Annotated in this window: 61 protein-coding genes and 5 pseudogenes (2 of these 66 running past the window's edge); 22 read left to right on the top strand and 44 right to left on the bottom strand. The window is 73.3% G+C overall.

All coding sequences use genetic code 11. The annotated features are described in order from the left end of the window. Window positions 1-1385, top strand: partial view of a PLP-dependent aminotransferase family protein gene (locus OVA14_RS04065; protein ID WP_267505007.1) — the 3' portion only. 19 nt of this gene lie to the left of the window's left edge; 1385 of the gene's 1404 nt are visible here — the last part of the coding sequence; the start codon falls outside the window, past its left edge; its stop codon occupies window positions 1383-1385. 11 nt (window positions 1386-1396) lie between these two features. On the opposite strand, the gene OVA14_RS04070 is transcribed toward OVA14_RS04065, so the two are convergent. From OVA14_RS04070 to OVA14_RS04125, 12 genes and pseudogenes are all read right to left on the bottom strand, one after another. Next, entirely contained in the window at window positions 1397-1642 is a 246-nt protein-coding gene (locus OVA14_RS04070) for a hypothetical protein (protein ID WP_267505008.1), read from the bottom strand. A gap of 130 nt (window positions 1643-1772) precedes the next feature. Beyond that, window positions 1773-2054 (bottom strand): hypothetical protein, encoded by a 282-nt coding sequence (locus OVA14_RS04075; protein WP_267505009.1) that lies wholly within the window; start codon window positions 2052-2054, stop codon window positions 1773-1775. Between the two features lie 135 nt (window positions 2055-2189). After that, window positions 2190-2495: a 30S ribosomal protein S14 gene (rpsN, locus tag OVA14_RS04080; RefSeq protein WP_188715098.1), complete on the bottom strand. Its 306-nt coding sequence runs from the start codon at window positions 2493-2495 to the stop codon at window positions 2190-2192. Further along, a complete protein-coding gene (gene rpmG, locus OVA14_RS04085) occupies window positions 2496-2666 on the bottom strand; it encodes a 50S ribosomal protein L33 (protein WP_188715096.1) in 171 nt (56 codons plus the stop codon). Further along, window positions 2666-2902 carry a 50S ribosomal protein L28 gene (rpmB, locus tag OVA14_RS04090; RefSeq protein WP_267505010.1) on the bottom strand — a complete coding sequence of 79 codons (237 nt, stop codon included), beginning with the start codon at window positions 2900-2902 and terminating at the stop codon, window positions 2666-2668. Before rpmB ends, rpmG begins: the two co-directional genes overlap by 1 nt. 218 nt (window positions 2903-3120) lie before the next feature. Then, window positions 3121-4077: a hypothetical protein gene (locus OVA14_RS04095; protein ID WP_267505011.1), complete on the bottom strand. Its 957-nt coding sequence runs from the start codon at window positions 4075-4077 to the stop codon at window positions 3121-3123. Between the two features lie 83 nt (window positions 4078-4160). Continuing rightward, entirely contained in the window at window positions 4161-4556 is a 396-nt protein-coding gene (locus OVA14_RS04100) for a Fur family transcriptional regulator (protein ID WP_267505012.1), read from the bottom strand. Continuing rightward, on the bottom strand, window positions 4553-5350 hold the full coding sequence (locus OVA14_RS04105; protein ID WP_267505013.1) for a metal ABC transporter permease: 798 nt from the start codon (window positions 5348-5350) through the stop codon (window positions 4553-4555). The genes OVA14_RS04100 and OVA14_RS04105 overlap by 4 nt, the downstream gene beginning before the upstream one ends. Continuing rightward, a complete protein-coding gene (locus tag OVA14_RS04110) occupies window positions 5350-6213 on the bottom strand; it encodes a metal ABC transporter permease (RefSeq protein WP_267505014.1) in 864 nt (287 codons plus the stop codon). Before OVA14_RS04110 ends, OVA14_RS04105 begins: the two co-directional genes overlap by 1 nt. A gap of 7 nt (window positions 6214-6220) precedes the next feature. Next, window positions 6221-6739 carry an ATP-binding cassette domain-containing protein gene (locus tag OVA14_RS04115; RefSeq protein WP_324288058.1) on the bottom strand — a complete coding sequence of 173 codons (519 nt, stop codon included), beginning with the start codon at window positions 6737-6739 and terminating at the stop codon, window positions 6221-6223. A gap of 163 nt (window positions 6740-6902) precedes the next feature. Further along, window positions 6903-6992, bottom strand: a pseudogene (locus tag OVA14_RS13455) (ATP-binding cassette domain-containing protein); the annotation flags it as partial. A gap of 65 nt (window positions 6993-7057) precedes the next feature. Beyond that, window positions 7058-8218, bottom strand: coding sequence for a metal ABC transporter substrate-binding protein (locus OVA14_RS04125; RefSeq protein ID WP_267505016.1), 1161 nt, complete (start codon window positions 8216-8218; stop codon window positions 7058-7060). A 105-nt stretch (window positions 8219-8323) separates the two neighbouring features. Here OVA14_RS04125 and nadE point away from each other — a divergent pair. Then, window positions 8324-9158: pseudogene (gene nadE, locus OVA14_RS04130) on the top strand (ammonia-dependent NAD(+) synthetase). A gap of 227 nt (window positions 9159-9385) precedes the next feature. On the opposite strand, the gene OVA14_RS04135 reads toward nadE, so the two are convergent. The 5 genes from OVA14_RS04135 to OVA14_RS04155 all read right to left on the bottom strand — a co-directional run bounded on the left by OVA14_RS04135 (window position 9386) and on the right by OVA14_RS04155 (window position 14517). After that, a complete protein-coding gene (locus OVA14_RS04135) occupies window positions 9386-9778 on the bottom strand; it encodes a hypothetical protein (RefSeq protein ID WP_267505017.1) in 393 nt (130 codons plus the stop codon). Between the two features lie 225 nt (window positions 9779-10003). Beyond that, the gene (locus tag OVA14_RS04140; protein ID WP_267505018.1) at window positions 10004-11290 is read right to left on the bottom strand and encodes a dihydrolipoamide acetyltransferase family protein; all 1287 of its coding nucleotides are present in this window, start codon (window positions 11288-11290) and stop codon (window positions 10004-10006) included. A gap of 13 nt (window positions 11291-11303) precedes the next feature. After that, window positions 11304-12320, bottom strand: a complete 1017-nt coding sequence (locus OVA14_RS04145; RefSeq protein ID WP_267505019.1) for an alpha-ketoacid dehydrogenase subunit beta — start codon at window positions 12318-12320, stop codon at window positions 11304-11306. Beyond that, window positions 12317-13441, bottom strand: coding sequence for a thiamine pyrophosphate-dependent enzyme (locus tag OVA14_RS04150; RefSeq protein ID WP_267505020.1), 1125 nt, complete (start codon window positions 13439-13441; stop codon window positions 12317-12319). The genes OVA14_RS04145 and OVA14_RS04150 overlap by 4 nt, the downstream gene beginning before the upstream one ends. Next, window positions 13438-14517, bottom strand: coding sequence for a histidinol-phosphate transaminase (locus OVA14_RS04155; protein WP_267505021.1), 1080 nt, complete (start codon window positions 14515-14517; stop codon window positions 13438-13440). The genes OVA14_RS04150 and OVA14_RS04155 overlap by 4 nt, the downstream gene beginning before the upstream one ends. 58 nt (window positions 14518-14575) lie before the next feature. Between OVA14_RS04155 and OVA14_RS04160 the strand changes: the two genes are divergently transcribed. Further along, window positions 14576-14980 (top strand): phage holin family protein, encoded by a 405-nt coding sequence (locus tag OVA14_RS04160; protein WP_267505022.1) that lies wholly within the window; start codon window positions 14576-14578, stop codon window positions 14978-14980. 5 nt (window positions 14981-14985) lie between these two features. Here the strand turns inward: OVA14_RS04160 and OVA14_RS04165 are convergent, their stop codons facing one another. From OVA14_RS04165 to OVA14_RS04175, 3 genes are all read right to left on the bottom strand, one after another. Then, the gene (locus OVA14_RS04165; RefSeq protein ID WP_267505023.1) at window positions 14986-15708 is read right to left on the bottom strand and encodes a hypothetical protein; all 723 of its coding nucleotides are present in this window, start codon (window positions 15706-15708) and stop codon (window positions 14986-14988) included. Next, complete coding sequence (locus OVA14_RS04170; protein ID WP_267505024.1) at window positions 15705-16397, bottom strand: hypothetical protein; 693 nt, start codon at window positions 16395-16397, stop codon at window positions 15705-15707. The genes OVA14_RS04165 and OVA14_RS04170 overlap by 4 nt, the downstream gene beginning before the upstream one ends. Before the next feature lie 264 nt (window positions 16398-16661). After that, window positions 16662-16919: a hypothetical protein gene (locus OVA14_RS04175; RefSeq protein WP_267505025.1), complete on the bottom strand. Its 258-nt coding sequence runs from the start codon at window positions 16917-16919 to the stop codon at window positions 16662-16664. A 118-nt stretch (window positions 16920-17037) separates the two neighbouring features. Between OVA14_RS04175 and OVA14_RS04180 the strand changes: the two genes are divergently transcribed. The 6 genes and pseudogenes from OVA14_RS04180 (at window position 17038) to OVA14_RS04200 (ending at window position 21404) form a co-directional block, all read left to right on the top strand. Further along, window positions 17038-17550, top strand: a complete 513-nt coding sequence (locus OVA14_RS04180) for a low molecular weight protein-tyrosine-phosphatase (protein ID WP_267505026.1) — start codon at window positions 17038-17040, stop codon at window positions 17548-17550. A gap of 7 nt (window positions 17551-17557) precedes the next feature. Continuing rightward, window positions 17558-18937: an adenylosuccinate lyase gene (gene purB / locus OVA14_RS04185; protein ID WP_267505027.1), complete on the top strand. Its 1380-nt coding sequence runs from the start codon at window positions 17558-17560 to the stop codon at window positions 18935-18937. A gap of 639 nt (window positions 18938-19576) precedes the next feature. After that, a pseudogene (locus OVA14_RS13750) lies at window positions 19577-19786 on the top strand (hypothetical protein); the annotation flags it as partial. Then, on the top strand, window positions 19738-20199 hold the full coding sequence (locus OVA14_RS13755; protein WP_420710642.1) for a polymorphic toxin type 15 domain-containing protein: 462 nt from the start codon (window positions 19738-19740) through the stop codon (window positions 20197-20199). The pseudogene OVA14_RS13750 and the gene OVA14_RS13755, both read left to right, overlap by 49 nt. Next, entirely contained in the window at window positions 20120-20680 is a 561-nt protein-coding gene (locus tag OVA14_RS04195) for a T6SS immunity protein Tdi1 domain-containing protein (protein ID WP_267505028.1), read from the top strand. Before OVA14_RS13755 ends, OVA14_RS04195 begins: the two co-directional genes overlap by 80 nt. Before the next feature lie 58 nt (window positions 20681-20738). Then, a complete protein-coding gene (locus OVA14_RS04200; RefSeq protein WP_267505029.1) occupies window positions 20739-21404 on the top strand; it encodes a hypothetical protein in 666 nt (221 codons plus the stop codon). Window positions 21405-21453: 49 nt separating this feature from the next. Here the strand turns inward: OVA14_RS04200 and OVA14_RS04205 are convergent, their stop codons facing one another. Beyond that, window positions 21454-22269, bottom strand: a complete 816-nt coding sequence (locus OVA14_RS04205) for a sulfurtransferase (protein ID WP_267505030.1) — start codon at window positions 22267-22269, stop codon at window positions 21454-21456. Between the two features lie 102 nt (window positions 22270-22371). Here OVA14_RS04205 and OVA14_RS04210 point away from each other — a divergent pair, with 102 nt between their 5' ends. Next, window positions 22372-23388, top strand: a complete 1017-nt coding sequence (locus OVA14_RS04210) for a zinc-binding dehydrogenase (protein WP_267505031.1) — start codon at window positions 22372-22374, stop codon at window positions 23386-23388. 63 nt (window positions 23389-23451) lie between these two features. On the opposite strand, the pseudogene OVA14_RS04215 reads toward OVA14_RS04210, so the two are convergent. From OVA14_RS04215 to OVA14_RS04240, 6 genes and pseudogenes are all read right to left on the bottom strand, one after another. Beyond that, a pseudogene (locus OVA14_RS04215) lies at window positions 23452-24919 on the bottom strand (catalase). Window positions 24920-25020: 101 nt separating this feature from the next. Then, window positions 25021-25470 (bottom strand): Fur family transcriptional regulator, encoded by a 450-nt coding sequence (locus OVA14_RS04220; RefSeq protein WP_267505032.1) that lies wholly within the window; start codon window positions 25468-25470, stop codon window positions 25021-25023. 73 nt (window positions 25471-25543) lie between these two features. After that, on the bottom strand, window positions 25544-26155 hold the full coding sequence (locus OVA14_RS04225) for a hypothetical protein (protein ID WP_267505033.1): 612 nt from the start codon (window positions 26153-26155) through the stop codon (window positions 25544-25546). Between the two features lie 11 nt (window positions 26156-26166). After that, window positions 26167-26433 (bottom strand): hypothetical protein, encoded by a 267-nt coding sequence (locus OVA14_RS04230; RefSeq protein WP_267505034.1) that lies wholly within the window; start codon window positions 26431-26433, stop codon window positions 26167-26169. Continuing rightward, complete coding sequence (locus tag OVA14_RS04235; RefSeq protein ID WP_267505035.1) at window positions 26430-27008, bottom strand: hypothetical protein; 579 nt, start codon at window positions 27006-27008, stop codon at window positions 26430-26432. The genes OVA14_RS04230 and OVA14_RS04235 overlap by 4 nt, the downstream gene beginning before the upstream one ends. Before the next feature lie 8 nt (window positions 27009-27016). Next, entirely contained in the window at window positions 27017-28108 is a 1092-nt protein-coding gene (locus tag OVA14_RS04240; protein WP_267505036.1) for an aldo/keto reductase, read from the bottom strand. A 129-nt stretch (window positions 28109-28237) separates the two neighbouring features. On the opposite strand from OVA14_RS04240, the gene OVA14_RS04245 reads away from it, so the two are divergent. From OVA14_RS04245 to OVA14_RS04255, 3 genes are all read left to right on the top strand, one after another. After that, window positions 28238-29461: an amidohydrolase gene (locus tag OVA14_RS04245; protein WP_267505037.1), complete on the top strand. Its 1224-nt coding sequence runs from the start codon at window positions 28238-28240 to the stop codon at window positions 29459-29461. A gap of 40 nt (window positions 29462-29501) precedes the next feature. After that, a complete protein-coding gene (locus OVA14_RS04250) occupies window positions 29502-30167 on the top strand; it encodes an NAD(P)H-dependent oxidoreductase (protein WP_324288043.1) in 666 nt (221 codons plus the stop codon). 106 nt (window positions 30168-30273) lie between these two features. After that, on the top strand, window positions 30274-30546 hold the full coding sequence (locus OVA14_RS04255) for a YciI family protein (protein ID WP_267505039.1): 273 nt from the start codon (window positions 30274-30276) through the stop codon (window positions 30544-30546). 58 nt (window positions 30547-30604) lie between these two features. Here the strand turns inward: OVA14_RS04255 and OVA14_RS04260 are convergent, their stop codons facing one another. The 3 genes from OVA14_RS04260 to OVA14_RS04270 all read right to left on the bottom strand — a co-directional run bounded on the left by OVA14_RS04260 (window position 30605) and on the right by OVA14_RS04270 (window position 33881). Beyond that, window positions 30605-31510 carry an Fpg/Nei family DNA glycosylase gene (locus tag OVA14_RS04260; protein ID WP_267505040.1) on the bottom strand — a complete coding sequence of 302 codons (906 nt, stop codon included), beginning with the start codon at window positions 31508-31510 and terminating at the stop codon, window positions 30605-30607. Window positions 31511-31598: 88 nt separating this feature from the next. After that, the gene (locus OVA14_RS04265; RefSeq protein ID WP_267505041.1) at window positions 31599-32579 is read right to left on the bottom strand and encodes an NYN domain-containing protein; all 981 of its coding nucleotides are present in this window, start codon (window positions 32577-32579) and stop codon (window positions 31599-31601) included. A gap of 18 nt (window positions 32580-32597) precedes the next feature. After that, complete coding sequence (locus tag OVA14_RS04270; protein ID WP_267505042.1) at window positions 32598-33881, bottom strand: MFS transporter; 1284 nt, start codon at window positions 33879-33881, stop codon at window positions 32598-32600. Between the two features lie 132 nt (window positions 33882-34013). Between OVA14_RS04270 and OVA14_RS04275 the strand changes: the two genes are divergently transcribed. After that, window positions 34014-34295, top strand: a complete 282-nt coding sequence (locus OVA14_RS04275; RefSeq protein WP_267505043.1) for a Fe-S cluster assembly protein HesB — start codon at window positions 34014-34016, stop codon at window positions 34293-34295. 287 nt (window positions 34296-34582) lie between these two features. Here the strand turns inward: OVA14_RS04275 and dnaB are convergent. The 6 genes and pseudogenes from dnaB to OVA14_RS04305 all read right to left on the bottom strand — a co-directional run. After that, a pseudogene (gene dnaB, locus OVA14_RS04280) lies at window positions 34583-35932 on the bottom strand (replicative DNA helicase); the annotation flags it as partial. Between the two features lie 412 nt (window positions 35933-36344). Continuing rightward, window positions 36345-36797 (bottom strand): 50S ribosomal protein L9, encoded by a 453-nt coding sequence (rplI, locus tag OVA14_RS04285; RefSeq protein WP_267505044.1) that lies wholly within the window; start codon window positions 36795-36797, stop codon window positions 36345-36347. A gap of 12 nt (window positions 36798-36809) precedes the next feature. Then, window positions 36810-37064, bottom strand: coding sequence for a 30S ribosomal protein S18 (gene rpsR / locus OVA14_RS04290; RefSeq protein WP_188714990.1), 255 nt, complete (start codon window positions 37062-37064; stop codon window positions 36810-36812). Between the two features lie 57 nt (window positions 37065-37121). Then, complete coding sequence (locus OVA14_RS04295; RefSeq protein ID WP_267505045.1) at window positions 37122-37676, bottom strand: single-stranded DNA-binding protein; 555 nt, start codon at window positions 37674-37676, stop codon at window positions 37122-37124. A 2-nt stretch (window positions 37677-37678) separates the two neighbouring features. Continuing rightward, window positions 37679-38062 carry a 30S ribosomal protein S6 gene (gene rpsF, locus OVA14_RS04300; protein WP_267505046.1) on the bottom strand — a complete coding sequence of 128 codons (384 nt, stop codon included), beginning with the start codon at window positions 38060-38062 and terminating at the stop codon, window positions 37679-37681. Window positions 38063-38222: 160 nt separating this feature from the next. Further along, window positions 38223-39677 carry a CCA tRNA nucleotidyltransferase gene (locus OVA14_RS04305; protein ID WP_420710612.1) on the bottom strand — a complete coding sequence of 485 codons (1455 nt, stop codon included), beginning with the start codon at window positions 39675-39677 and terminating at the stop codon, window positions 38223-38225. 83 nt (window positions 39678-39760) lie between these two features. Between OVA14_RS04305 and OVA14_RS04310 the strand changes: the two genes are divergently transcribed. From OVA14_RS04310 to trxA, 5 genes are all read left to right on the top strand, one after another. Further along, window positions 39761-41788, top strand: coding sequence for a DUF6049 family protein (locus OVA14_RS04310; protein WP_267505047.1), 2028 nt, complete (start codon window positions 39761-39763; stop codon window positions 41786-41788). Continuing rightward, window positions 41785-43425 (top strand): murein biosynthesis integral membrane protein MurJ, encoded by a 1641-nt coding sequence (murJ, locus tag OVA14_RS04315; RefSeq protein WP_267505048.1) that lies wholly within the window; start codon window positions 41785-41787, stop codon window positions 43423-43425. Before OVA14_RS04310 ends, murJ begins: the two co-directional genes overlap by 4 nt. A 120-nt stretch (window positions 43426-43545) precedes the next feature. Further along, window positions 43546-43959, top strand: coding sequence for a hypothetical protein (locus OVA14_RS04320; protein ID WP_267505049.1), 414 nt, complete (start codon window positions 43546-43548; stop codon window positions 43957-43959). A 41-nt stretch (window positions 43960-44000) separates the two neighbouring features. Then, a complete protein-coding gene (trxB, locus tag OVA14_RS04325) occupies window positions 44001-44957 on the top strand; it encodes a thioredoxin-disulfide reductase (protein WP_267505050.1) in 957 nt (318 codons plus the stop codon). Continuing rightward, entirely contained in the window at window positions 44947-45279 is a 333-nt protein-coding gene (gene trxA / locus OVA14_RS04330; protein ID WP_267505051.1) for a thioredoxin, read from the top strand. The genes trxB and trxA overlap by 11 nt, the downstream gene beginning before the upstream one ends. A gap of 107 nt (window positions 45280-45386) precedes the next feature. On the opposite strand, the gene OVA14_RS04335 is transcribed toward trxA, so the two are convergent. Together OVA14_RS04335 and OVA14_RS04340 are read right to left on the bottom strand one after the other, a co-directional pair. After that, a complete protein-coding gene (locus tag OVA14_RS04335; protein ID WP_267505052.1) occupies window positions 45387-46550 on the bottom strand; it encodes a ParB/RepB/Spo0J family partition protein in 1164 nt (387 codons plus the stop codon). Further along, window positions 46547-47380 (bottom strand): ParA family protein, encoded by an 834-nt coding sequence (locus OVA14_RS04340; protein ID WP_267505490.1) that lies wholly within the window; start codon window positions 47378-47380, stop codon window positions 46547-46549. The genes OVA14_RS04335 and OVA14_RS04340 overlap by 4 nt, the downstream gene beginning before the upstream one ends. Window positions 47381-48595: 1215 nt before the next feature. On the opposite strand from OVA14_RS04340, the gene OVA14_RS04345 reads away from it, so the two are divergent. Beyond that, entirely contained in the window at window positions 48596-48799 is a 204-nt protein-coding gene (locus tag OVA14_RS04345) for a hypothetical protein (RefSeq protein WP_267505053.1), read from the top strand. A gap of 62 nt (window positions 48800-48861) precedes the next feature. On the opposite strand, the gene rsmG is transcribed toward OVA14_RS04345, so the two are convergent. From rsmG to rpmH, 6 genes are read right to left on the bottom strand one after another with little or no spacing between them, the layout of a single operon-like run. Beyond that, entirely contained in the window at window positions 48862-49512 is a 651-nt protein-coding gene (gene rsmG, locus OVA14_RS04350) for a 16S rRNA (guanine(527)-N(7))-methyltransferase RsmG (protein WP_267505054.1), read from the bottom strand. A 44-nt stretch (window positions 49513-49556) separates the two neighbouring features. Continuing rightward, the gene (locus OVA14_RS04355) at window positions 49557-50048 is read right to left on the bottom strand and encodes a protein jag (RefSeq protein WP_267505055.1); all 492 of its coding nucleotides are present in this window, start codon (window positions 50046-50048) and stop codon (window positions 49557-49559) included. Further along, window positions 50045-51025 carry a membrane protein insertase YidC gene (gene yidC, locus OVA14_RS04360; protein WP_267505056.1) on the bottom strand — a complete coding sequence of 327 codons (981 nt, stop codon included), beginning with the start codon at window positions 51023-51025 and terminating at the stop codon, window positions 50045-50047. Before yidC ends, OVA14_RS04355 begins: the two co-directional genes overlap by 4 nt. Before the next feature lie 3 nt (window positions 51026-51028). Beyond that, window positions 51029-51307, bottom strand: a complete 279-nt coding sequence (gene yidD / locus OVA14_RS04365; protein ID WP_267505057.1) for a membrane protein insertion efficiency factor YidD — start codon at window positions 51305-51307, stop codon at window positions 51029-51031. Window positions 51308-51315: 8 nt separating this feature from the next. Beyond that, entirely contained in the window at window positions 51316-51639 is a 324-nt protein-coding gene (gene rnpA, locus OVA14_RS04370) for a ribonuclease P protein component (RefSeq protein ID WP_267505058.1), read from the bottom strand. A gap of 21 nt (window positions 51640-51660) precedes the next feature. Continuing rightward, window positions 51661-51798 (bottom strand): 50S ribosomal protein L34, encoded by a 138-nt coding sequence (gene rpmH / locus OVA14_RS04375; RefSeq protein ID WP_092667578.1) that lies wholly within the window; start codon window positions 51796-51798, stop codon window positions 51661-51663. Window positions 51799-52136: 338 nt separating this feature from the next. Here rpmH and dnaA point away from each other — a divergent pair, with 338 nt between their 5' ends. Continuing rightward, on the top strand, window positions 52137-53543 hold the full coding sequence (gene dnaA / locus OVA14_RS04380; protein ID WP_267505059.1) for a chromosomal replication initiator protein DnaA: 1407 nt from the start codon (window positions 52137-52139) through the stop codon (window positions 53541-53543). A 461-nt stretch (window positions 53544-54004) separates the two neighbouring features. Beyond that, on the top strand, window positions 54005-54135 hold the beginning of the coding sequence (gene dnaN, locus OVA14_RS04385; protein ID WP_267505060.1) for a DNA polymerase III subunit beta. The gene runs 1012 nt beyond the window's last position; only the first 131 of its 1143 coding nucleotides appear in the window; it begins with the start codon at window positions 54005-54007; its stop codon lies beyond the right edge, outside the window.

A 54135-nucleotide genomic window follows, 5' to 3' on the forward strand; every position in this document is an offset into this window, starting at 1 on the left:
CGCAGCTCGGCGAGTGGCAGGCGGGCGGCGGCGTCGCGCAGGCCCTCTCCGACCGCATCCGCATGCTCCTGCTCGACGGCCGCATCACCGCGGGCGAGCGGCTGCCGAGCGAGCGGGCGCTCGCGGCGGAGCTCGGCCGCTCGCGCGCCACCGTCGCGCGCGCCTACGAGCTGCTCGAGGCGGCGGGCTACGCGGAGCGCGTGCACGGCTCCGGCACCCGCGCGGCGCTGCCCGCGCAGCGCGTGCAGCGGCCCGCGGCGCCCGGCGGCGACGTCATCGACCTCACGATCGCCTCCGTCGGCTCGGCCCCCGGGCTCCACGCGGCCACCGTGCGCGCGCTCGACCGGCTCGCGGGCCTGCTCGGCTCGCCCGGCTACTCGCTCGATGGGCTGCCGGAGCTGCGCGCGCGCATCGCCGCGCGCTACGCCGCCCGCGGCCTGCCGACCGACCCCGAGCAGATCGTCGTGACGAGCGGCGCGATGCACGCGCTCTCGATCGTGCTCGCGGCCCTCGGCGAGCGCGGCCGCACCGCCGTCGTCGAGCAGCCCACCTTCCCGCACGCGATGGAGGCGCTGCGCCGCACGGGCCACCGGCTGCTGCCGACGCCCGTGACGCCCGAGGGCTGGGACTCCGCGCACCTCGTCGAGACGATCCGCGCGCAGCGGCCCGCGCTCGCGTACCTCATCGCCGACTTCCACAACCCCACGGGCGCGACGATGCCCGAGCTCGAGCGCGCCCGCGTCGCCGCCGTCGCGCGGGCGGCGGGCACGACGCTCGTCGTCGACGAGACCTGCGCCGAGCTCGACATCGACCGCGCCTGGACGCCGCGGCCCTTCGCCGCCCACGGGCCGGCCGTGCTCATCGGCTCGATGGCGAAGATCGCCTGGGGCGGCCTGCGCATCGGCTGGATCCGCGCGAGCCGCGAGCAGGTCGAGCGGATGCTCGCCGTGCGGCCGTCGATCGACCTCGGCACGCCGCTGCTCGAGCAGTGCATCGCCGTCGAGCTGCACGACGACATGGCGGCGCTCCTCGCCCACACCTCGCGGCGGCTGCGGATCGGACGCGCCGCCGTCGCCGACGGCCTCGCGACCCACCTGCCGGAGGTCGCGATGCCCGCGGTGCCCGGCGGCCTGTGCGCGTGGGTCGACCTGGGCGGGCCGTGGTCGACCTCGCTCTCGCTCGCGGCGCGCGACCGCGGCCTGCTGCTGCCGCCCGGGCCGCGCTTCTCGGCCTCGGGCGTGCTCGACCGCTACGCGCGCATCCCCATCACGTGGGAGCCGGACGTCACGGCCGCCGCGCTCGCACGCCTGGGCGACGCCTGGCGGGCGCTGCGATCGGGCGAGCGCAGCAGGCACGAGCGCCTCGACGCCGCGGCGGCCGTGTAGGGGGCGCTCGGCTACGGGCGCTCGGTGCCGCCGGGCGCGGCCGGGGGCTCGGGCGCAGGAGGCGCCGCGGGCGGCTCCGGGTCGTCGTCGCCGTCGAGCAGCTCGCGCAGCTCGCCCTGCTCCACGAGCCTGCGCAGCGAGCGGTCGATGCCGCGCAGCGCCCGCACCACCAGCACGATCGCGACGACGACGCCGATGACCGCGGCGAGCTGGAGCCCGAGGCCCAGGAGCATCGGCGACCAGCCGAACGAGCTCATCGCGCCTCCTCCGTCCTCGCGGGACCGGCCGGGAAGATCGAGATGAGGATGCCGTCCATGGCAACAGGATGCCAGTTCCGGTTCGGGGTCGGCGGCGGCGCGCGGGCGCGGGGCCTCCGACCCCGGATCCTCAGGCGGACGCGTGCGGGTCGGTCGGCGGCTGCCGCGGCGGCACGGCGGCGGCGGGCACCACCTGCGTCGCGGCCTGCAGCGGCGGCGCGACGGGCTCGGCGACGACCCGCTGCGGCCGCGCGCCCACCGCGCGCTCAATGGCGCGCAACGAGCGCAGCGCGAGCGCGCCGACGACGATCACGGCGGCGAGCAGGAGCAGCAGCAGGAGCGGCTGCGCGAGCTCGAGGAGCGTGGGGCCGATGCCGAAGCCGCGGCCGCCGAACGGGGGTCCAGGGTTCATGGGAGCACCTCTCTTCCGCCGCGAGGCTAGGCCGCCCAAGCCTCGTGCGCCCCCTGGATCGGCGCTGCGGCGGCTATGGCCGAGCACGACGAAGGCCCCCGACCGAGGTCGGGGGCCTTCGTGCGAAGCGGGTGCCTACCAGCTCGACTTGGTCACGCCGGGCAGCTCGCCGCGGTGCGCCATGTCGCGGAAGCGCACGCGCGAGATGCCGTACTCGCCGACGTGGCCGCGGGGGCGGCCGTCGATGGCGTCGCGCTTGCGGACGCGCACGGGCGACGCGTTGCGGGGCAGCTTCTGCAGGCCGAGACGAGCGGCCTCGCGCTCCTCGTCGGTGCTGTTCGGGTCGACGAGCGCCTTCTTGAGCGCAGCGCGCTTCTCGGCGTAGCGGGCGACGATGGCCTTCCGCTGCTCGTTCTTGGCGATCATGCTCTTCTTGGCCATTTATCGCTCCTCTCGGAACTCGACGTGCTGACGGATCACCGGGTCGTACTTCTTGAGCACGAGGCGGTCGGGGTTGTTGCGACGGTTCTTCTTCGTCACGTAGGTGTAGCCCGTACCGGCGGTCGAGCGGAGCTTGATGATCGGACGGATGTCCTGCGACTTCTTCGCCATCAGAGCTTCACCCCCCGAGCCTTCATGTCACGGACGACGGCCTCGATGCCACGGGCGTCGATGACCTTCATGCCCTTCGCCGAGACGTTGAGCGTCACGTTGCGCTTCAGCGACGGGACGAAGTAGGTCTTGCGCTGCACGTTCGGGTCGAAGCGGCGCTTCGTCCGACGGTGCGAGTGCGAGATGTTGTGCCCGAAGCCGGGAACGGCTCCAGTCACCTGGCACACTGCTGCCATTGGTTCCTCCAGAGGTACCGTGGGGCCGGAGCCCCACCCAAGATCACTTGCCTGCGCATGGCACTGCCCGGCTCCTGTGAGGGGTTCGGGGTGACCACGTGCTCCGCGGCAGACCGCGAACGAGCGCGCACAGAGGCGCACCAACGCTCAAGCATACGCGACGCGACGCGCCGCGGGCAATCCCCAGCGCGTCGCGGCCCGTGCGGCATCCTCCGCGGCTACCGCCTCGGGAACAGCGGCTGGCCGTCGGGACCCATCGGCAGCGGCGTGCCGTCGGCGTAGGTCGGCCACGGCAGGCGCCCCTGCGCGTCGGGCTGCGGCACCTGCGGCCAGGCGGCCGTCGCCACGGGCGCCGGCGTCGCGACGACCTGCATCGGCGGCGCCACGGGCCCGGCGGCGCGGGCCGCGGCGTGCTCGCCGCGCGCCTCCGCCTCCTGCCAGTCGAGGTTGCGGCGGTTCCAGAAGAGCAGCACGGTGATCGACGACGCGAGGGCGGCGATGACGACCGCGGCGACGGTGCTGCGCCAGTACCACTCCCCGACGTCGAGGCCGAAGGCATCGATCGCGAAGTGCAGGGTGAGCAGCACCCCGACCAGACCGACGAGCGCCGACGCCACGAGCCCGACGACGCGCGCGAAGGCGGCCCGGGCGCGACGCCCGAGGATGATGAGCCCCCACGCGGCCGCGGCAGCGGTGCGCACGACGACGATCGTGAGCAGCACGATCCCGAACAGCTCGGCGAACAGCCACCCGGAGCCGAGGTCGTACTCGTCGACAGGCTCGGCCGTGCCGCCGCTGCGCACCCAGATCGCCACCATGAGCACGGCGAGCAGGTAGGTGTTCGCGGCGACGCCGATCACGAGCGGCGTCGAGGAGCGCCGCGCGAGCACGAGGTCGATCGCGAGCAGCGCGGTGAAGGCGAGGAACACGACCACCGTCCAGACGACGCGCGCCGCCTGGCTCTCGAAGTCGCCGATGAAGATGAGCACGACCGTGACGATCGAGACGATCGCCAGCAGGCAGATGCCCACGAGGAGCACGGGCTGCACGCCCATGATGCGGCGCGGGGCCGGGCGGGCAGGCGTCGGGCCGGGCTGCGCGGATCGGTCGGCGGATGGCGGCTGCGCGGCGGGCGGGGCCTGCTGCGCGCCGAAGGCGCTGGACTGCTGGGACACGGTGCCTCCACGGGTCGGGAGGCGCCAGTCTCACAGGCGACGCTGGAGGGCGACCCCGCATCCCCTGCGCGCTGTGGAGGGCGTCAGCGGCGCGCGGCGCACTCGGCGCAGAGGCCGAAGATGTCGACGACGTGCTCGGGCTCGACGAAGCCGTGGGCCGCAGCCACCTGGCGCGCCCACCGCTCGACCTCCGCGGCCTCGAGCTCGACGGTGCGCCCGCACGAGCGGCAGATGAGGTGATGGTGGTGCGTGGGCGTGCACGCGCGGTACAGCTGCTCGCCGCCCGACTGCAGGGCGTCTGCCTCGCCGTCCTCCGCGAGCGTCGCCAGCGCGCGGTACACGGTGGCGAGGCCCACGCTCTCGCCCGCGTCGCGCATCGTCTGGTGCAGCGCCTGCGCCGAGACGAACTCGTCGTTCGCCGCGAGCGCCGCCCGCACCGCCTCGCGCTGGCGCGTCGTGCGCCGCCTGGTCTCCGTCATCGTGCCTCCACGGTAGCCCGGTCGCGCGGCAGCAGGAGCGTCGCGGCGAAGACGAGCGCCGCGACGAGCGTGATCGCGCCGCCCGCCGAGACGCCGAGCGCGCGCGAGGCGACGAGGCCCAGCACGCCCGACGCGGCGCCGAGCGCGGGCGCGAGCCACAGCATCGACCCGACGGAGCCACGGATGCGACGGGCCGCGGCCGCCGGCGCCACGACGAGCGCGACGCCGAGGATCGCGCCGACGACGGGCATGATCGTCACCACCGTGGCCGCGATGCACGCGAGCGCGAGCAGCTCGGTCGCGAGCGGCGACAGCCCCGCGGCGCGGGCCCCGCCGCGGTCGAAGCTGTCGAAGACGAGGCGGCGGCCGAACGCCGCCCAGACCGCGCCCACGAGCACGAGCACGACCGCGGTGAGCACGATCTGCCCCGGCGTCGTCGCGAGGATCGAGCCGGTGAGCATCGACTCGACGTCGACCGGTCCGTGCGCGAGCGACTGCGCGAGCGAGCCGAGGGCGAAGCCGAGCGTGAGCATGATGCCGGAGGCCGTGGCCGCGCCCTGGCTGCGCACGCGGCCCACGAGCGCGGCGACGCCCACGAGCGCGACCGCGGCGACAGCGGCCCCGATCGGCGCGGCGACCCCGACCATCACGGCGACGACGGCGCCGGGGAACGTCGCGTGGGTGAGCGCCATGGTGAAGAAGGCGCGCTGCCGCAGCACGACGAGCACGCCGGCGAGGCCCGCGAGCCCGCCCGCGAGCACCGCCTCCACGAGGGCGAGGCCGAAGTAGTCCATCAGGCGGCCGCCGTCCTGCTGCGGCCGAGGCGCCGGGCGACTCCCGCGGCGCCGAGCACGAGGAGGTAGGCGGCGACCATGAGCGTGGCGACGGTGGCGCCCGGCGCCACGTCGACCCCCAGCCCCACCGAGAGGTGGAAGGCGAGCGCGAGCCCCAGCCATGCCGTGAGGGCGGCGAAGGCGAGCGCGACGAGCACGACCACGCCGATGCGGCCCGACACGGCACGCGCCGCCGCCGCCGGCACGATGAGCACCGCGAGCACGAGCAGGACGCCCACCGAGGAGGCCGCGGCGACCACGAAGAGGCCGACGGCGATGTTCGCGGCGAGGTCGAGGCGCAGGGTGCGCACGCCCGCCGCCTCTGCGCCCGCCGGATCGAACGCGCGGAAGACCTGCTGCCGCCAGCCGATCGCCACGAGCGCGACCGCGAGCGCGACGAGCGCCGTGGAGGCGTCGAGCTGCGGCTGCGTGATCGTGAGCAGGCGGCCGAAGAACAGCTCCTGCAGCTGGCCCGCGTAGTCGGAGCGGGTCGAGACGATCACGACGCCCACCGAGAAGAACGAGGTGAGCAGGATGGCGATGCCGGTCTCGCCGCCCGTGCCGCGGCGCGCGACGGCCGTGAGCGCGACCGCGGCCGCGACCGCCGCGACGAGCGCCCCGGGGAGCAGGCCGGGCTCGCCCGCGACCACGAAGCCGATCACGAGGCCCGGGAAGACCGCGTGCGTGAGCCCGTCGCCGATGAACTCGAGGCGCCGGAGGTTCACGAGCACGCCCACGGTGGCCGCCGCGACCGCGAGCACCAGCAGCAGCAGCAGCGGCCGCTGCAGGAACGGCAGGGCGAACGGGCCGACGAGGTCGATCACGGCCGGCTCACCGCGAGGCGGCGTCCGCAGCGGCGCCGCCCTCGTGCGCCGGGCGCGCGGCGCGGCCCGCGCCCGAGCCGGGCGTGCCGTGGCGCTCCGCGTGCTCTGCGGCGTGGTGCTCGGCGGTCGTGAGCGTGTGGCCGTCGATCTCGATGGCGTGCGCGGCGAAGGTGCGCTCGACCTGCTCGAGCGTGAGCACGCATCCGGTCTCGTCGAAGGCGACCTGCTCGCCGTTCACGAGCAGGGTGCGCTCGCAGGCTGCGCGCGCGAGCTCGAGGTCGTGCGTCGTGATGATGAGGGCGACGCCGTCGGCCTTCAGACGCTCGATCACCGCGAGGAGGGCGTCGCGGGAGGCCTGGTCGAGGCCGTTGAAGGGCTCGTCGAGCAGCAGGAGGCGCGGCTGGCCCGCGAGCGCGCGCGCGAGGAGGCCGCGCTGCCGCTGGCCGCCGGAGAGCGCGCCGAAGCGCGTGCGGCGCTGCGCCCCGAGGCCGACGAGGCTCGATCGCGTCGCGGGCGATGCGGCGATCGGCGCGACCCGGCCAGCGCAGGCCCAGGCGCGCGATCCGGCCCATGCGCACGACGTCCTCGAGCGTGACCGGGAAGTCGAGGTCGGCGGTGGAGGTCTGCGGCAGCAGGCCGATGTCGGCCGGGCTCGGCACGACCCACCGCTCGGCCTCGTGCGCGGCGGTGCCGATGAGGCCCGCGAGGAGCGTCGACTTGCCGGCGCCGTTGGGGCCGATGAGGGCAACGGCCTCCCCCGGGCGCACGGAGAACGACACCCCCGTCAGGACGGGGGTGCCGCCTGCGTGCGAGAGGCTCGCGCGCGAGATGTCGACGATCGGGGTCAGGGCTCCTCCAGCTCCGCGGGGAGCGCGACCGGCTCCGCACCCCAGGATTCCACGATCCTCGTGATGTTGTGCACCTGGCTGCCGATGTAGGTGGCGCCCGGGCTGCCCTCGGCGCCGAGCGAGTCGGCGTAGAGGGCGTCCTCGCCCGAGAAGACCTCCACGCCTGCGTCGCGGGCGATGGTCTCGGCGAGCGCGGGGTTGATCGAGGTCTCGGAGAAGACCGCGCGCACGCCGGTGTCGCGGATGGCGGCGATGAGCGCGTCCATCTCGGCGGCGCTCGGCTCGGCGTTGTCGTCCAGCGAGGCGAAGACGTTGCCGACGACGGTGATGCCCTGGGCCTCGGCGAGGTAGGAGAAGGTGTCGTGCGTCGTCACGAGCAGCCGCTCGTCCTCCGGCACCTGGTCGACCGACTCGTGGATCCAGGTGTCGAGGGCCTCGAGCCTGCCGAGGTAGGCCTCGCCGTTCGCGGTGAAGGCCTGGGCCTGCGCCGCGTCGGCCTCGGCGAGCCCGGCGACGATCGTGCCCACCATGTGCTCGACCTGGTGCGGGTCGGACCAGATGTGCGGGTCGACGCCGCCGTGGTCGTGCTCGTCGTCGGATGCGGCGGCCGCGGCCTCGTCGGCGTGCTCGGCCTCCTCCGCGTGCGCGGTCTCCTCGGCGTGCGCGGTCTCCTCGGCGTGCGCGGTCACGTCGGCGTGGCCGGCCTCGTCGGCATGGCCGGCCTCGTCGGCGTGCGCCTCCTCGCCCTCGTGGGCGTGCTCGTCCGCGTGGTCGTGACCGGAGCCCTCGTGCAGGTGCACGTCGGTCGAGGCGTCGATGACCGTGCCGTCGAAGCCCGATGCCTCCACCGCCCCGTCGAGCCATTCCTCGAGGCCCGCGCCGTTCACCACGAGCACGTCGGCCGCGGCGAGGCTCTGCAGCGCCTGGGGGCTCGGGTCGAAGCCGTGCGCCGACTGCCCGGGCTGGAGCAGCTGGGTGACGTCGGCCGCGTCGCCCACGACCTCGCGGGTGAAGTCGCCGATCTGCGTCGTGGTCGCGACCACCTGGAGGCGGTCGCCCTCGGCGCCGGGCGCTGCGGCGCCGGTCGCGCATCCGGCGAGCGCCAGGGAGACGATCGCACCGGCCGCGATGGCGCCGGAGGTGCGGGTGGAGTGCATGGGGGTCCTCGCTTTCCCCTCGACGGTACCCGGGAGTGAGAACGATTGTCAAAATCATCGAGGCGGGTCCTGGGCGGTGCGAGCCGATCTGACTACGCTTCTGCCATGGAGCAGACCGCGCGCGGCACCACCCAGCAGGACATCGTCGAGGCCCTCGGGGTGCGCCCGAGCATCGACCCGGCGGCCGAGGTGGAGCGGCGCGTCTCGTTCCTCGTCGATTACCTCGCCGCCACGGGAGCGAAGGGCCTCGTGCTCGGCATCTCCGGCGGCCAGGACTCCTCGCTCGCGGGCCGCATCGCGCAGCTCGCGGTCGAGCGCGTGCGCGAGGGCGGCGGCGACGCCACCTTCATCGCCGCGCGCCTGCCCTACGGCGTGCAGGCCGACGAGGAGGACGCCCAGCTCGCGCTCTCGTTCGTCGCCGCCGACCGCGACGTCGTCGTCGACATCAAGCCGGGCGTCGACGCCCTCGAGGCCTCCGTCGAGGAGGCCATCGGCGCGGTGAGCGACTACCACAAGGGCAACGTGAAGGCGCGGGCCCGCATGGCCGCGCAGTACGCGATCGGCGGCCAGGCTCGGGCTGCTCGTCGTCGGCACCGACCACGCGGCCGAGGCCGTGACCGGCTTCTTCACGAAGTTCGGCGACGGCGGCGCCGACGTGCTGCCGCTCTCGGGCCTCACGAAGGGCCAGGGCAAGGAGCTGCTGCGCCACCTCGGCTCCCCCGACCGCCTCTGGCAGAAGGCGCCCACCGCCGACCTGCTCGACGACCGGCCCGGCCAGCTCGACGAGCACGAGCTCGGCATCACCTACGAGGTGCTCGACGCGTTCCTCCGCGGCGAGCGGGTCGACGCCGAGGCGGAGGCCGCGATCATCGCGCGCTACGACCGCACCGAGCACAAGCGGCGCGTGCCCGTCGGACCCGACGAGCAGTGGTGGCGCTGACCGCCTGACCCGCCGGTCGACGAGCGCGCGGCGCACGCTGGATCGTCGGCGTCACCGCCGCCGCGGGCGTGCGGGACCGGCTCGGCGCAGCGCTGCTGCGCGGGATCCCCGCCCGGCACCCGCCTCGACGACCTCCGCAGGGCGAGGCGCCGGAGCACGAGCACGGCCACGAACCCCCAGAGCCGGCCGCCAGCAGAGGGCTCCGGCCCGTGATCGCCGGGAGCTCGTCAGGCCTCGCGCGCGGCGTCCCCGCGCTCACGCTCGCGCCGCAGCTCGACCGACAGCAGCACGAGGAACGCGCCGAGGAGGACGAGCACCGCAGCTGCCGCGGCGGCGCCGGCCTGCCAGGAGTCGGAGAGGCCCAGCACGACGCCGAGGAGGATCGTCGCCCCCACGCCGACGAGCGAGCTGACCACCAGCACGCGGCGGCCCTGCGCGGGCGTGAGCGGCTCGCGCACGATCTCGCGTCGGATCATCCGCAGCTCGGAGCTGGGCCGGAACGTCGCCAGCCCGAGCGCGAGGGCGAGCACGGATGCCGCGAGCGTCAGCGTGAAGATGGGCCACAGCTCGGGCGCACCGCGCGCGAGGAGGAGCGCGGCCACGAGGGCGTTGCTGCCCATGGCGGCGACGAGCAGCCGCCGCGAGCGTCGGCGCCTGCGGACGAGCCGACGCAGCTCCTCATCGCGTCGCTCGGCACCCATCGTCACTTTCCCTCACCAGGGACATCGTCGCCGACCTCCCTGGGAGCGCCAGCGACGATGCCGAGGGACCGGCGACCGGGACGGCCGTCGGCGCTGGCGTCGCGGCGGAGGCGCGAAGGCGCCTCCGCTCCCAGCTCCAGCGGGCTAGTCGAGCAGGAGCGCCGGCTCCTCGAGGATCGACGCGACGTCGGCCACGAAGCGGCTGATCACGTCGCCGTCGATCGCGCGGTGGTCGAACGAGCCGCCCACGGTCGTCACCCAGCGCGGGCGCACCTCGCCGTCGACGACCCACGGCTTCTGCCGGATCGTGCCGAGCGCGACGATGCCGGTCTCCCCCGGGTTGAGGATGGGCGTGCCGGTGTCCATGCCGAAGACGCCGATGTTCGAGATCGTGAACGTGCCGTGCTGCATGTCGGCCGGCTGCGTGCGCCCCTCGCGCGCGGTGGTCGTGAGCTGCTGCAGCGCCTGCGCGAGCTCGAGCAGCGTCATGTCCTGCGCGTCCTTGATGTTCGGCACGAGGAGGCCCCGCGGCGTCGCGGCCGCGATCCCGAGGTTCACGTAGTGGTGGACGACGATCTCGTCGCCCGTGAAGGTCGAGTTCACGAGCGGGTTGCGGCGGATCGCCCACAGGATCGCCTTCGCCATGATGAGCAGCGGCGAGACCTTGACGTCGGCGAAGTCGGGCGAGGCCTTCAGGCGCTTCACGAACTCCATCGTGCGGCTCGCGTCGACGTCGGTGAACACCGACACGTGCGGCGCGGTGGAGGCGGAGTCGGCCATCGCCTGGGCGATGACCTTGCGCACGCCCTTCACGGGCACGCGCTCCTCGCGGCCGCCCGACCAATCCGGGGCCGACAGGTTGCGGAAGACCTTCGCCTGCTCCGCGGCGCGCACGACGTCGTCGCGCGTCACCTCCCCGGCGAGGCCCGTGCCGACGAGCGCCGACAGGTCGACGCCGAGGTCCTTCGCGAGCTTGCGGATGGGCGGCTTGGCGATGACGGGCGCGGCGGCTGCCGCGGGCACGGAGGCCGGGGGCGCGGGGCGCTCGCGCTCGGGCACCGAGCGCACGGTGTGCGGCTTGCGGCGCCGGGTCTCGGCACCGCCGCGCACCCCGTAGCCGACGAGCACGGCGCCGCCGTCCTCGTCGCGGTCGATGGTCTGCTCGGTCGCGCGGGTCGTCTCGACGGTGTCGGCGTCGCCGCCGGAGACGCGGATGATGGGCGTGCCCACCTCCACCGTCTGGCCAGGCTCGACGAGCAGCGCCTCGACGGTGCCCTCGAAGGGGCTCGGCAGCTCGACGAGCGACTTCGCGGTCTCGACCTCGAGCAGCACGTCGTTGACGCGCACGGCGTCGCCCGGCTGCACGCGCCAGCTGACGATCTCGGCCTCGGTCAGGCCCTCGCCCGGGTCGGGCAGTCGGAACTCCTGCATGGGATCCCCCTGGTCAGTAGGCGAGCGCGCGGTCGACGGCGTCGAGCACGCGATCCGCGTCGGGCAGGTAGACGTCCTCGAGCTGCGCCGGCGGGAACGGCGCGTCGAAGCCGGAGACCCGCAGCACGGGCGCCTCGAGCGAGTAGAACGCGCGCTCGGCGACGGTCGCTGCGATCTCGGAGCCGACCGACACGTGGCCGGGCGCCTCCTGGGCGACGACGACGCGGCCGGTGCGCTGCGCCGACTCCACGATCGGCGCCCAGTCGATGGGCGAGAGCGAGCGCAGGTCGAGCACCTCGACGCTCGTGCCCTCGCGCTCGGCGATCTGCGCCGCCTGCAGCAGCACGTGCACCATGGCGCCGTGGCCGACGAGCGTGACGTCGGTGCCGGGGCGCGCGACGACGGTGCGGTGCAGGTCGACGGCGGGCTCGGCGAGCACCTCGCCCTTCGACCAGTACTTCGACTTCGGCTCGAGGAAGATGACGGGGTCGTCGCTCTCGATGGCCTGCCGCAGCATCCAGTGGGCGTCGTTCGCCGTCGAGGGGCTCACGACCCGCAGCCCCGCCGTGTGGGCGAAGTAGGCCTCGGGGCTCTCCTGGTGGTGCTCGACGGCGCCGATGTGGCCGCCGTAGGGGATGCGGATGACGACGGGCATCGCGACCGCGCCGCGGTGCCGGGCCGTGAGCTTCGCCAGCTGCGAGACGATCTGGTCGAAGCCCGGGTAGACGAAGCCGTCGAACTGGATCTCGACGACCGGCCGGTAGCCGCGCATCGCGAGGCCGATGGCCGTGCCGATGATGCCCGACTCGGCGAGCGGGGTGTCGAGCACGCGGTCGGCGCCGAACTCGGCCTGCAGCCCGTCGGTGATGCGGAAGACGCCGCCGAGCGGGCCGATGTCCTCGCCCATGAGCAGCACCTGCTCGTCGGCGCGCATCGCCTCGCGAAGCGCGCCGTTCAGCGCCTTCGCGAGCGGCATCGTGGTCGAGGCGGGGCGCGCGGCGGCGGCAGCGGGGGTCTCGGTCGTGGTCATCGCTCGTCTCCGAAGCTCGCCTCGAACTCGCCGAGGGCGCGCTTCTGCTCCACCATGAGCGGGTGCGGCTCGCGGTAGACGTGGTCGAAGATGTCGTCGCTCGCGGGGCCCTCGGCGGCGAGCATGCGGCGGCGGACGTCGGCGGCCGCGTCGACGGCCTCGCGGTCGATCTCGGCGAGCGCCGCGTCGGCCACGCCGGCCTCGCGCAGGTGCGCCGCCATGCGGACGATCGGGTCGCGGCGGCGCCACGCCTCGACCTCGGCATCCTCGCGGTAGCGGGTGGGGTCGTCGCTCGTGGTGTGCGCGCCCATGCGGTACGTGTCGGCCTCGACGTAGCCCGGGCGGCCCTGCCGGGCCGCGTCGAGCATGCGGCGCGTGACCGCGAACGAGGCGAGCGGGTCGTTGCCGTCGACCCAGGCGGCGTCGAGGCCGAAGCCGCGAGCGCGCTCGTGCAGGGGGAAGCGGCTCTGGCGGCTCGAGGGCACCGAGATCGCCCACTTGTTGTTCTGCACGAAGAAGACGACGGGCGCCTCGTAGCTCGCGGCGAAGACGAGCCCCTCGCTCGCGTCGCCCTGGCTGGCGGCGCCGTCGCCGTAGAAGGCCATGACGGCCTCGTCGGCGCTCGCGTCGCCCGTGCCGCAGCGGCCGTCGAGGCGGACGCCCATCGCGTAGCCGGTCGCGTGGAGCGCGTGCGTGCCGATGACGAGCGAGTAGATGCGCATGCCCCGCGTCTCGAGCGGGTCCCAGCCGCCGTGGCGCGCGCCGCGGAAGATGTCGAGGATCTGCAGCATCTCGACGCCGCGGTGCAGCGCGATGAGGTGCTCGCGGTAGCTGGGGAAGAGCGTGTCCTGCTCGCGCGCCGCCCACGCGGCGCCCGCCTGCCCGCCCTCCTGGCCGAGCGAGGGCACCCACAGGCCCAGCTTGCCCTGGCGCTGGAGATTGCCCGCCTCGACGTCGAACGCCCGCGTCGTCACCATCGCACGGTGCATCGCCAGGCGATCGGCCGTCGAGAGCTCGGCCGCGAGCGCCAGGTGCTCCTGGTTCTCATCGGTCTCGACCGTCCGGCCCTCCTCGTCGATGAGGCGGATGGGCTGCTCGGCGCGCGTCGCGGCCAGCGTCACAGGCCTGCCTCGGCCGTGGCCTGCAGCGCCTGGATGCGCACGGCCGCGGCGACGACGTGGTCGTCGGACTCGGGCTCGCCGATCGAGATGCGCGTGCCCTCGGGGAAGACCTTCGCCACGATGCGCTCGGCGAAGAGGATGTCGTGGATCGCCTCCTCCTGCCCGGGGCGCGAGGGCACCCAGACGAAGTTGCCGTGCGGGCGCGGCACGGGCACGCCCGCGTCGAGCAGCCGCTGCCACAGCGCGTCGCGCTGCTCGGCGAGCACCTCGATGCGCGCGAAGGTCTCGCCCACGTGCTCGAGGGCGGCGATCGCGGCGGCCGAGGCGAGCGCCGTCTGCGACAGCGGCACGCCCGCGACGTCCGCGCCGCGGAGCACCGCCGGGTCGCCGACGGCGTAGCCGACGCGGAGGCCGGCGAGGCCGTGCGCCTTCGAGAAGGTGCGGAGCACCACGACGTTGTCGCGGCGGCGCTGCTGGTCGATGCCGTCGAAGGTGGGCTCGCGCACGAACTCGATGTAGGCCTCGTCGAGCATGACGAGCACGTCACGGGGCACGCGGTCGAGGAAGGCGTCGAGCTCCTCGGCGCCCACGATCGTGCCGGTGGGGTTGTTGGGGCTGCAGACGATCACGGCGCGCGTGCGCTCGGTGATCGCCGCCGCCATCGCCTCGAGGTCGTGCTCGTGGTCGGCCGTGAGCGGCACCTCCACGGGCGTCGCGCCGCCCGTGCGCACGAACAGCGGGTAGGCGTCGAACGACCGCCAGGCGTAGACGACCTCGTCGCCCGGGCCCGCGACCGCGTGGATGAGCTGCTGCAGCAGCGAGGCGGAGCCGTCGCCGATCAGGACGCGCTCCACGCCGACGCCGAGCTCGCCCGCGAGCGCCTCCTTGAGCTCGGGGGCGCCGGGCCGCGGATAGCGGTTGACCCGCTCGGCCTCGCGGCGCACGGCCTCGACGACCGCGGGCAGCGGCGGGAACGGGTTCTCGTTGCTCGAGAGCTTGAAGCCGCCCTCCGGGGCGGGTCGGCCCTGCTGGTACGGGGGAACCTCCGCGATCTCGCGGCGAAGTCGCACAGTCACCGTTCGAGGCTAGTGCGCCTCCTGGCTCCGCGGGGGATATGGATGGGATGATCCCGGCATGCGCTTCCTGCTCCGCGTGGTCTTCACCGCGATCGCCATCTGGCTCGTGACGCTCGTGCTGCCGGGGGTGGCGATCGAGTCCTTCGGACCCGAGTGGTGGCAGGTGGCGCTCACGACGCTCGGCGTCGCGCTCGTGTTCGCGATCGTCAACGCGACGATCGGCAACCTCATCCGCATCGTCGCGTTCCCGATCTACATCCTGACGATCGGCATCGTCGCCCTCTTCGTCAACGCGTTCCTGCTCATGATCGTGCACTGGATCTCCGACCTGGTCGGCTACGGGCTCGCGCTCGAGAGCTTCTGGATCGGCATGCTCGCCGCGGTCTGCATCGCCTTCCTCACCTGGCTCATCACGATCGTCACGCGCCCGATCTTCGGGCGCGAGCGGCCGCGCGAGCGGTAGGCCCCTCAGCCTTCCTCCCGCCGCAGCCGCACGCTCGTCGACGCGACGCCCACCGCGCCCTCGAGGCGCGCGCCCATGCGCTCGTGGTGGTGCCACAGCTGCGCGGAGCGCTCCTCGGCGCCGGGGAGCGTCGCGAGGTACTCGTCAGCGTCGTGCCTGCCCCACAGGCCCTCGCCGATCCGCTCCGCGGGCGCGAGCTCGACCGTCTCGATGCCGCGCGTGCACGCGGGGTCGCGGCCGTGCGCGACGTCCCACAGCATGCCGATCGCGCTCGGGTCGTCGGCGATGCCCTGGGCCGCGGGCACGAAGTCGCCCTCGTGCGCGATCGCGATCGCCTCGACGCCTGCGGGCACGTCGACGCCGTCGACGGGCGAGCCGATCGTCACGACCGAGCGCACGTCGAACTCCTGCGAGGCCGCGACGACGGCCGCCGCGTGGCCGCCCTGCGAGTAGCCCCAGAGGTCGACGGTGTCGCCCTCGCCCACCCCCGCCTGCCGCAGCGCCTCGGCGACGGCCCCGGCCGAGCCCGAGCCCGGCGCGAGGTCGCCGGCGCCGTTCTCGACGTTGGCGAGCCCGTCGAGCCCCGTCTCGGGGCTCAGCCCGAAGTCCTGCGTGCCGTCGATGAACACCTGGAAGTGGCGGGAGCCGTCGGGCATCCGCAGCTCGTGCACCACGATCTGGTCCTCCTGGGCACGGATCACGGCCATGGCCTCGCCTGCGGTGGTCACGGGCCGCGGCGGGTCGGTCGTCGTCCGCGGCCGCAGCTCGGGCCGCACGGCGCCGACCCCGAGGGCGCCGCGGCCCGCGAGCGCAGCGCCGCCGGCGAGCACGGCGAGCAGGCTCGTCCTCGCCGAGCCTGCTGCTCGGTGGCGCGCACCGCCGGCAGCGGCACGCCCAGCAGGCCCGCGGCGAGCGCCGGGGCCGACTCGACGAGCAGGCGCGCCGCCAGCACCGCCTCCGGCGTCGCGAAGGCGCCGCCGTCGGGGCCGGGCGGGAGCGCGGCCGCGAGCCGGCCGACTGCCACGCCCGCGAGCGCCACCGCGCGGTCGACCGCCGCCTGCGCGGCCGCGGCCCCCGCGGGAGCGATCGCGAGGAGCTGCCCCAGCAGCTCGGGCCGCATCCGCACGAGGAGCGCCGCGGCCGGGAGCAGCAGGAGGCCGACCTTCGTGGCCTCGACGAGGGCGACGGCGGCGACGGCCCGAGACCCGGCCCCGACCGCGGCGCCGAGCGCCCACGCGGCGCCGCCCACCAGCTGCTCGACGGCCAGCAGCACGGCATCGGAGGCCGCCTCGTAGAGCCTGCCCGCGACCTCGGTCGTGCCGGCGAGGTCCTCGAGGCGCCGGCCCGCGGCGCGCAGCGCGGCCTCGCGGGCGAGCAGGCTCGTCGGCGCACGCCGCGAGCACCGGCACCGAGGCACCCGCCGCGGCCGGCACCCGGAGGTCCGGGGCGGCTGCGAGCGCGCGGGCACCCTCGTCGAGCCGCGCGACGGCGAGCCGCAGGCGGGCGCACGCGGCGCCCGTGACCGTCGGGTCCCAGGCCGTGCGCACGCCGCCCTTCGCCGCGGCCGGCGCCTGCGGGATCGCGCCGAAGGCGCCGCCGCCCCCGGACATGGCCGTCGGCCCCTGGAAATCGCCGGTCGGGGCCCCGAACGCGCCCCCGCCGCCCTGCCGCGCGCCGCCCATCAGCGCACCCCTCGCAGCGCGCTCCCGAGCAGCAGCAGCTCCTGCTCCTCGCCGTCGAGCGCGTGGCGCTCGCGCTCGCACGTGCCGTCGAAGGCCGTGCGCGCCGGCCCCAGCCACCCCTCGTCGCCCTGCAGCCCCACGAGCTCCCGCGCCTCGCGGGCGAGTCCGATCGCGCGTCGCACCGCGAGCTCCGCGAGCCGCGCCTCCTCGGCCGCAGCGGCCCTCGCCGCGACGATCGCCGCCTGCGCCTCCGTCATCCCGACCACCTCCGCGGGCACCGTCGCAGGTCGTCGCCGCGGCCGTCGGCGCCGGGCAACAGCCTGTGGACGGCCGACGCGCCGCCCGGGCGCACGGCCCATCCGCAACAATGGAGCCGTGACCATCGACCGGGCGTTCGCCGATGCGACGCGCTTCCGCGTCGCCTTCGTCTGCACGGGCAACATCTGCCGCTCCCCCATGGCCGCGAGCGCCTTCGAGCGGCTCGCGCAGCGCCACGGGGTCGCCGAGCGGCTGCTGGTCACGAGCGCGGGCATCAGCGAGTACCACGTGGGCGAGACGGCGGACCCCCGCACGCTCGCGGTGCTCGCCGAGGCCGGCTACGACGCGAGCGCGCACCGCGCCAAGCAGTTCAAGGCCAAGTGGTTCGACCGCTTCGACCTCGTCATCGCCTTCGACCGCGGTCAGGAGCGCGCCCTGCGCTCGCTCGCCCGCACCGAGGAGCAGCAGTCGAAGATCCGGCTGCTGCTCTCGTTCGACCCCGACGCCACCGGGCCCGACGTGCCCGACCCCTACTACTCGGAGGACGCCTTCTTCGGCACGGTCCTCCGCCAGATCGAGACCGCGGTCGGCAGGCTGTTCCGCCAGATCCAGCCCGCCCTCCGCAGCTAGGAGCACCATGCCGCTGCCCATCCAGCCCCTCTCGCCGCTCGACGGCCGCTACCAGGCGCAGACCTCGGGCCTCGCCGAGCACCTCTCGGAGGCCGGCCTCAACCGCGCCCGCGTGCACGTGGAGGTCGAGTGGCTCGTCTTCGTGGCCGAGCGCGGCCTCTTCGGCGCGCCCTCGATCGCGGCCGAGGACGCCGCGGCGCTGCGCGAGTGGGCCGCCGGGTTCGGGCAGGCCGAGATCGACTGGCTCGCGGCGAAGGAGGCCGTCACCCGCCACGACGTGAAGGCCGTCGAGTACCTCGTGCGCGACCGCCTCGAGCAGCAGGGGCTCGGCGCGCTCGCCGAGGCCGTGCACATCGCATGCACGAGCGAGGACATCAACAACCTCTCCTACGCGCTCACCATCCGCGCCGCCGTGCAGGAGGTCTGGCTGCCCGCGTTCCGGGCGGTGATCGACCGCCTGCGCGAGCTCGCCGAGGCGCACCGCGAGCGCCCCATGCTCTCGCTCACGCACGGCCAGCCGGCGACGCCGACCACGCTCGGCAAGGAGCTCGCCGTCGTCGCGTGGCGCCTCGAGCGCCAGGCCCGCCGCATCGAGCAGGTGGAGGTGCTCGGCAAGTTCGCGGGCGCGACCGGCACCTTCTCGGCCCACGTCGTCGCCGAGCCCGGCGCCGACTGGCCCGCCACCGCCGCCGCCTTCGTCGAGTCGCTCGGTCTCGAGTGGAACCCGCTCACGACGCAGATCGAGTCGCACGACTGGCAGGCCGAGCTCTTCGGCGCGATCTCGCACGCGGGCCGCATCCTGCACAACCTCGCGACCGACGTGTGGACGTACATCATGCTCGGCACGTTCACGCAGATCCCGGTCGCGGGCGCCACCGGCTCGTCGACCATGCCGCACAAGATCAACCCCATCCGCTTCGAGAACGCGGAGGCGAACCTCGAGATCGCGTCGGCGCTGCTCGAGTCGCTCTCGGCCACGCTCGTCACGAGCCGCCTGCAGCGTGACCTCACCGACTCGTCGACGCAGCGCAACGTCGGCGTCGCGCTCGGCCACTCGCTGCTCGCGCTCGACAACCTGCGCCGCGGCCTCGGCGAGATCGCCGTGTCGGACACGGCGCTCGACGCCGCGCTCGAGGGCAACTGGGAGGTGCTGGCCGAGGCGATCCAGACCGTCATCCGCGCCGAGGTGCTCGCGGGCCGCTCGTCGATCGCCGACCCGTACGCGCAGCTCAAGGAGCTCACGCGCGGCCAGCGCGTCGGCGCCGCAGAGCTCGCCGCCTTCGTCGACGGCCTCGACATCTCCGACGACGCGAAGGGCCGCCTCACGGCCCTCACCCCGGGCACGTACACGGGCGTCGCGGCGCAGCTCGTCGACCGCCTGCCCTAGCGATCGCCGACGGGGAGTCCTCCCCATTCCTGCCTCCACCCCGCCGTCCTAGCGAGATCGCCAGGGTGGAGGAGGTGTCCCGTGGCGATGAACCTGCCGGGCGAGCTGGTCTGGGTGCTCGACATGCTCGGGTACGAGTGGCCGCCCCTCGACGAGGACGAGATGCGCCGCGCGGCGAACATCATCCGCACCTTCAAGGACGACATCGAGGGCACGATCGAGCAGGCGACGGCCCGGATCAAGGACGACGCCGGCGGCGCGATGCAGGCCCAGGCGGCGACCTCCTTCGGCAACGCGTGGGACACGAACCGCCAGCAGAACGTCGAGCAGCTCGTCGACGTGCTCGACCCGGCGGCGACGGGCATCGACATCGCCGCCGACGCGGTGCTCGCGCTCACGGTGAAGGTGATCGCCGAGCTGGTCATCACCGCCGCGCAGATCGCCGCGGCTGCCGCGAGCGCCGTGCTCACGCTCGGGGCGAGCCTCGCCGCCAATGCAGCGATCATCGCGCTGCGCAAGAAGCTGCTCGACGTCGCCACGAACATCGCCTCCGACCTCGACGCCCTCCAGGACGTGCTGCCCCGCATCGCCCGCGGCGTCGCCGGGCAGTCCAAGCGCTCGAAGGACACGATCAAGGAGATGGCCGAGGCCATCCGCCGCAAGGACGCGGAGCTGGCCCGCGGCGTCCGCCGCCAGGACGTCGACGTGCGCGCCTTCAACAACCGGCGCTACGACCAGGCGGAGTTCGACCGGCAGGTGGACGAGCAGGTCGACGCGCTGCAGCAGATGTCGGTGGCCGACTGGATCCGCAATCGCGGCGACTCCCTGGATCGAGGGCGGACGAGCGCGTCGACGCAGGCCCAGCGCATGGCTCGGGATGCGGCGAGGAGGACCGAGATCATGCGCCTTCGCCGCCGCGGCCAGGATCCACGGAAGCAGCGCGCAATGCCGACGCCTGGCTCTCGACCCGAGCCGCGACGCATCGTCTCGACGGCATCGCAGGAGGCGACCTGACCGACATCTCCGGGGTGGGCGACTCAGGGGTGAACTCCTCCCTCGGCTCGCAGTGGAGGAGCCGCGTCGGCGCGCCCGACCAGGCCGTCCTCGACTTCGTCTCGAACGATCCAGGCGTCGACCGCTCCTCCGTCTTCATGCACATCGCCCTGACGTGGGGTCGATCGCGTGGAGCACATCGCCGACATCGTCCAGCACGAAGCCGCGAGCGCGGACACGATCGCCCGGTATCGCGGCCGAGTCCATGACGAGGTCATCGAGCTCTGGGAGACCTACGGGCTCGGCACCTTCGGCTCTGGATTCTTCCGCGTGATCGATCCCGTCGCATACGAGCGAGGCATCGGCGACGTACTGGGCAGAGTCACCGGTCAGCGGATCTCGATCCCGTTCATGGTCACGGGCCTCGCGGATGTCGTGACGTGGGAGCCTGGCATCGGCGTCAGCGCCATCCTCTACCGCAACGGCTCGGCGTCGGGGGTCGGCGCCGACCTCGACACCCTGCTCGGGATGCTCGCCCTCGACGGGGAGGACTACCTGTCTGAGGAGTTCGACTGGGACATGTTCCCCAAGGCCGTCGCCGCCCACGGCCCGCTCGCGTTCGACGAGTCGTTCACCTACGTGCCGCTGCTCTCCCTCGGCGGTCCGAAGCAGGTCGAGCACCTCAAGCCCCGCACGACGATCGAGGCGATCCGCACCATGGTCGAGTTCCAGGGCGTGATCGAGCACTGAGCAGGCCGATGCGGCCCCCTCCCAGCGGGCGATCACCCCGGGCGACGAGCATGGTGCGGTGACGGAGCAGCCGACCTTCTCGGTCTCGCTCTCGCGCGGTCCCGCGATCGTGACCGTGCGGCGCGAGGTCGATGGCGTCGCGATCGTCGCGTCCGCCGCGACGCAGCACCGCGTGAGGCTCGAGCGCACGCTCGACGCGTTCTCGGACGCCCGTGCGGGCTGGGCGGAGGGGTTCGCGATCGACACCGGATGGTGCGCGCTGACCCTGCGCGCCGCCGTCGACGGCGTCGAGGTCGTCGCGCCGGGGTTCGATGACGACCCGCACGCCGGCACCAGCCGCGACCTGACGGTGCCGATGGCGGTGGCCGAGGGCTGGGACGACGTGCGGCGCGCAGCGCGCGTCGATCCAGCACCGGTGCGCTTCGACGAGCGGATCACGGCCGTGGTCGGCTGGGAGCGCTGCACGCGGCTCTCGATGACGCGCGATGCGGCACCTGCGCCGGGCGACAGCGGCTGGCTCATCGAGCCGCACGAGAGCGAGCCCGACCGGCTGCGGCCGGAGGATCGCGAGCGGCTCGAAGCCTGGATGGTGCAGCGGCTGCAGCCCGCCGCGATCCGCGCCGCCGTGCTGCCCGCGGCCTATGGCGCGATGCTCGAGCTGGACGGCATCCGGATCGTGGTCGACCTCGCCGACGGCAGCGTGCGCTCGCACGGCATGCTCTGACCCTGCCGCTGGGCGCTCTATCGGATGACGCCTGTCGAGCGCGGCCCGATCACGCGCCCGTGACGACCGGCCGGCCCGATCCCTCGGCGCCCCACTCCGCCCACGAGCCGTCGTAGACCGCGACCGCTTCGCGCCCGGCGAGCGTCGCGGCGAGCGCGATGACGCAGGCAGTGACGCCAGAGCCGCAGCACGCGACGATCGGGCGGTCGCCCGCCGCGTCGTCGAGCCGTGCGCGCAGCTCGTCGGCCGGCCGCATCCGGCCGCCGTCCTGCAGCGAGGCGAACGGCAGGGATGCCGCTCCCGGCATGTGTCCGCCGCGCACGCCGGGGCGGGGCTCCGGGACCTCCCCGCGGAAGCGCCCCGCGGCGCGCGCGTCGAGCACCGCGACCTCGCCGTCGAGCCCCCGCGCCACCGCGTCCGCACCGACGAAGCCGCCGTCCCGCCAGCGCACGACCACATCGCCGGGCTCGTATGCCTCGACGCGCATGGGATCGAGCGGCAGCCCGGCCGCGACCCAGGCGGGGGTGCCCCCGTCGAGCACCGCCGCCTCGACGCCCGCGTGGCGCAGCATCCACCAGGCGCGCGCCGCGCCCGTGATGCCCGCCGCGTCGACGGCGACCACGCGGTCGCCCTCGCGCAGCCCGATCGCGCGGAGCGCCTCCTGCAGCTCCGCGGGCGCGGGCAGGTCGTGCACGCCGCCGCGGTCGGCCGACATCGCGCCGTCGATCGCGAAGGGCCGGGCGCCCGGCACGCTCTCGTCCGGGATCCCGAAGAGCGCGATGCTCGCGTCGACCACGACGAGCCCCGGCTCGTGCAGGCGCTCCCGCAGCCAGGCGACGTCGACGAGGTGGGGCAGCGCATCCATGCCGCCATCATGCCGGGTCGATCCCGCCCGGTCCGCCGCCGCGTCGCGGGCCCGATCGCGAGCGCCGATCGCGCCCGCCCGCCGCCGTGCCAGGCTGGTGGCATGCGAGCGACGATCCTCCACGCCCCGGGCGACATCCGCGTCGAGACCTGGGCCGACCCGACCATCGAGCGGCCGACCGACGCGATCGTGCGGGTGACCGCCGCCTGCGTCTGCGGCTCCGACCTCTGGCCGTTCCGCGGCGCGAACGAGGTGCCGGAGCCCCGCACGATCGGCCACGAGGCGATCGGCGTGGTCGAGGCAGTCGGCGCGGGCGTCGAGCGGGTGCGCGTCGGCGACTTCGTGATCGTGCCCTTCGACCACTGCTGCGGCCGCTGCGTGCACTGCCTCGCGGGCCAGACGCAGGGCTGCGTCGAGCTCGCGATGACGGCGAGCGGGCAGGCGGAGCTCACGCGCGTGACGAACGCCGACGCGACGTGCTTCGTGCTCGACGAGGCGCCCGACGCCGCCCGGCACGCGGCGGTGCTCGCGCTCAGCGACGTGCTGCCCACCGGCTACCACGCGGCGGTCTCGGCGGGCGTGGAGCGCGGCTCCACGGCGGTCGTCGTGGGTGACGGCGCCGTGGGCCTCTGCGGCGTGCTCTCGGCCAGGCGGCTCGGCGCCGAGCGCATCATCGCGCTCTCGCGGAACCCCGAGCGGCAGCGCATCGCCACGGTCTTCGGCGCGACCGACCTCGTGCCCGAGCGCGGCGAGGCGGCGGTGGAGGCGGTGCTCGAGCTCACGGGCGGCGTCGGCGCCGACGCCGTGCTCGAGTGCGTGGGCACCGAGCAGTCGATGGTGACGGCCTTCCAGGTGGCGCGGCCGGGCGCGACGGTCGGCTTCGTGGGCGTGCCGCACGGCACCGCGATCCCGTGGCCCGTCGCGTTCCGCGGCAACATCCGCCTCGCGGGCGGCATGGCGCCCGTCGTGCGCTACCTGCCGGAGCTCGTGCCGGCCGTCCTCGCGGGCGACCTCGACGCCTCCGCGGTCTTCGACCTCGAGCTGCCGCTCGACGAGGCCGCCGAGGCCTACGCGGCGATGGACGAGCGCCGCGCCGTCAAGGTGCTGCTGCGCCCGTAGCCGCCTGCCGACGCGACGAGGGCCCCGGCATCGTGCCGGGGCCCTCGTGCATGCGCGCCTGGATCAGGCGAGCGTCTCGCGCGGGTCCGCGATGGGCTCGAGGCCCGCCTCGACGCGCGCGCCGATCTCCGCGTCGATGGCCTTCCAGTACTGGATGGCGCGCTCGCGGATCGCCGGGATGCGCGTGCCGCCGACGTGGCCGGTGATGTTCGCGACCAGGCGGTCGCGGGCCGCGTCGTCCATGACCTCGCGGATGAGCGTGCGCGGCTGCGTCACGTCGTCGTCCTCGGGATGCAGGGTCGCCGCCGAGCGCACGAGCTCGCCGTCGGAGTGCCAGCCGCGGTCGTCGCCGTGCGCCTCGGGGTCGGCGTGCGGGCCGCCGAACGAGTTGGGCGCGTAGACGGGGCGGGTCGGGTCGTGGAAGGCGTGGCGCTGCGCGCCGTCCTTCGAGTACGAGTCGACGGGCGCCGCGGGGCGGTTCACGGGGATCTCGGCGTGGTTCGTGCCCACGCGGTAGCGGTGCGCGTCGGCGTAGCTGAAGATGCGCGCCTGGAGCATCTTGTCGGGGCTCGCGGCGATGCCGGGCACGAAGTTCGAGGGTGCGAACGTCGCCTGCTCGATCTCGGCGAAGTAGTTCGCCGGGTTCTCGTCGAGCGTCATGCGGCCCACCTCGATGAGCGGGTAGTCGCTCTTCGGCCACACCTTCGTGAGGTCGAACGGGTTGAAGCGGTACGTCTTCGCGTCCTCGTAGGGCATGACCTGCACCGAGAGCGTCCACGTGGGGTGCTCGCCGCGCTCGATGGCCTCGTAGAGGTCGCGGATGTGGTGGTCGGCGTCCGAGCCGGCCAGCCTGGTCGGCGTCCGCCTGCGGCAGGAAGTCGTTCCCCTGGTCGGTGCGGAAGTGGTACTTCACCCAGAAGCGCTCGCCCTCGGCGTTGATCCACTGGTACGTGTGCGAGCCGAAGCCGTCCATGAAGCGCCACGACCGCGGCAGGCCGCGGTCGCCCATGAGCCACGTCACCTGGTGCGACGACTCGGGCTGGTGCGTCCAGAAGTCCCACTGCATGTCGTGGTCGCGCAGGTGGCTGCCGGGCAGGCGCTTCTGCGAGCGGATGAAGTCGGGGAACTTGATGCCGTCCTTGATGAAGAAGACGGGGGTGTTGTTGCCGACGAGGTCGTAGTTGCCCTCGCTCGTGTAGAACTTCAGCGCGAAGCCGCGCGGGTCGCGCCAGGTGTCGGGGCTGCCCTGCTCGCCGGCGACGGTCGAGAAGCGGGCCAGCATGCGCGTGGTGACGCCCGGCTGGAAGAGCGCGGCGCGCGTGTAGCGCGAGACGTCGGCCGTCGTCTCGAAGCGGCCGAAGGCGCCGCCGCCCTTGGCGTGCACGACGCGCTCGGGGATGCGCTCGCGGTTGAACTGCGCGAGCTTCTCGACGAGGTAGTGGTCGGTGAGCGCGATCGCGCCGTCGGCGCCGACGGACTGCGAGTGCTGGTCGCTCGCGACCGGCGCTCCGGAGTTGGTGGTGGTGTGCATGCGTCCTCCTGGTGTCGTGACGTGGATGCGGTTCGGTGGTCGTTCGGGCACGGCTCCGCCCTGCCGCCGCGCACGGGCGCGGGGCGGAGGCGGCGCCGCGGCTAGGGGGTCGCCTCCCGGGCGGCGGCGAGGCAGTCGCGGCAGATGCCCACGAACGTGACCTCGGCGACGGCGACGACGAAGCCCTCGGGGGCGTCGGCGTGCAGGCAGGGCGCCTCGCCCACGACGCAGTCGACGTCGTCGACGCGGCCGCAGGACGAGCAGACGGCGTGGTGGTGGTTGTCGCCGACGCGGCGCTCGTAGCGCGCCGACTGCCGCGCGGGCGTGAACCGGCGCACGAGACCCGCCTCGACGAGGTCGCCGAGCACGTTGTGGATCGACTGCACCGAGGTGCCGGGCAGGCGGTCGCGCACCAGCGAGAGCACCGCCTCGGCGTCGACGTGCGGCGCGTGCTCGAGCGCGTCGAGCACCGCGATGCGACCGGCCGTCACCTTGAGCCCGGTGGCGCGCAGCGCCTCCTGGGCGTCGGTGGCGGGAGCTGTCGTCGTCATCGGCACGACCGTAGCATGTTTTGACTGACTCAAAACTGGAGTCCCCTGTGCGTGTCGGGGATCCGACCAGGACCTACCGCTGCTCGTCGGGGAACGCCGTGATGACGTTCCCCGTGCCGAGGCCGACGCCCACGGTCACCATCCAGGCGCGCTCGACGCGGCCGCCGTCGACGAGCTCCACGAGCACGTCGTAGTTCACGATGTCGGAGCGGTACGCCTCGACGCGCGTGGGCCGCTCGAGGGCGCGGTCGATCGCGAACCGCGCCACGTCCTCCCAGCCCGCGCCGACCTCGTCGGCGAGCTCGCCGAAGTCGCCCGTGTGGCCGTCTGCGATGTGCCGCCAACCCGCGCCGTCGGCGTTGCCGCACGTGAGCACGCCCTCGCCCGCCGCGACGTCGAGCGCCGGCCAGGCGGCGCGGTCGAAGGTCTCGAGCACCTCGCGCCCCGCGCGGCCGTCGCAGGCCTCGACGCCCTCGACGTCGTCGGCGACGGGGTCGAGGGCCACGCCCTCCGCCCGCAGGTGGACCCCGTCGACCGGCTCGGTCGGCCCGCTCGCGCCCGGCTCGGTGCGGTCCGGCCCTGCGCTGCCGGGCCCCGAGCCGTCCGGCCCCGTGCCGACCGCGCCGCAGCCCGCGAGCGCGACGACCGCGAGCGCCGCCGCACCGACGAGCCCGGTCGCGCGCACGGCGTCGGGCCTCAGGAGTCCGAGGCCTCGGTGCGGTCGAGGCCCGCCGAGTCGCGGCCCCTCGGCTGCACCGCGAGCATGAGCGTGGCCGTCACGAGCAGCGTGACGATGAACGCGATCACGCCGAAGATGAGGCCGAGGCCCAGGTCGCGCACCGACAGCAGCACCACGAGCAGCGTGAAGCCGCCCGCGACGCCCGCGAAGGCGAGGTACTCGAAGGGCTTCAGCCGCTGCCGCCGCGTGGGCTGCACGGGCCCCTCGCGCCACTGGTCGCTCATGCGTCGCTCCGCTCGGTCGTGCGCGCCGGCCGCGCGGAGAGCGCGGCGAGCGCGAGGTAGACCCCCACGACGACCGCGTAGGCCCCGAGGAGTCCGGTGAGGGTGACGGCGTCGCGCACGAGGGCGAAGACGACGCCGAGGATGATCGTGGCGGCGCCCACGGCGCGCCAGTCGCGCGCGAGTCGCAGCGTGCGGGGCTCGGCCGCGCGGCGAAGCCGCCACCAGCCGGCCAGCTCGAGCGCGCCGGCGCCGATGCCCCACGCGGCCACGAGCAGGCCGAACGAGGTCTCGGTGGGCGAGAGCAGCGCGAGCACCACCGCGACGAGCGCCGCGAGCGCCGACCATCCGGCGGCCTGCGCCGGCCAGCCGCGCGCCTCGGCGGGCACGAGCCCGCGGCCGAGCCACAGCGCCGCGGCGCCGAGGCCCGTGAGCAGGGCGAGCGCCACGAGGCCCACGAAGGGCGAGTGCAGCTGCACGAAGGGCAGCGGGAGGCCGACGAGCAGCGCGGGCACGGCGCGCATGGCAGGGAGGTGCCAGGTCTGGAGTCCCTGCGAGGCGTCGGGCGTGGCGGTCACGGCTCTCCTCACGATCCCCTCGATCCTACCGGCGACGGCGGGATCGCGGGGGCGGCAGGGAGCCGGGCGGCGCCCCTCAGCGGCCGTACGCGGGCATCGGCCCGGGCAGCTCGTCGCCCACGGCGTCGATCGCCCGCGCGACGTCCTCGGGCAGCGGCCCCGCCGCGAGCGCCGCGAGGTTCTGCCGCAGCCTGCGCGGCCTTCGACCCGCCCACGAGCACGCCGTCGACGACGGGGCGCGAGAGCGTCCAGCGCAGCGCCGCCTCGGCGACCGGGAGCCCGGCCTCCTCGGCGATGGCGGCGATGCGCTCGACGGCGGCGAACATCCGCTCGTCCCAGTAGCGGTCGCGGTACATCGCGGCGTTGCCGAAGGAGCCGAAGCGGCCCTCCGCTGCGGCGTCGCCGAAGCGGTAGCGCCCCGTGAGGAGGCCGCCCGCGAGCGGGTTGTAGACGACGGTCGCGATCGCGGCCTCGGCGGCGAGCTCGGCGTACTCCTCGTCGAGCCTGCGCACGATGGCCGAGTACATCTGCTGCGCGATGACGGGGCGCGGCGCGCCTGCGGCGGCGGCCGATTCGATCGCCTGCGCGATCTGCCACGCGGTGAAGTTCGAGAGGCCGATGCGCGCCACCTTGCCCTCGCGGTGCAGCGCGGCGAGCTCGCCCATCGTCTCGACGATCGGCGTCGAGCGGTCGGGCTTGTGGAGGTACAGGAGGTCGAGCTGCTCGGTGCCGAGCCGCTCGAGCGAGCGCTCGACGCTGCGGCGCACGATCTCGGGCCGCAGCTGCGACTCGCTGCCGAGCTCGGGGTCGGGCTGACCGACCTTCGTGGCGACGACGAGCTGCTCGCGGCGCGCGGCGGGGAGCTGCGCCAGCAAGCGGCCGACGAGCGGCTCGCCGCGGCCGTCGGCGTACTGGTTGGCAGTGTCGAGCCACGTGACGCCGGCGTCGAGGGCGAGGTGCAGGAGCTCGCGCGAGGTCGCCTCGTCGGCGCCGTCCGCGAAGGTCATCGTGCCGAGCACGACGGGCGGCATCGCCAGCTTCTCGGGCGCGGCGAGGGGCGCGAAGGTGCCGGGGGCTGCGGTGCCGGGCTGCGGGGTCATCGGGCTCCTGACGTCGGTGTCGAGCGGCGCGCCTCGCGGAGCGCCGAGGCCAGGCTAGCCCCGGAGCTTCCGGATATCTGATCGGTTGCCGAGCACGCGACCGCGGTTCCGGATCGATAGCCTCGGCCCATGACGCTCGAACAGCACCGACCCTTCATCGAGGACCTCTACCGCGAGCTGCACGCGCATCCCGAGCTCTCGCACCGCGAGCACCGCACGGCCGCGCGCATGGCCGAGCTGCTGCGCGAGGCCGGCTTCGAGGTGCACGAGCACGTGGGCGGCACGGGCGTCGTCGGCATCCTGCGCCGCGGCGAGGGCCCCACGGTGCTCGTGCGCGCCGACATGGACGGCCTGCCCGTCGTCGAGGCCGAGCAGGTGCCCTACCGCTCCACCCGCACCGACGAGTGGGAGGGGCAGACCGTCGGCGTCATGCACGCGTGCGGCCACGACACGCACATGGCGTCGCTGCAGGGCGCGCTGCGTGTGCTCGTCGACCAGGACGACTGGGCGGGCACGCTCGTCGCGGTCCTGCAGCCGGCGGAGGAGATGATCGACGGCGCGAAGGGCATGCAGGAGGACCTGCGCCGCATCCTGCCGGGCGGCATCGACGTCGCGCTCGGCCAGCACGTCATGCCCGGAGCCGCGGGCACCGTCTCGCTCGCCGCCGGCCCCGTGATGGCCTCGAGCGACCACCTCGTCGTCACGGTGCACGGCCGCGGCGGCCACGGCTCGCAGCCGGAGGCCACGGTCGACCCGATCGTGCTCGGCGCAGCGATCGTCATGCGACTGCAGACCGTCGTCGCGCGCACGGTCGCGCCCTTCGAGCAGGCGGTCGTGACCGTGGGCACCTTCCACGCGGGCACGAAGCAGAACATCATCCCCGAGAGCGCCCGGCTCGAGATCAACATCCGCACCTTCGACGAGGGCGTGCGGGCGCGCGTCATCGCGGCGATCGAGCGGATCGTGCAGGGCGAGTGCGAGGCCTCGGGGGCGCCGCGCCCCGCGACGATCGAGCGCGGCTCGGTCGCGCCCCTCACCGACAACGACCCTGCGGCGACGGCGCGGGTCGCGGCAGCCTTCGACGAGGCCTTCGGCGAGCACCACCTGCCGCTGCGGCCGCTGCTCGGCTCCGAGGACTTCTCCGACCTCCCGGCCACGTGGGGCGCGCCCTACGTGTACTGGATGTACGGCGGCTTCGACCCGCAGCTCGTGGCGGACGCGACCGCGGCGGGCACGCTCGCGGCCTCGGTGCCCTCGAACCACTCCCCCACCTTCATCCCGGTCATGCAGCCGACGCTCGACACCGCGACGACCGCGATGGTCGCGGCCGCGCGCGCCTTCCTCGCGCGCTGAGCGCGGCGGCGGCCGACACGCGACGGAGGCCCGGGCGGGAATGCCCGGGCCTCCCGCGTGTTGTCTGACACCGGCGCCGCACGGGCGCGCGCCCGAACCCGCGATCCATCGAGCTCGAGGAGCACCATGTCCGCACGTCCCCAGATCGGCATCATCGTCGGCAGCACCCGCCCCGTCCGCGTCGGCCGCCCGGTCGCCGACGAGGCTCGCGGCCCGCATCGAGGCCGCCGGCGGCGAGCCCGTGCTGCTCGACCTCGCCGAGATCCAGCTGCCGCTGCTCGACGAGGCGCTGCCGCCGGCCTCCGGCGTGCGCACGCAGCCGCACTCGATCGCCTGGGCCGAGCGGATCACCGCCCTCGACGCCGTCGTCTTCGTCACGCCCGACTACAACGCCGGCTACCCGGCCGCGCTGAAGAACGCGATCGACTACCTGAAGGCCGAGTGGGTCGGCCTCCCCGCCGTCGTCGTCTCCTACGGCTGGGCCGGCGGCGCCGCCGCGAACGCGCAGCTGAGCGCCGTGCTGCGCTACATCGGCCTCGACCTGCAGGGCGATGGCGTGCGCATGGCGTTCGAGCAGGGCGACTTCGACGAGTCGATGCGCCTCGTCGACGCGGCCGCCTTCGTCGCGCGGTCGGAGGACGACCTGCGCACTGCGGTCGCGGACCTCGTCGCGGCCGGCGAGGCCGCGGAGCGCGCCGCCGCCTGAGCCGACGGCAGCCACGACGGGGCGGATGCGCGGCCACGGCCGGCATCCGCCCCGTCGTCGTCCGCGCGTGCCGGAGCGGGCGCCGCGCCGCGCCTAGGCTGGCCCCATGATCGCCGTCATCCTCAGCTTCTCCGACGACCCCGCCCGCCTCGAGCTGCGCCCGCGCCACCGCGAGCTGCTCGGAGGCCTGCACGAGCGGGGCGTGCTCGTGGCCGCGGGGCCCTTCGAGGACCAGACGGGCGCGCTGCTGGTGTTCGACACCGACGACGAGGCCGAGGTCGACGCCGCGCTCGCCGAGGACCCGTACTACGCGGCGCCCGGCGTCACGATCGTGTCGCGGAAGCGCTGGGGCATCGTCACGGGTGGCGTGCGGGGCTGACGCCCGGTGCGCGGGCCGGCTGCCGCCGCGTCCGCGGAGCCCTCGGCGCGCACCGCGCTCAGCGGCGCACGCCCAGCCGCGACAGCACCCGGTCGGCGAGCGGCTTCCCGCCCGTCTGGCACGTGGGGCAGTACTGGAACGTCGAGTCGGCGTAGATGACCTGCCGCACTGCGTCGCCGCACACCGGGCAGGGCTCGCCCGTCCTGCCGTGCACGCGCATGCCCTGGCGCTTCTCGGCCTTCAGCGACGCCGCGCCCACACCTCGGGCACGCTCGACCGCGTCCGAGAGGATGGTCCGCATCGCCTCGTAGAGCCGATGCACGTCCTCCGCGGGCATCGACGCCGGGTGGAAGGGCGACATGCGCGCCGCGTGCAGGATCTCGTCCGAGTAGGCGTTGCCGATGCCGGCGATGCGGCGCTGGTCGCGCAGCACGCCCTTGATCTGCGCGCGCCCCGCGTGCTCGAGCATGCGCGCGAAGCGCTCCTCGGTGCAGTCCTCGGCGAGCGGCTCGGGCCCGAGCGTCGCGATCGTCATCACCTGGTCGGGGTGCGCCACGACGTGGATCGCGAGCCGCTTCTGCGTGGCCTGCTCGGTGATGTCGACGCCGTCGCCGCCGAGGCCCTCGCTCCCCTCCTCGCGCTCGAGCACGAGCCGGGCCGCGAGGGGACCCCGCCCTCTGCCCTTGCGGGGCGCGGGCGCGGCCTCGCGCCAGCGGATCCACCCGCTGCGGGCCAGGTGGACGACGAGGTGGAGGTCGCGGCCGTCGGCGGTGCGCACGCCCAGCAGCAGGTGCTTGCCCCGGCGACCCGTGCTGGTGATGCGCGCGCCCTCGAGGGCGTCGATCGGCGGGTCGTAGGTCTTGAGGGCCGCGACCTCGGCGATCTGGACGCGACGGATCGTGCGGCCCACCAGGCGCTCGCGCAGGTCGGCCGCGAGCGCCTCGACCTCCGGCAGCTCCGGCATGCCGCCATCCTGCACCCGGCCGCTGACAGCGCGCCGACGCCGCTCGAGCGAGCCGGTGCCGCACTGCGCGCGGGCCGGCGCTGGTGCGTCAGCCCCGCAGCCGCAGCAGGCGCGCCTGGCCGTCCTCGCGCAGCTCGACGAGCCCGCCGCGCGCGCCCACGAAGTCCGAGAACGATCGGTGGCCCAGCGACTTCTCGTTGAAGACCGGGTCCATGCGCTTCATCTGCTCCTTGACGACGTTCGCGTGCAGCCACTCGTCGTCGGTCTTCTGGGTGAGGATGCGCAGCGCGCGCTCCAGCAGCCCCGTCGCGGCGTCGCCGCGCTGCTCGGGCGTCATGGCGACCTCGTCGTCGGCCGCGGCCGCGACCGAGGCGCTCGTCGCGCGCCGGCTGCGGCGCTTCGCCGTCGCGGGGGCCTGCGCCTCCGCCTCGGCCTGCGTCGTCGCGGCCTCCTCCTCGGTCGGCTCCGGCGCGTCGGGCTCCTCGACCTCGACGACCACCGGCTCGATGCCGGGCAGCGCGTCGTAGTCGGCGAACTCGTCGCACGCGGCGGCGAGCGACTTCGAGGTGCTGCCCGCCACGCCGATGCCCACGACGAAGCGGCCGAGGCGCTTCGCCCGCTGGGCGAGCGCGATGTAGTCGGAGTCGCCGGCGACGATCACGACGTGCGTGATGTCGTCGAGGCGGAAGAGGTCCTCGACGACGTCGACGGCGAGGCGGATGTCGGCGCCGTTCTTGAGCGCGCGCGTCGTCGGGAACAGCTGCACGAGGTCGACGGCGCGCGCGAGCAGCTGATCGCGGTAGGCGGCGTGCGCGGGCACCGACCAGTCGGCGTACGCGCGGCTCAGCACGATCGAGCCGTAGGAGGAGGCGTAGTCGATGATCGCGCCGAGGTCGACGGTCGCCTGCGCCGAGCGCGTGCGCGCCTTCGACTCGCGGCCGTCGGCGGGCAGCTGCCGCACGCGGTCGCTGTGGAACGAGCCGCGGCCGTGCAGCTGGTCGTAGCGCGAGATGAGGATGTTGTCGAAGTCGATGTAGACCGCGACGCGCGGCTCGATGTCTGCGGGCATGGTCCCATCCTCCCAGGCTCAGGCGGGGTCGGCCGCCCCGGGGCCCGACGCGGCGTCGCCGCCGTCCCCATGCGCCTCGTCGTCGGCGCGGAACGCGGCGGCGATGGCATCGCGGTGCCGCGCGAGCACGATCCAGGTGCCGAGGCCCGCGAGCATGCCGATCGCGCCGCCGATCACGTAGACGGCGGGCACCCCGAGCCAGCCCGCGAGCAGCCCGCCGGCGGCGGTGCCGATGGGGATGCCGCCCCACAGCACCGTGCGGTACGCGCCCTGCACGCGGCCGAACAGCGCATCCGGGATGAGCACCTGCCGCACCGACATGATCTGCACGTTGAAGGCGCTCACGAACATCGTGCCGAGCGGCCAGGCCACGAGCACCACGAGCGGCTGCGGCCACAGGCCCACGGCCGCGAGCGAGGCGCCGAAGGCGGTGCCCGAGACGCCCATCGCCGCGGTGCGCCCGAGCAGCCGCGTGAGGGCGGGCGAGACGAGCGCGCCGAGCACGCCGCCCGCGCCCGCGAGCGCGAGCAGCACGCCGAACCCCGCCTCGTCGAGCTCCAGCACCTCGAGCGCGAGCAGCACGGCGATGCCGTTGCCGAGCGAGGAGGCGAGCGCGCCGAGCCCCGTGACGACGACGAGCGAGCGGAGGATGCGGTGCCGCAGGAGCCAGGCGAGGCCCTCGCGGATGTCGGCGGCGAGGGTCGTGGGCGCCGCCCGCTCCGGCCGGAAGCGGCCGCGCACCGTGACGATGAGCACGGCGGCCGCGAGGTAGAGCACCACCGCGACGCCGAGCGGCGCGACGGCCGCCGCGGCGAACAGCAGCGCGCCGAGCGGCGCGCCGAGGAAGAGGTTGGTGATGCTCTCGGCCGTCGCGAGCAGCGAGTTGCCGCGCTCGAGCTGGTCGCGGCGCACGACGCGCGGCAGCATCGCCCTGGCCGCGTTGTCGTAGACCGTCTCGGCGACGCCGAGCACGAAGGCGGCGACGTACAGGAGCCAGATCGAGGCGAGGCCCGCGGCCAGGGTCGCGGCGAGGGCGAGCAGCACGAGCGCGCGGAGCAGGTTGGCGAGCTGCATGGCGCGGCGGCGATCGATGCGGTCGACGAGCGCGCCCGCGGGGATCGCGAAGAGCAGCCACGGCAGGAAGGCGAGCGACGCGACGAGCGAGATGAGGAGCGGGTCGCGCGTGAGGCTCGCGGCGACGAGCGGCAGCGCCGCCGTGAGCACGCCGTCCGAGAGGTTCGAGCCCGTCGACGAGGAGAACAGCCGCCAGAACGGCGCGCCGAGCCTCATCCGCTCCCCCACGGATCGATCCTGCACCGTCGCAGCGCTCGCCCGCCGCAGCCGCGGCGCGACACGCCCGGGCACCCCCTCCGGCCTTGCGTTCGCCACCGCATCCCGGCATCGTGGCCTGTTCGCAACGGGAAGGAGCACCACATGCTCACGCTCACCGAGAACGCCCAGTCCGTCATCACCGGCATCGTCGAGCACGCCGCCGCGCCCGCCACGGGGGGCCTGCGCATCGCGCAGGGCACCGAGGGCCAGGGCCTCGATGTGTCGGTCGCGAACGCCCCGGAGGCCGGCGACCAGGTCGTCGAGCAGGCCGGCGCGAAGGTCTTCCTCGACGCCCCTGCCGCCGCCGCGCTCGACGACAAGGTGCTCGACGCCTCGTCGCAGCCGGACGGCCGCGTCGACTTCGCGGTGCAGCACGCGGCCTAGCCGCGCACCGCGACGAGGGGCCCCGACCGCGCAGGTCGGGGCCCCTCGTCGTGCGCGTCGGCGGCCCGTCGATCGCGCGCCGACAGGCGATCCTCCGCGAGCGGTACGGGTCTGTCCGAAAGGTACCGGTAGACCGGTACCTCTCGGACGAAGTCGTACCTTTCGCGTCAGCCCTCGACGGGCGGCGGCGGACCGGCGGGCGCGCCGTAGGGGGCGCCGCCGAAGGGCGTGCCGCCGGGCGCCATCGCCGGCATGCCGGGCGCGCCTCCCTCGCCCGCACCCATCCCGGGCGCGATGTCGACGAAGCGGGCCAGGTGGCCGTGGAAGGCGACCGGGATCGTCTTCGTCGGGCCGCCGCGGTGCTTCGCGACGATGATGTCGGCCTCGCCGGGGCGGATGTCGCGGTCGTACGCGTCCTCGCGGTGCAGGAGCATGACGATGTCGGCATCCTGCTCGATCGAGCCCGACTCGCGCAGGTCGCTGATGGCGGGCTTCTTGTCGCCGCGCTGCTCCGGGCCACGGTTCAGCTGCGACAGCGCGATGACCGGCACCTGCAGCTCCTTGGCGAGCAGCTTCAGCGAGCGCGAGAACTCCGAGACCTCCTGCTGGCGCGACTCGACCTTCTTGCCGCTCGTCATGAGCTGGAGGTAGTCGACGACGACCATCTTCAGGCCGTTCTGCTGCTTGAGGCGCCGGCACTTCGCGCGGATCTCGACGAGCGTCATGTTGGGGCTGTCGTCGATGTAGAGCGGCGCGTCGTTGATGCGGCCGCGCACCTGCGCGAGCGTCGTCCAGTCGCGGCCCTCGATGTTGCCCTTGCGCAGCTTCTGCAGCAGGATGCTCGACTCGGCCGAGAGCAGCTTCATCGCGATCTCGGTGCGGCCCATCTCGAGCGAGAAGAAGACCGAGGGCAGGTCGTTCTTGATCGAGCAGGAGCGCACGAGGTCCATCGCGAGCGTCGACTTGCCGAGGCCGGGGCGGGCGGCGATGACGACGAGCTGCCCGGGGTGGAGGCCGTTCGTGAGCTCGTCGAGCTCGCGGAAGCCCGTGGGCACGCCCGTCATGGCGCCGTCGAGGCCCTTGGCGGCCTCGATCTCCTCGATGGCCGACTCGATCGCGAACGAGAGCGGCACGTAGTCCTCGGCGGCCTCGTCGCCCATGACGGCGTAGACCTCGGCCTGCGCGTGGTTGACGAGGTCGGTGACCTCGCCCTCGGAGGCGTAGCCCATCTGCACGATGCGGGTGCCGGCCTCGACGAGGCGGCGCAGCACCGCCTTCTCGGCGACGATCGAGGCGTAGAAGCCGGCGTTCGCGGCCGTCGGCACCATCGAGGTGAGCGAGTGCAGGTACTCGACGCCGCCGGCGCGCGAGAGCATGCCGGTCTTCGTCAGCTCGTCGGAGACGGCGATGACGTCGGTGGGCTCGCCCTTGGAGTAGAGGGCGAGGATCGCCTCGTAGACGATCTCGTGCTTGGGCTGGTAGAAGTCGTTGCCGCGCACCTGCTCGAGGCAGTCGGCGACGGCGTCCTTCGAGAGCAGCATGCCGCCGATGGCGGACTGCTCGGCGAGCATGTCGTGCGGGGGCGTGCGCTCGGTGTAGCGGCTCTCGTCCAGCCCGATCTCGGCCAGGTCCGTCATCCGCTCCCCTCCCTCTCGTCGACCGCGACTGCGATCATCGCGCGGGCGACCCACATGCCTGCATGCGCGGGAGCCCCGCACAGGCTAGGAGCGAGCTGCCGCGCGCGTCGAATCCCACATGTGGACAGCGCTGTGGATGGATGTGGACAACGCCGTGCGGAACCCGGGTCCTGACGCCCTCGACCTGTGCACAGTCCTGTGGAATCGAACGGCCTCGAATCGAGAAAGCCTGCTCTGACCGGTCGATTCTCTCTCCACAGAGCTGTGGGGGAAAGACGCCTCAAGTCAACATTGAAGGTTCGGCTCCGCGGCCCGCCCGGGCGGTGCCACCCGACGATCCGGATCGATGCTCCGCACACGACGGAGGGCCCGCATCCAGCTGGATGCGGGCCCTCCGTGCGACGTCAGGACGTCACTTCGCGGCGACCACCTTGAGGGTGATCGTGGCGATGAGGTCGTCGCGCAGGCGCGCCGTGGCGCTGTGCTCGCCCGTGGCGCGGATCGGCGTCAGGATCTCGATGACGCGCTTGTCGATCGAGCCGTGGCCGGCGGCCTCGACGGCCTCCGCGATGTCCTTGGTCTGCACCGAGCCGAAGAGGCGGCCCTCGGCGCCGGCCTTGGCGTGCACCGTCACGGTGTTCGCCTCGAGGCGCAGCTTGAGGTCCTGGGCCTCCTCGATCGTGGCGTGCTCGCGCGCGGCGCGGGCGGCCTTGATCTGCTCGACCTGCTTCTCGCCGCCGCGCGACCACGCGACTGCGAGGCCCTGCGGGACGAGGTAGTTGCGCGCGAAGCCGTTCTTGACCTCGACGACGTCACCGGCGGAACCGAGGCCCGAGACCTCGTTCGTGAGAATGAGCTTTGCCATGGTTCAGCCCCCTCAGCGTCCGGCGCCCGAGTAGGGCAGGAGCGCCATCTCGCGCGCGTTCTTGATCGCCTTGGCGATCAGGCGCTGCTCCTGCACCGACACGCCGGTGATGCGACGGGCGCGGATCTTGCCGCGCTCCGAGATGAACTTCTTGAGCGTCGCGACGTCCTTCCAGTCGATGACGCCGACCTTGATCGCCTTGGCCGGAGCGGCGTTCTTGCCGCCCTTCGGGCCCCGCGGCTTGCGGTTCTGCGGCTTGCCAGCCATGTGCTTGCCTTTCCTGTTCGGGGCCGGAGCCCCTGATGCATGTGAGTGGGAGGGCCCTTAGAAGGGCGTCTCGTCGTTGTAGGAGGTGCCGGGCGCGCCCCAGACGTCGGCCTGCGGCTGCGCCTGGTTCGACTGCGCGGGCTGACCCCACGGCTCGTCGGCCACCTGCTGCTGCCCGCCGAAGCCACCCTGGCCGCCCTGGCCGCCGAAGCTGCCCTGGCCGCCCGAGCTGCGGCCTGCGCCGCCGCCCGTGGTGCGGGTGACCTGCGCGGTCGCGTAGCGGAGCGAGGGGCCGATCTCGTCGACCTCGAGCTCGATGACGGTGCGCTTCTCGCCCTGCTGCGTCTCGAAGGAGCGCTGCTTCAGACGGCCCTGCGCGATGACGCGCGAGCCCTTCTGCAGGCTCTGCGAGACGTGCTCGGCGAACTCGCGCCACACCGACGCGCGGAGGAACAGCGCCTCGCCGTCCTTCCACTCGTTCGCCTGGCGGTCGAACGTGCGGGGGGTGGAGGCGATGGTGAAGTTCGCGACCGCGAGGCCGTTCTGCGTGTAGCGCAGCTCCGGGTCGGCCGTCAGGTTGCCGACCACCGTGATGATGGTCTCGCCGGCCATGGCTACTCGGCCTCGACCTCGGCGGCGGGCGCGGGAGCGGCGGCCTTCCTCGCGGCCTTCGCCTCGGCCTCGCGGCGCGACTTCGACGTCTGCGTGACGGCGTCCTCGGCGCGCAGGACCTTCGTGCGCATGACGGCCTCCGACAGCTTCAGCTGTCGGTCGAGCTCGACCGTGGTGGCCGACTCGGCCGTGAAGTTGACGACGGCGTAGATGCCCTCGTGCTTCTTGTCGATCTCGTATGCCAGGCGGCGACGGCCCCAGATGTCGACGGTGTCGATCGTGCCGCCGTCGTTGCGGACGACGTTGAGGAACTTGTCGAGCGACGGGGCGACGGTGCGCTCGTCCACCTCCGGGTCGAGAATCACCATCAGCTCGTACTGCTGCATGCTTCACCCACCTCCTTCGGACTAGAACGGCTGCAGACGGTCTGCAGCAGGAGGGTATGCATGGTGCGCTGGCCTCGTGCCCGAGGTCGGGCGGAGCCCGCGCAACCTTGCGATCGTACCGCAGGCCCGGGTTCCCGCGCCAGATGCGGGTGCCGCGGCATCACGCCGAGCGCGCCGCCCACCACTCGCGCAGCATCGCCTCGGCCCGCTCCTCGCCGAGCGGCCCGTGCTCGAGCCGGGCGTCGAGCAGCATCCGGTAGGCCTCGCCCACCTCGCGACCGGGAGCGATGCCGAGGATCGCCATGATGCGCTCGCCGTCGAGGTCGGGGCGCACGGCGTCGAGCTCCTCCTGCTCGGCGAGCTCGGCGATGCGGCGCTCGAGGTCGTCGTAGGCGAAGTCGAGGCGCTCCGCCTTGCGACGGTTGCGCGTCGTGACGTCGGAGCGCGTGAGGATGTGGAGGCGCTCGAGCAGCGGGCCGGCGTCGCGCACGTAGCGCCGCACCGCCGAGTCCGACCAGCCCTGGTCGCCGTAGCCGTAGAAGCGCAGGTGCAGCTCGACGAGCCGCGAGACGGCCTTCACGGTGTCGTTGTCGAAGCGCAGCGCCTTCAGCCGCTTCGTCGCCATGCGCGCACCGACGACGTCGTGCTGGTGGAAGGTGACCACGCGGCCCTCGATGCGCCGCGTCGCCGGCTTGCCGATGTCGTGCAGGAGGCCCGCGAGGCGCGAGACGACGTCGGGCTCCGCCCCGGGGTTCCGGGAGGCCTCGAGGTCGATGCCCTGCTGCAGGACCGTGAGCGAGTGCTCGAACACGTCCTTGTGGTGGGCGTGCTCGTCGGCCTCGAGCCGCAGCGCCGGCACCTCCGGCAGCACGCGCTCGAGGATGCCGGTGTCGGTGAGCAGGCGGATCCCGGACACGGGCGTCGGCGTGCGCAGCGTCTTCACGAGCTCGTCGCGCACGCGCTCGGCCGAGATGCCGAGGATGCGCTCGGCCTGCGCCTCCATCGCATCCACGACGCGCGGCGCCACCTCGAAGCCCAGCTGCGCCGCGAAGCGCGCCGCGCGCATCATGCGGAGCGGGTCGTCGTCGAAGGAGCGCTTGGGCGCCTGCGGGGTGTCGAGCACGCGGGCCACGAGGTGCTCGAGGCCGCCGCCCACGTCGATCAGCTGCGGCAGCGGCGCCTCGCTGCCGTCCCGGCGGGGCGTGAGCAGCAGCGCCATCGCGTTCACGGTGAAGTCGCGGCGCACGAGGTCGTCCTCGAGCCGCTCGCCGAACGCCACCGCGGGCTTCCGGGAGACGCCGTCGTACTGGTCGGCGCGGTAGGTGGTGATCTCGACGTCGGCGCCGTCGACGCGCGCGGCGATCGTGCCGAACTCGCGGCCGACATCCCACGTGGCGTCGGCGAGGGGACCGACGATCGCGAGGGTCTCGTCCGGCGTCGCGGAGGTCGCGAGGTCGAGGTCGGTGACCGGGCGGCCGAGGAAGGCGTCGCGCACGGGGCCGCCCACGAGCGCGAGCTCGTGCCCCGCCGCGGCGAAGGCGGCGGCGATGCGCGCCGTCGGGGCCTCGGCGACGAGCGCCTCGAGCCGAGCAGCAGCCTCACCCATGTCCGTCACGACCGACCATCCTCGCAGATGCCCGGGCGACCGCGCCGCTCCGCTCGGGCGGCGGTGCGAGCGGTCGCACCTAGACTCTCCTCATGCTGTCGGCCGGTCGCCTCTCCGGGCGGCGCGCGACCGCGCTCGCCGCCGCCGCGGCCGCGACGGCGCTCGTCCTCGCACCGCTCGCGGCCGCCGGTTCGGCCGCCCCGGCCGCGGCGACCACGACGGGCGCGACGAGCCCCGAGCTCACGATCGCGGCCGTCGACCCGCTCGTCTCCGAGGGCGAGTCGCTCGAGGTCGAGATCGTGCTCGACAACCCGACCGACGCGATCGTGCCCGCCACGAGCGTCGAGGTGCTGCTCACGGCGGCGCCCATCCCGACCCGCTACGGCCTCACCCGGTGGTTCGCGGGCCAGAGCCTGCTCGCGAGCTCGGTCATCGCCACCGTCGAGGTGCCTGCGGCGCCCGCGCGGCTCCGCGCGACGGCCTCGGCCACGATCGACGCGGCGTCGCTCGGCCTCGACGGGCGCTCCTGGGGCGCCTACGGCCTGGCCGCGAACGGCGCCGACCTCGCCACCGCCACGAGCGTCGTCGTGCGCGACGAGCCCGGCGAGGCGAGCCCCACGCGCCTCTCGCTCGTCGCGCCGATCGACGCCGGCGCCTCGGACGGTCTGCTCGACGCCGCCGCGCTCGAGGCCGCCACGACCATCGGCGGCGAGGCCCGCGAATCCCTCGACGCCGCGATCGCCGCGGGCCTGAGCTTCGGCATCGATCCCGTCTTCGCGGCGAGCGAGGCGGCGCTCGGTGGCGAGGCTCCCGAGGCCGCCACGTCGTGGCTCGACCGCGCGGACCGCCCCGAGGCCTACGCGCTCGAGTACGCGAACGCCGATCCCATCGCCGAGGTGCGCGCGGGCGTGCACCCGGTGGAGCTGCTCGGCGTGCCCCGCGAGGACGCCCCCATGCTGCCGCCCGGCGTGGCCGACGTCGGCACAGCTGCGCCCGTGATCGATGCGACGAGCGCGGTGCTGCGGCAGGACGACCTCGCCTCGCTCGCCGGCATCGGCACCGTGGTGCTCACGACCGCGGGGCTCGACGAGATGCTCGTCGGCTCCACGCCGAGCGCGCACGTCTCGATCGACGGGGTCGAGGCGCTCGCCGCCGACGCCGAGCTGCAGTCCCTCGTGCGCGAGGCCGTGCTCGACGACGACCTCGCCGCCGCCGACGCCCGGGCGCGCACCCTCGCGCTGCTCGCGACGATCACGCGCGAGCGCCCCTCCGACAGCCGCGCGCTCGCCGCCATGCTGCCTGCCTCCTCGCTCGGCGACATCGGGCCGCTGCTCTCGGACCTCAGCGACGCAGGATTCGTCGACACCGTCGAGGTCGAGGAGGCGCTCCGCGGCGAGCCGCGCGAGGCGAGCCTCGCCGAGCTCGACGATCCCGCTCGCGACGCCGGCGCGGAGCTCGTCACCGCCGCCCTCGCGCAGGAGGCCGAGGTCTCGAGCGTCTCGAGCATCGTCGAGGACCCCTCGGCGCTGCTCGCGGACCTGCGCCTCCAGCTGCTCGGGGCGCTGCCCGACGCGGGGCGCGCCGTCACCGAGGCCGACCGGATCGCCATCGAGGGCCTCGGCGGCGCGATGGGCGAGGTGCGGCACGCGGTCCAGATCCTGGGCGGCAGCGACATCCAGGCCGTCGGCCAGAGCCTGCCCCTGCCCATCACCATCACGAACGAGCTCGACGAGCCCGTCACGGTGCAGCTCTCGGTGCGGCCCTCCAACGCGCTCGTCACGGTGCCCGACCCCGAGGTCGACGTCACGATCCCGGCCTCCAGCCAGCAGCGCGTGCAGGTGCCGATCGAGATCGTCGGCACGGGCGGCGTGCTCATGATCGCGCAGCTCTCGACGCCCGACGGCGTCTCCCTCGGGCAGCTGCAGACGATCCGCGTGCAGGCGCGGCCCACGATCGAGGCGGTCGTGGGGTGGACGCTCGGTACAGCGATCGCGCTGCTGCTCGGCTTCGGCATCTGGCGCTCGGTGCGCAAGCGCCGCCGCGGCGAGGCCCGCGGCGACCTCGACGACCGCCCGCTCCGCGGGCGCCCCCAGACGACCGGCACGGAGGAGACCGCGTGAGCACAGGCAGGGCGAGCGCGATCATCGCCTCGGGGACGATGGTCTCGCGCATCCTCGGCTTCGTGAAGGCGGGCATGCTCGCCGCCGCGATCGGCCAGTCGTTCTCGCAGTCCGCCGCGGCGTTCGGCCTCGCGAACCAGCTGCCCAACAACGTCTACGCCCTCGTGGCGGGCGGCGTCATGAGCGCCGTGCTCGTGCCGCAGATCGTGCGGGCGTCGAAGGCGAAGGACGGCGGCGAGTCGTACGTCTCGAAGATCCTCACGCTCGGCGGCACGGTGTTCCTGCTTCTCACGATCGTCGCGACGATCGCGGCGCCGTTCCTCGTGCAGATCTACGCCGTCAGCGCGGGCGAGTCCGGACGCGGCTTCAGCGACGGACAGATGGCCCTCGCGATCGCGCTCGCGTACTGGTGCATGCCGCAGATCCTCTTCTACGCGATTTACACGCTGCTCGGCGAGATCTACAACGCGCGCAGCCAGTTCGGCCCGTACACCTGGGCACCCGTGGCCAACAACGTCATCGGCATCGCGGGGCTCGCGGTCTTCATGCTGCTGTTCGGCGAGGCCAACACGAACCGCTCGCTCGCGGTGTGGGACGCCGACCGCGTCATGTGGCTCGGCATCATCACCACCGGTGCCGTGGCGGTGCAGGCGCTCGTGCTCGTGCTCTTCTTCCGCCGCACCGGCATGCGCTTCCGCCTCGACTTCGGCTGGCGCGGCGTGGGCCTGCGCGCCACGGGGCGCAGCGCCATGTGGCTCTTCGGCATCGTCATCATCGGCCAGATCAAGGGCCTCGTGCAGTCGCGCGTCGCCTCGATGGGCGACGAGGCGAACATCCTCACGATGCAGAACGCGTGGTACGTGTTCTCGCTGCCGCACTCGATCATCGCCGTCTCGATCGCGATCGCGTACTTCACGCAGATGTCGCACCACGCGAACGACGGCGAGGTGGGCAAGATCCGCACCGACCTCTCCGGCGCGCTCCGCGGCGTCGGGATGCTCACGACGATCGCCGCGGTGATGATCGCGGTCGTCGCGCCGCCGCTCGCGCGCTTCTTCGAGCAGGGCTTCGAGGGCTCGATCGCGATGTCGTGGGTCATCTGGGCGTTCCTGCTGTGCGCGGTCGCCTACTCGGCCGAGTACGTGATCCAGCGCGTCTTCTTCGCGCTCGGCGACACCCGCACCGCCTTCCTGTACGCGTGCGTGAGCATGTTCATCACCTTCGCCCTGCTGTGGTGGGCGTCGACGCTGCCGGCCGTGTGGATCATCGCGGGCACCGCGCTCGCGGTGTCGATCGCCAACCTCGTCTCGGCCTCGGTCTGGCTCGTGCTCGTGCGCCGGAAGATCGGCCCCTTCGGCTTCCGGCTCGTCGCGTGGCGGCACGTGCAGTACCTCGCCTACGCGATCCCGGCCGGCGCGGCGGGCTTCGGCGTGGTCTCGGCGCTCGGCGGCTACGTCGACGGCGGCTTCGGCACGATCACCAAGCCGGCCGGCCTCCTCACCTGCGCGATCGCGGGCGTCGCGATGGCGCTCGTCTACTTCGGGCTGCTCTACCTCACGCGCAACCCCGACTTCCGCACGACCGCCGACCTCGTCGTCTCGCGGCTGCGCCGCGGTCGGGGCTCCGCAGGGGCGTAGCCGCAGTCGCCCACCCGCCCACGGCTCGTCCAGGCCGCTCCGGGCGGGCTCCTGGGCCGCCGGGCTAGCGTGGGCCCTCCGCGCGGCGCCGCCGCGCCCGCGCGACGGCAGGAGGCTCGCATGGTCCACCCGATCGCCCGGCTCGCCGGTCCGCTCCTCGTGGGGGCGCTCGCCGGCGCCGGCGCCATCATCGGTGCCTCGCTGCGCCGCGAGCGCGCGCGCCTCGAGCTCGCACCGCCTCCACGCCCCCTCGCCCTCGAGGGCTGGTGGTCGTCGGACGCGTCCTCGTCGCTCGCGCACGCGCACCCCGCGGTGCTCATCGTCGACGCCGCGAGCTCGCGGCTCGTCGACTCCTGGGATCGCCGCACGCGCGCCCGCGTCGCTCGCCCCGTCGTGCGCCGCACCCCCGAGTGGCCCTCCCACGGCCTCATCGTCGTCGACGCGGCGACGGGCGACCTCCTGGCCACGCCCGGCCCCCAGGGCGCCGCTGCGGCCGCAGCGGCGGGCGAGGGCGCGGGAATGCGCGAGACCTAGGATCGGTTGTGCCCAGCAGAGACCACGAACCAGGAGCATCCGTGCACGACGTCATCATCATCGGCTCCGGCCCCGCCGGCTTCACGGCCGCGATCTACGCCGGCCGCGCCAACCTCCGCCCCATCGTGCTCGCGTCGAGCGTCGCGATGGGCGGCGACCTCATGACGACGACCGAGGTCGACAACTTCCCCGGCTTCCCCGAGGGCATCCAGGGCCCCGAGCTCATGTTCGCCATGCAGCAGCAGGCGGAGCGCTTCGGTGCAGACGTGCGCATGGTCGACGTCACCGAGCTCGAGCTCGACGGCGAGATCAAGCGCGTGCACGTGGGCGACGAGGTGCTCGAGGCCCGCGCGGTCATCTACGCGACGGGATCGGAATACCGCAAGCTCGGCGTCGAGGGCGAGCAGCGGCTCTCGGGCCACGGGGTCTCGTGGTGCGCCACGTGCGACGGCTTCTTCTTCAAGCAGAAGCAGCTCGTCGTGGTCGGCGGCGGCGACTCCGCGATGGAGGAGGCGACCTTCCTCACGAAGTTCGCCGAGAAGGTCACGATCGTGCACCGCTCGGAGACGTTCCGCGCCTCGGCGGCCATGCTCGACCGCGCGGAGCAGGACCCGAAGATCGAGTTCCTCACGAACGCGACGATCGACGAGATCCGCGGCACCGAGGTGAACGGCGTCGAGCAGGTGACGAGCATCGTCGTCCGCGACACCGTCACGGCCTCCACGCACGAGATGCCGATCGACGGCGTCTTCGTCGCCATCGGCTCCGACCCCCGCACCCACCTGATCCACGGCAAGCTCGACCTGACGGCCGAGGGCACGATCGCGGTCGACGGCCGCTCGTCGCGCACCTCGGTCGAGGGCGTCTTCGCCGCCGGCGACGTCATCGACCCGATCTACCGGCAGGCGATCACCGCCGCGGGCTCCGGCACCGTGGCAGCGATCGACGTCGAGCACTACCTGGCCGCGCACCCCGCGCCGGCCCTCGATGAGGCCTGAGGAGGCAGCAGTGAAGGAAGTCACCACCGCATCGTTCGAGCAGGACGTCCTGAACGCCGACAAGCCCGTGCTCGTCGACTTCTGGGCGGAGTGGTGCGGCCCGTGCCGCGCCGTGAGCCCGATCCTCGAGCAGATCGACGGCGAGACCGAGAAGCTCGACGTCGTCAAGGTGAACGTCGACAAGGAGCCCGACCTCGCGATGCGCTACGGCATCACGTCGATCCCCGCCATGAAGCTCTTCCAGGGGGGCGAGGTCGTGCACGAGCTCATCGGCGCGCGGCCGAAGCCCGCGATCGAGCAGGAGCTCGCCCAGTACCTCTGATCGGCGCAGCAGACCAGGAAGGCCCCCGGGGAGCTCCCCGGGGCCCTTCTGCGTGGTCGGGCGCCGTCGCCGCGGCATCAAGCCCTGCCGGCGGCCCCGCGGGCTGCTCAGCGCTCGGCGGGAGCGCCGCCGAAGCCCTCGTCGCCGAGCTCCGAGAGGATGCGGTTCAGGTCGGCGACCGTCGCGAAGTCGATCGTCAGCTGCCCCTTGGAGCGGCCGAGCGCGATGCGCACTCGGGTGTCGAGGCGATCCTCGAGCCGGCCCGCGATCTCGTCGAGGCCGTGCTGCACGGCGCCCTTCGTGGGCGCGCGGCGCGGCGATCGGGTCTGGAGGAGCCCCGCCGCGGTCTCCGCCGCTCGTACTGAGAGATCCTCATTGACAATCTTCGCCGCGAGCTGCTCCATGGCCTCGCGCGTCGAGAGCGAGAGGATCGCGCGGGCGTGGCCGGCCGAGAGCACGCCCGAGGCGACCCGGTGCTGGATCGGCTCCGGCAGCTTCAGGAGCCGGATGGTGTTCGAGATCTGCGGGCGGCTGCGGCCGATGCGGCGCGAGAGCTCCTCCTGCGTGATCGCGAAGTCCTCCATGAGCTGCTGGTACGCCGAGGCCTCCTCGAGGGGGTTGAGCTGCGCGCGGTGGAGGTTCTCGAGCAGCGCGTCGCGCAGCATCGCGTCGTCGGGGGTGTCCTTGATGACGGCGGGCACGGCCTCGAGGCCGGCGCGCTGGCTCGCGCGCCAGCGCCGCTCCCCCATGATGAGCTCGTAGCGCTCGCCCTCGCCCGAGCCGTCGTGCAGCGGTCGCACGACGATCGGCTGGAGCACGCCGAACTCACGGATCGAGTGCTCGAGCTCGGCGAGGTCGTCCTCGTCGAAGACCGTGCGCGGCTGGCTCGCGTTCGGCCGGATGTCCGTCGGCACGATCGAGGCGAAGGTCGCGCCGGGGATCGCGAGCAGCTCCTGCGCGTCCGCTGCGGGCGCGGTCGACGACGCCTCCTTGGACTGCTCGTCGTCGGCCGAGAAGAAGACGTCGACGGCAGCCGCGCTCGAGCGCCGACGGGTCGAGGTCGGTGCGTCCGGCATGGTCGCTCTCCGCGAGCGGCTGGAGGTGCGCGAGGGGGCAGCGCTCGTGCGAGCGGGCGCGCTCCTGGGAGCCCTCGGCGCCTTGGCATCTGCGACGGGCGCCGCCTCCTGCTGCTCCGCGGGCGCCGCCACAGGGGCGGGGCCGGTGGGGATGAGGGCGCCGATGCCGCGCCCGAGCCCTGCTCTCTTGCTCATGCCGCTCCTCTGCGTGCGATCTCCGCCGCGGCCTCTCGGTACGAGAGCGCGCCCGGGGAGTTGGGGTCGTAGGCGATCACCGTCTGGCCGTAGCCGGGCGCCTCGGAGACGCGGACGGAGCGCGGGATGATCGCCTCGAGCGTCTGCGTGGGGAAGTGCGCCTTGACCTCGTCGACCACCTGCCGCGACAGCAGCGTCCGGCCGTCGAACATCGTGAGCAGCACGGTCGAGAGGTCGAGCGTGGGGTTCAGGTGCGCCTTGATGCGCTCGATGGTGTCGAGCAGCTGGGTGACGCCCTCCAGCGCGTAGTACTCGCACTGGATCGGCAGGAGCACCTCGGTCGCAGCCGTGAAGGCGTTGATCGTGAGCAGCCCGAGCGAGGGCGGGCAGTCGATGAAGACGTAGTGCGGCGGGCGGGCGGCGTCGCTCAAGTACGCGTCGAGCGCCTCGCGCAGCCGGTGCTCACGACGCTCCATGCCCGCGAGCTCCAGATCGGCGCCCGCGAGGTGGATGGTCGAGGGCACCACCTGCAGCAGCTCGCTCTGGGGGCTCGTCACGACCGCCGCAGCGAGCGGCTCGCCGTCGATGAGCACGTCGTAGGTGCTCATGACGTCGGCGTGGTGGTCGATGCCGAGCGCGGTCGACGCGTTGCCCTGTGGGTCGAGGTCGAGCACCAGCACGCGGGCACCGCCCTGCGCGAGCGCGGCGGCCAGGTTCACGGCGGTGGTCGTCTTGCCGACGCCACCCTTCTGGTTCACGACCGTCATGATCCGTGTGCGGGCGGGAAGCGGCACCTGCTGCGCGGAGAGTGCCTGGCGACGGCGAGCCATCGCGGCGAGCTCCCTCGCGATCGGCGTCGTGTCGAACTTTCCGGTGGTCACACGGGCCTTCCTGATTGATGTTTCACGTGGAACATCCACGGGGGTGGCGCGACGATGCGCGGACGACCGGGATGCAAGAACCCTAGTCTTGCGCCTCGCGCGCGTGTGGCAAAGTCCACAACCCCGTGTCGCGCACTCTCAGAGACGCGTCGAGTTCTCCACAGCAACCCACAGCCTGTGGAGAACATGGTGGCTGTGGACGACGCGCACACCATTCGCAAGCACGCGCCTCCCCGGCTCAGTATTCCGCGGAATCACGCGGTTTTTCCCGTGCGCACCGCCGCGGACGCCGACAGCGCTCTCGTCGTGCCGTGGCACGTTTTCCACAGTTCTCCACAGGCGACGGCTCGAGGGCCAGCGTCGAGGCGAGCGCCCGACTGGACATGTTCCACGTGAAACATCGGCCGAATGGGGCTCGATGACCCATGTAGTTGGGCGCGTCATGCACCCGTATCGATCGCATCGATCCACAGAGACGCGCTGAGCGCGCTCACGCTCACGAGAGACCCGGAGGCACCCCGCCTTTCTGGAGCAGCTCAGCAACCGCGTGCCCGGCCCGAGCGCTCAGACAGGCGCGCCACCGCGTCGGCCTCCCTGCAACGCTGTTCGCTCGAGCGACGGCGACACCGTGTCCTCAGTGTGGACACACCGATCCGTGCACGCCGCATCCTCGGTCGCCGAGCATCTCAGGATGTTTCACGTGGAACGTCGACGTTCCGCGCCGCACGTGCGTGCAGCGCACGCGGCGCAGCACGCCACACCGACCGGCATCAGCGCTACGAGCGGTCAGTTGCCCAGCGACGGGATTCGACCCGACTTCCTGATCGCAACACGCACAGCAGGCGCGGCACCGTCCAACGCGCCGATCAGCACGGAGAATCCGCTCGCCGTCGCGCGCTGTCCCACTGCAGCGAAGCGCGGGTGCGCGCCCAACGAGTGAGTGCAGTCGCACCAATGTTCCACGTGGAACATCGCATCGACGAGTGTGCTGCAATGCGCGGCGTGCTGACACGGATGCCTCGTCCGCCGGACGACGCGGGAGCCAGCGCGGCCACGCGAGAAGGCGCCGGAAGCCGGGCTTCGAATCATGCGACCCTCGGTCAGCGTGTTACCAGCTGCGCGTCCTCGGCCCGAGGACCCCTGGGCTCCAGCCTCACGTCGAGGATGCAGCTCCCGCTGCACCCCGAACCGTTGTTCCACGTGAAACGTCTCGAGCTCGCGGTGCGCGCGGCGCACGGAGGCGTGCTGCGGAAGCGCTGGCGCGCGGCGTCCGACGACGAGTCGTTCCGGCGACCGTCGGCGAGCGACGGCGCGCGCGGCGCGTCGTCCGACTGCGACCCGGACGCCAGCATCGACGTCTCCGGGTGACTGACGATGCACGAGGGCCGATGTTCCACGTGGAACATCGGCCCTCAGCAGCACAGGACGAATCAGGGATCGACGACCGCTCGGACGACGCGCGTCACCTCGAGCCCGTGCTCCGCTCCGAGCTCGAGCACCTCGACATCCTGCAGGCGGTGCTTGCGGATCGCCTTCTGCGCGGCAGCGATCTCCTCGCCGGCCCGAGCACCCTTGAGCAGCAGCAGCTCACCACCGCTCCGAGCGAGCGGCGCGGTCAGGGGGAGGAGGGTGCGCAGCGCAGAGACTGCCCGCGCCGTGACCTGATCGAGCGGGAGCAGCGCTCCGCTGCCCGGCAGCTCCTCGGCTCGTGCCCGCAGCACCGCGACGTTGTCGAGGCCCATCCGATCGACCTCCGCCTGCAGCCACGCCGTGCGACGCTCCATCGGCTCGATGAGCGTCAGATGCACATCGGGCCGGGCGATCGCCAGCACGAGGCCCGGCAGCCCGGCGCCGGATCCCACGTCGCCCACGCGCCCCCGGAGCAGCGGAGCGAGCATCGCAGAGTTGAGGATGTGTCGACTCCACAGGTGCGGCAGCTCGCGGGGACCGATGAGCCCGAGCGTCTCGCCCTGCGCGGCGAGCGACTGGGTGAACGAGCGAGCGAGCTTGATGCGGTCGCCGAAGAGCGCGATCGCCTGCGGAGGCTCGGCCTCGAGCTCCGGGGGAGCGACCTCGTTCACGCGCGAGCGCCCGTCATCGCCTGACGACCCATCCGTGGCAGCGCTCAGGCCGCGACGATGACGATGTGCCGGCCGGCACCCTCGCCCTCGGACTCGCTCGCGAGGCCGTGCTCGCGCACGAGGTCGTGCACGAGCTTGCGCTCGTACGAGCTCATCGGCTCGAGCGGCACCCGATGGGCGCCGTCGGCGATCGCCGCGGCAGCGCGGTCCACGACCCCCTGCAACTGGCCCGCCCGCACGTCGCGGGATCCCGCGACGTCGAGCACCAGCCGCGAGAAGTCGCCGGTCTGCTGCTGCACCGCGAGCCGCGTGAGCTCCTGCAGCGCCGCGACCACCTCGGGCTTCGAGAGGCCGCCCAGGTCGTCGCCGGCCTCGCCCACGACCACCGTCGTGCGCGAGCCCTCGGCGTCGATCTCGATGTCGCCGTCGAGGTCGGCGATGTCGAGCAGGCCCTCGACGTAGTCCGCTGCGATCTCGCCCTCGTCGACGCGCTCGGCGTCGGCCTCGCGCTCCTCCGCCAGGGTCTCCTCGGTCATGCGTTGCCTCCCTCGCGCTGCGACTTCGTGCGCTTCGATCGCGGCTGCTGCCGCTGCGTGCGGATCTCGAGCTCCGCCTCCGCCGCGGCCTCCTCGCCCTCGACGGGCGGCAGGCCCATCCGCTGGCGCTTCCGCGCCATGCGGGCCTCGCGCGCGAGCGCGGCGTCGGAGCCGGGGGTCGGCATCTTGTTGATGATGATGAGCTGCTGCACGAGCGTGTAGATGTTCGAGACGAGCCAGTAGAACATCGTGCCGAGCGGGAACAGCCAGGCCGAGATCAGCAGGAACACCGGGATGATGTACAGCAGGATGCGCTGCTGCTTGTACATCGGCGACTCCTTCATCGCCGGCGTCTGGTTCTTCGTCATGATCTGCAGCTGCGTGTAGAACTGCGTGGCGCACATGATCGCCGTCAGCACGATGGCCGTGACGATGACCGCGACGTCGCCGGTCGCGAAGCCGCCCTGCATCGTCTGGTGCAGCGGCACGACGCCGAAGAGCGTCGACTCGCTGAACTCGATCGCGCGCTGCTCGGTGAGGAAGCCGATCGGCGCCGTCACGCCCGCGCGACGGTTGTTCGAGTCGGTGAGCACCTGCACGAGGCCGAGGAAGATCGGCATCTGGATGAGCAGCGGGAGGCACGAGGCGAAGGGGTTCGTGCCCGCCTTCCGGTACGCCTCCATCGTCTCGCGCTGCATCGCCTCGCGCGAGAACTGATCCTTCTTGCCCTTGTACTTCTTCTGGATGCGCTGGATCTCGGGCTGGATCTCGAGCGACTTGCGCGACGAGACGATCTGCCGCACGGTGAGCGGGATCATCGCCGAGCGGATGACCAGCACGAGGCCCACGATCGACAGCACCCAGGTGAGGCCCGAGGCGGGATCGCCGCCGAGCGCGACGACCAGCGTGTGGAAGCCGATGAGGATCGCCTCGATGACCCACTTGATGGGCCACATGAGCAGGGCGAAGATGTCCACGGTTCAGTGCTCCTCGTGCGCGAGGACGAACCCCGCGCGGGTGGTTCGGAGCCGCGTGCGCGGCTCCGGGATGTCGTCGACGCCGCCTGGCGCCCACGGGTGGCAGCGGAGGATGCGGCGCGAGCCCATCCAGATGCCGCGGATCGCGCCGTGCTGCTGGATGGCCTGGAGGGCGTAGCTCGAGCAGCTCGGGTAGTAGCGGCACACGTCGCCGTAGAGCGGTGAGACCACCGCCCGGTAGGCGACGAGGATCGCGACGCAGATGTTGCGGGGGAGGAGCATGACGCTCTTCACCGTCGCTCCAGGAGCGCCGTGATCCCGGCTCTGAGTGTAGCGAAGTCGGCCTGCCCCGCGGGGGGCAGCGCCCGGATGACGATGTCCTCGGCCCCGTGCGCGGGCAGCTGCTCGCGCACGATCTCGGAGAGGCGACGCTTGACGCGGTTGCGCACGACCGCGTTGCCCACCTGCTTGGACACGATGAACCCGAAGCGGCTCACTGCCGCTCCGGGCTTCGTGCGGTGCACCACCGCGAGCGGGCCGCCCGCGCGGCGACCGGTGCGCACGATGCGACGGAAGTCGTCGCCCCGCACGATCCGGTTCGCCTTCGCGAGCACCTCGCGCCAGACCCTCTTGGATCAGGCCGAGAGCTCGCTGCGGCCCTTGCGGCGGCGAGCGGCCAGGATGGCGCGGCCGGCGCGGGTGCGCATGCGGAGGCGGAAGCCGTGCTTCTTGGCGCGGCGGCGGTTGTTCGGCTGGAACGTGCGCTTGCTCATGGTGATGTCTCCCGGTGGTTCGGCGCGGAGCGCCGGAAGTCGTGGCGCCGGCCCCCGGAGGGAACGACGGCGCGCCGCAGTGCGCCTGCGGCAACCTGACAACCATACGCGAGCGCGCGGCCCCGGTCAACGGCGTGGCGCCGCGTCCGCCGCCACGCCGCGGCCATGACAGCGGGACTTGCACCCCGTGCGCTATGCGTGCAGACTCTATGAATCCGCGCCGCGGGAGGTGCTCCAGGAGCACTGACGCCCAGCGGACCTCTCCTCCACCGACCCTGTGGATAATGGTGTGGATCACACCTGTCATCGCGACGCCACTCGAGAGGAACCGCAGCTCCATGGCCCCGGACGACCCCACCAGAGCACTCTGGTCGAACGTCCTGGCGACCCTGGTCGGCGACAGACGGATCCCCCCGTCGTTGCGCGGATTCCTGGACCTCGTGGAGCCCCAGGGCGTCATGGGCGGCGTGCTCTACCTCGACGTGCCGAACGACCTGACGCGCGACATGCTCGAGCAGCGGCTGCGCCTGCCTATCACCGATGCGCTTGTGGAGAGTCCTGTGGACATCTCCTCGTTCAAGATCGTCGTGAACGCCGAGCTCGAGCACGAGGAGCCGCTGCCGGACGTCGTCGACGACCCTGCGGCGCACCCCGTCGTCGCGCCCATCGAGACCTTCGAGCGCCGGGACGAGCCCTCGAGCCGCAAGGCGGATTCACGGCTGAATCCGAAGTACGTCTTCGACAACTTCGTCATCGGGGGCTCCAACCGCTTCGCCCACGCCGCCGCCCTCGCGGTCGCCGAGACGCCGGCCAAGGCGTACAACCCGCTCTTCATCTACGGCGACTCCGGCCTCGGCAAGACCCACCTGCTCCACGCGATCGGCCACTACGCCGAGGGCATGTACCCGGGCATCCGGGTGCGCTACGTGTCGAGCGAGGAGTTCACGAACGACTTCATCAACTCGATCGCGAACAACCTCGGCCAGGCCTTCCAGCAGCGCTACCGCGAGGTCGACGTGCTGCTCATCGACGACATCCAGTTCCTGCGGGGCAAGGAGTCGACGCAGGAGGCGTTCTTCCACACCTTCAACACGCTGCACGACCACAACAAGCAGGTCGTGATCACCTCCGACGTCGCGCCCAAACACCTGCAAGGGTTCGAGGAGCGCATGGTGAGCCGCTTCGAGTGGGGCCTCATCACCGACGTGACGGTGCCCGACGTCGAGACGCGCATCGCGATCCTCCGCAAGAAGGCCGAGGCGGAGCGGATCCAGATCCCCGCAGAGGTGCTCTCGGTCATCGCCGACAAGGTGCAGTCGAACATCCGCGAGCTCGAGGGCACGCTCATCCGCGTCACCGCCTTCGCGAGCCTCAACCGGCTGCCCGTGACGATGGAGCTCGCGCAGACGGTGCTGAAGGACCTCTTCTCCTTCGACGAGGAGGCCGTGGTGTCGCCGAGCGACATCATCAGCCACACCGCCTCGTACTTCCGGCTCACGGTCGACGACCTCCACGGCTCGTCGCGATCGCAGACGATCGCGCTCGCCCGGCAGATCGCCATGTACCTGTGCCGCGAGATGACGAGCATGTCGCTGCCGAAGATCGGCCAGCTCTTCGGCAACCGCGACCACACGACGGTCATGTACGCGAACAAGAAGATCGAGAAGCTCATGCAGGAGCGACGCTCGGTCTACACGCAGGTGACCGAGCTCACGGCGCGCATCCGGCAGTCGCCCGTCCGCTGAGCCCTCCGCAGGCACCCCGACCCCGCGTCGGGGCGCTCCGTCGTGCCTCCGCATCGCCTTCCGGCGGCGGAACCCTCGATGTGGGAATCATGTGGTCCGCGTGTGGACGACACGCGACGGCCTGTGGAGAGCGGAGCCCCGAGCTGTGGACGGCGCGGACGACAGGATTCCTGTCATCCCGAGATCGGTGGATGCGCCTCCACAGATCGCCCACAAGTCACAAGCGTGTAGTTCCCGCTCCACGAGCGGCGAGGACGTGAGCGATCCACAGCGTCCACAGACGTTATGAATGACAAGAAGAGTTTCCTGTCATCCCTCGAGCCGCCAACGATGGGCGTCGGGCGCCGTCGGACGGCGGGGTCGTGCGACGGGAGGCTGTGCCAGAATCGACACCGCCGCGCGCCGGACGCCTGTGCTGCGCGGCTCGAGAGTGCGCAAGCGCGCCGAGGGAAGGCTGCCGAGTGAAGTTCGTCATCAACCGCGATGTCTTCAGCGATGCCGTGTCGTTCGCCGTGAAGCTGCTCCCGCAGCGCCCCGCGATGCCGATCCTCGGCGGCGTGCGCATCGAGGCCACCGCCGATGGCGTCGTGCT

Source organism: Agrococcus sp. SL85, assembly GCF_026625845.1.
GTDB lineage: Bacteria > Actinomycetota > Actinomycetes > Actinomycetales > Microbacteriaceae > Agrococcus.

Coding starts and splice junctions, on each gene's coding strand:
- OVA14_RS04070 (WP_267505008.1), bottom strand. CDS start 1,642: ATGAGCTCGTTCGGCTGGTCGCCGATGCTCCTGGGCCTCGGGCTCCAG.
- OVA14_RS04075 (WP_267505009.1), bottom strand. CDS start 2,054: ATGAACCCTGGACCCCCGTTCGGCGGCCGCGGCTTCGGCATCGGCCCC.
- rpsN (WP_188715098.1), bottom strand. CDS start 2,495: ATGGCCAAGAAGAGCATGATCGCCAAGAACGAGCAGCGGAAGGCCATC.
- rpmG (WP_188715096.1), bottom strand. CDS start 2,666: ATGGCGAAGAAGTCGCAGGACATCCGTCCGATCATCAAGCTCCGCTCG.
- rpmB (WP_267505010.1), bottom strand. CDS start 2,902: ATGGCAGCAGTGTGCCAGGTGACTGGAGCCGTTCCCGGCTTCGGGCAC.
- OVA14_RS04100 (WP_267505012.1), bottom strand. CDS start 4,556: ATGACGGAGACCAGGCGGCGCACGACGCGCCAGCGCGAGGCGGTGCGG.
- OVA14_RS04105 (WP_267505013.1), bottom strand. CDS start 5,350: ATGGACTACTTCGGCCTCGCCCTCGTGGAGGCGGTGCTCGCGGGCGGG.
- OVA14_RS04125 (WP_267505016.1), bottom strand. CDS start 8,218: ATGCACTCCACCCGCACCTCCGGCGCCATCGCGGCCGGTGCGATCGTC.
- OVA14_RS04135 (WP_267505017.1), bottom strand. CDS start 9,778: ATGGGCAGCAACGCCCTCGTGGCCGCGCTCCTCCTCGCGCGCGGTGCG.
- OVA14_RS04140 (WP_267505018.1), bottom strand. CDS start 11,290: ATGCAGGAGTTCCGACTGCCCGACCCGGGCGAGGGCCTGACCGAGGCC.
- OVA14_RS04145 (WP_267505019.1), bottom strand. CDS start 12,320: ATGACCACGACCGAGACCCCCGCTGCCGCCGCCGCGCGCCCCGCCTCG.
- OVA14_RS04160 (WP_267505022.1), top strand. CDS start 14,576: ATGCGCTTCCTGCTCCGCGTGGTCTTCACCGCGATCGCCATCTGGCTC.
- OVA14_RS04175 (WP_267505025.1), bottom strand. CDS start 16,919: ATGACGGAGGCGCAGGCGGCGATCGTCGCGGCGAGGGCCGCTGCGGCC.
- purB (WP_267505027.1), top strand. CDS start 17,558: ATGCCGCTGCCCATCCAGCCCCTCTCGCCGCTCGACGGCCGCTACCAG.
- OVA14_RS04205 (WP_267505030.1), bottom strand. CDS start 22,269: ATGGATGCGCTGCCCCACCTCGTCGACGTCGCCTGGCTGCGGGAGCGC.
- OVA14_RS04210 (WP_267505031.1), top strand. CDS start 22,372: ATGCGAGCGACGATCCTCCACGCCCCGGGCGACATCCGCGTCGAGACC.
- OVA14_RS04220 (WP_267505032.1), bottom strand. CDS start 25,470: ATGACGACGACAGCTCCCGCCACCGACGCCCAGGAGGCGCTGCGCGCC.
- OVA14_RS04230 (WP_267505034.1), bottom strand. CDS start 26,433: ATGAGCGACCAGTGGCGCGAGGGGCCCGTGCAGCCCACGCGGCGGCAG.
- OVA14_RS04240 (WP_267505036.1), bottom strand. CDS start 28,108: ATGACCCCGCAGCCCGGCACCGCAGCCCCCGGCACCTTCGCGCCCCTC.
- OVA14_RS04245 (WP_267505037.1), top strand. CDS start 28,238: ATGACGCTCGAACAGCACCGACCCTTCATCGAGGACCTCTACCGCGAG.
- OVA14_RS04250 (WP_324288043.1), top strand. CDS start 29,502: ATGCCCGGGCCTCCCGCGTGTTGTCTGACACCGGCGCCGCACGGGCGC.
- OVA14_RS04255 (WP_267505039.1), top strand. CDS start 30,274: ATGATCGCCGTCATCCTCAGCTTCTCCGACGACCCCGCCCGCCTCGAG.
- OVA14_RS04260 (WP_267505040.1), bottom strand. CDS start 31,510: ATGCCGGAGCTGCCGGAGGTCGAGGCGCTCGCGGCCGACCTGCGCGAG.
- OVA14_RS04265 (WP_267505041.1), bottom strand. CDS start 32,579: ATGCCCGCAGACATCGAGCCGCGCGTCGCGGTCTACATCGACTTCGAC.
- OVA14_RS04275 (WP_267505043.1), top strand. CDS start 34,014: ATGCTCACGCTCACCGAGAACGCCCAGTCCGTCATCACCGGCATCGTC.
- rplI (WP_267505044.1), bottom strand. CDS start 36,797: ATGGCAAAGCTCATTCTCACGAACGAGGTCTCGGGCCTCGGTTCCGCC.
- rpsR (WP_188714990.1), bottom strand. CDS start 37,064: ATGGCTGGCAAGCCGCAGAACCGCAAGCCGCGGGGCCCGAAGGGCGGC.
- OVA14_RS04295 (WP_267505045.1), bottom strand. CDS start 37,676: ATGGCCGGCGAGACCATCATCACGGTGGTCGGCAACCTGACGGCCGAC.
- rpsF (WP_267505046.1), bottom strand. CDS start 38,062: ATGCAGCAGTACGAGCTGATGGTGATTCTCGACCCGGAGGTGGACGAG.
- OVA14_RS04310 (WP_267505047.1), top strand. CDS start 39,761: ATGCTGTCGGCCGGTCGCCTCTCCGGGCGGCGCGCGACCGCGCTCGCC.
- OVA14_RS04320 (WP_267505049.1), top strand. CDS start 43,546: ATGGTCCACCCGATCGCCCGGCTCGCCGGTCCGCTCCTCGTGGGGGCG.
- trxA (WP_267505051.1), top strand. CDS start 44,947: ATGAGGCCTGAGGAGGCAGCAGTGAAGGAAGTCACCACCGCATCGTTC.
- OVA14_RS04335 (WP_267505052.1), bottom strand. CDS start 46,550: ATGAGCAAGAGAGCAGGGCTCGGGCGCGGCATCGGCGCCCTCATCCCC.
- OVA14_RS04340 (WP_267505490.1), bottom strand. CDS start 47,380: ATGGCTCGCCGTCGCCAGGCACTCTCCGCGCAGCAGGTGCCGCTTCCC.
- OVA14_RS04345 (WP_267505053.1), top strand. CDS start 48,596: ATGCAGCTCCCGCTGCACCCCGAACCGTTGTTCCACGTGAAACGTCTC.
- OVA14_RS04355 (WP_267505055.1), bottom strand. CDS start 50,048: ATGACCGAGGAGACCCTGGCGGAGGAGCGCGAGGCCGACGCCGAGCGC.
- yidD (WP_267505057.1), bottom strand. CDS start 51,307: ATGCTCCTCCCCCGCAACATCTGCGTCGCGATCCTCGTCGCCTACCGG.
- rpmH (WP_092667578.1), bottom strand. CDS start 51,798: ATGAGCAAGCGCACGTTCCAGCCGAACAACCGCCGCCGCGCCAAGAAG.
- dnaA (WP_267505059.1), top strand. CDS start 52,137: ATGGCCCCGGACGACCCCACCAGAGCACTCTGGTCGAACGTCCTGGCG.